57 protein-coding genes, 1 tRNA gene and 1 pseudogene (1 of these 59 only partly in view) are annotated in these 54807 nt (G+C 70.7%); 36 read left to right on the top strand and 23 right to left on the bottom strand.

Annotation, left to right across the window (positions count from 1 at the left end):
- The 3 genes from GAK38_RS08335 to GAK38_RS08325 all read left to right on the top strand — a co-directional run.
- Positions 1-100, top strand: the 3' end of a protein-coding gene (locus tag GAK38_RS08335) for a DUF429 domain-containing protein (protein ID WP_325343143.1). It extends 761 nt beyond the left edge of the window; only the last 100 of its 861 coding nucleotides appear in the window; the start codon falls outside the window, past its left edge; the stop codon is at positions 98-100.
- Between the two features lie 134 nt (positions 101-234).
- Positions 235-987 (top strand): glycerophosphodiester phosphodiesterase, encoded by a 753-nt coding sequence (ugpQ, locus tag GAK38_RS08330; RefSeq protein ID WP_325343141.1) that lies wholly within the window; start codon positions 235-237, stop codon positions 985-987.
- Positions 984-3461, top strand: coding sequence for a DUF3772 domain-containing protein (locus GAK38_RS08325; protein WP_325343139.1), 2478 nt, complete (start codon positions 984-986; stop codon positions 3459-3461). The genes ugpQ and GAK38_RS08325 overlap by 4 nt, the downstream gene beginning before the upstream one ends.
- Before the next feature lie 20 nt (positions 3462-3481).
- On the opposite strand, the gene GAK38_RS08320 is transcribed toward GAK38_RS08325, so the two are convergent.
- On the bottom strand, positions 3482-3739 hold the full coding sequence (locus tag GAK38_RS08320; protein ID WP_325343137.1) for a hypothetical protein: 258 nt from the start codon (positions 3737-3739) through the stop codon (positions 3482-3484).
- A 92-nt stretch (positions 3740-3831) separates the two neighbouring features.
- Between GAK38_RS08320 and hemA the strand changes: the two genes are divergently transcribed.
- The 7 genes from hemA to GAK38_RS08285 all read left to right on the top strand — a co-directional run bounded on the left by hemA (position 3832) and on the right by GAK38_RS08285 (position 11266).
- Complete coding sequence (gene hemA, locus GAK38_RS08315) at positions 3832-5133, top strand: glutamyl-tRNA reductase (RefSeq protein WP_325343135.1); 1302 nt, start codon at positions 3832-3834, stop codon at positions 5131-5133.
- A 97-nt stretch (positions 5134-5230) separates the two neighbouring features.
- Positions 5231-6313: a peptide chain release factor 1 gene (gene prfA, locus GAK38_RS08310; protein ID WP_325343133.1), complete on the top strand. Its 1083-nt coding sequence runs from the start codon at positions 5231-5233 to the stop codon at positions 6311-6313.
- Between the two features lie 43 nt (positions 6314-6356).
- Positions 6357-7190, top strand: a complete 834-nt coding sequence (gene prmC / locus GAK38_RS08305; RefSeq protein ID WP_325343131.1) for a peptide chain release factor N(5)-glutamine methyltransferase — start codon at positions 6357-6359, stop codon at positions 7188-7190.
- 27 nt (positions 7191-7217) lie between these two features.
- On the top strand, positions 7218-7556 hold the full coding sequence (grxD, locus tag GAK38_RS08300; RefSeq protein ID WP_325343130.1) for a Grx4 family monothiol glutaredoxin: 339 nt from the start codon (positions 7218-7220) through the stop codon (positions 7554-7556).
- Between the two features lie 66 nt (positions 7557-7622).
- On the top strand, positions 7623-7754 hold the full coding sequence (locus GAK38_RS08295; protein WP_325343129.1) for a hypothetical protein: 132 nt from the start codon (positions 7623-7625) through the stop codon (positions 7752-7754).
- A 96-nt stretch (positions 7755-7850) separates the two neighbouring features.
- Positions 7851-9875, top strand: a complete 2025-nt coding sequence (gene fusA, locus GAK38_RS08290) for an elongation factor G (RefSeq protein ID WP_325343127.1) — start codon at positions 7851-7853, stop codon at positions 9873-9875.
- Positions 9876-9964: 89 nt separating this feature from the next.
- On the top strand, positions 9965-11266 hold the full coding sequence (locus tag GAK38_RS08285; RefSeq protein ID WP_325343125.1) for a hemolysin family protein: 1302 nt from the start codon (positions 9965-9967) through the stop codon (positions 11264-11266).
- Positions 11267-11327: 61 nt separating this feature from the next.
- Here the strand turns inward: GAK38_RS08285 and GAK38_RS08280 are convergent, their stop codons facing one another.
- Complete coding sequence (locus GAK38_RS08280) at positions 11328-11963, bottom strand: lytic transglycosylase domain-containing protein (RefSeq protein ID WP_325343123.1); 636 nt, start codon at positions 11961-11963, stop codon at positions 11328-11330.
- Complete coding sequence (locus GAK38_RS08275; protein WP_325343122.1) at positions 11960-13711, bottom strand: proline--tRNA ligase; 1752 nt, start codon at positions 13709-13711, stop codon at positions 11960-11962. Before GAK38_RS08275 ends, GAK38_RS08280 begins: the two co-directional genes overlap by 4 nt.
- A gap of 90 nt (positions 13712-13801) precedes the next feature.
- On the opposite strand from GAK38_RS08275, the gene GAK38_RS08270 reads away from it, so the two are divergent.
- Both GAK38_RS08270 and GAK38_RS08265 read left to right on the top strand, forming a co-directional pair.
- Complete coding sequence (locus tag GAK38_RS08270) at positions 13802-14509, top strand: RNA pyrophosphohydrolase (protein ID WP_325343120.1); 708 nt, start codon at positions 13802-13804, stop codon at positions 14507-14509.
- A gap of 34 nt (positions 14510-14543) precedes the next feature.
- Positions 14544-15026 (top strand): CNP1-like family protein, encoded by a 483-nt coding sequence (locus GAK38_RS08265; RefSeq protein WP_325343119.1) that lies wholly within the window; start codon positions 14544-14546, stop codon positions 15024-15026.
- A gap of 24 nt (positions 15027-15050) precedes the next feature.
- On the opposite strand, the gene proB is transcribed toward GAK38_RS08265, so the two are convergent.
- The 4 genes from proB to rplU all read right to left on the bottom strand — a co-directional run bounded on the left by proB (position 15051) and on the right by rplU (position 18017).
- Positions 15051-16202 carry a glutamate 5-kinase gene (proB, locus tag GAK38_RS08260; protein ID WP_325343117.1) on the bottom strand — a complete coding sequence of 384 codons (1152 nt, stop codon included), beginning with the start codon at positions 16200-16202 and terminating at the stop codon, positions 15051-15053.
- 67 nt (positions 16203-16269) lie between these two features.
- A complete protein-coding gene (gene cgtA / locus GAK38_RS08255; RefSeq protein WP_325343116.1) occupies positions 16270-17340 on the bottom strand; it encodes an Obg family GTPase CgtA in 1071 nt (356 codons plus the stop codon).
- 91 nt (positions 17341-17431) lie between these two features.
- Positions 17432-17689: a 50S ribosomal protein L27 gene (gene rpmA, locus GAK38_RS08250; RefSeq protein ID WP_325343114.1), complete on the bottom strand. Its 258-nt coding sequence runs from the start codon at positions 17687-17689 to the stop codon at positions 17432-17434.
- 13 nt (positions 17690-17702) lie between these two features.
- Positions 17703-18017 (bottom strand): 50S ribosomal protein L21, encoded by a 315-nt coding sequence (rplU, locus tag GAK38_RS08245; RefSeq protein WP_325343112.1) that lies wholly within the window; start codon positions 18015-18017, stop codon positions 17703-17705.
- Positions 18018-18236: 219 nt separating this feature from the next.
- On the opposite strand from rplU, the gene GAK38_RS08240 reads away from it, so the two are divergent.
- From GAK38_RS08240 to GAK38_RS08205, 8 genes are all read left to right on the top strand, one after another.
- The gene (locus tag GAK38_RS08240; protein WP_325343209.1) at positions 18237-19166 is read left to right on the top strand and encodes a polyprenyl synthetase family protein; all 930 of its coding nucleotides are present in this window, start codon (positions 18237-18239) and stop codon (positions 19164-19166) included.
- A 17-nt stretch (positions 19167-19183) separates the two neighbouring features.
- A tRNA-Pro gene (locus tag GAK38_RS08235) sits at positions 19184-19260 on the top strand.
- Positions 19261-19405: 145 nt separating this feature from the next.
- Complete coding sequence (gene pilB / locus GAK38_RS08230; RefSeq protein WP_325343110.1) at positions 19406-21139, top strand: type IV-A pilus assembly ATPase PilB; 1734 nt, start codon at positions 19406-19408, stop codon at positions 21137-21139.
- A 63-nt stretch (positions 21140-21202) separates the two neighbouring features.
- A complete protein-coding gene (locus GAK38_RS08225) occupies positions 21203-22426 on the top strand; it encodes a type II secretion system F family protein (RefSeq protein ID WP_325343108.1) in 1224 nt (407 codons plus the stop codon).
- Positions 22427-22471: 45 nt separating this feature from the next.
- Positions 22472-23413, top strand: a complete 942-nt coding sequence (locus tag GAK38_RS08220; RefSeq protein ID WP_325343106.1) for a prepilin peptidase — start codon at positions 22472-22474, stop codon at positions 23411-23413.
- Between the two features lie 7 nt (positions 23414-23420).
- On the top strand, positions 23421-24074 hold the full coding sequence (gene coaE / locus GAK38_RS08215) for a dephospho-CoA kinase (protein ID WP_325343104.1): 654 nt from the start codon (positions 23421-23423) through the stop codon (positions 24072-24074).
- 79 nt (positions 24075-24153) lie between these two features.
- Complete coding sequence (zapD, locus tag GAK38_RS08210; RefSeq protein ID WP_325343103.1) at positions 24154-24912, top strand: cell division protein ZapD; 759 nt, start codon at positions 24154-24156, stop codon at positions 24910-24912.
- A complete protein-coding gene (locus GAK38_RS08205) occupies positions 24909-25118 on the top strand; it encodes a DNA gyrase inhibitor YacG (RefSeq protein WP_325343101.1) in 210 nt (69 codons plus the stop codon). The genes zapD and GAK38_RS08205 overlap by 4 nt, the downstream gene beginning before the upstream one ends.
- On the opposite strand, the gene GAK38_RS08200 is transcribed toward GAK38_RS08205, so the two are convergent.
- Positions 25113-25736: a TetR/AcrR family transcriptional regulator gene (locus GAK38_RS08200; RefSeq protein WP_325343099.1), complete on the bottom strand. Its 624-nt coding sequence runs from the start codon at positions 25734-25736 to the stop codon at positions 25113-25115. The genes GAK38_RS08205 and GAK38_RS08200 overlap by 6 nt on opposite strands.
- A 139-nt stretch (positions 25737-25875) precedes the next feature.
- Between GAK38_RS08200 and GAK38_RS08195 the strand changes: the two genes are divergently transcribed.
- Positions 25876-26616, top strand: coding sequence for an SDR family NAD(P)-dependent oxidoreductase (locus GAK38_RS08195; RefSeq protein WP_325343097.1), 741 nt, complete (start codon positions 25876-25878; stop codon positions 26614-26616).
- 16 nt (positions 26617-26632) lie between these two features.
- On the opposite strand, the gene GAK38_RS08190 is transcribed toward GAK38_RS08195, so the two are convergent.
- The 6 genes from GAK38_RS08190 to GAK38_RS08165 all read right to left on the bottom strand — a co-directional run bounded on the left by GAK38_RS08190 (position 26633) and on the right by GAK38_RS08165 (position 33051).
- Positions 26633-27061: an NUDIX domain-containing protein gene (locus tag GAK38_RS08190; RefSeq protein ID WP_325343095.1), complete on the bottom strand. Its 429-nt coding sequence runs from the start codon at positions 27059-27061 to the stop codon at positions 26633-26635.
- Entirely contained in the window at positions 27054-27926 is an 873-nt protein-coding gene (locus GAK38_RS08185) for an ATP-binding protein (protein ID WP_325343093.1), read from the bottom strand. The genes GAK38_RS08190 and GAK38_RS08185 overlap by 8 nt, the downstream gene beginning before the upstream one ends.
- A gap of 83 nt (positions 27927-28009) precedes the next feature.
- On the bottom strand, positions 28010-29239 hold the full coding sequence (argJ, locus tag GAK38_RS08180) for a bifunctional glutamate N-acetyltransferase/amino-acid acetyltransferase ArgJ (RefSeq protein ID WP_325343091.1): 1230 nt from the start codon (positions 29237-29239) through the stop codon (positions 28010-28012).
- A gap of 124 nt (positions 29240-29363) precedes the next feature.
- A complete protein-coding gene (secA, locus tag GAK38_RS08175; RefSeq protein WP_325343089.1) occupies positions 29364-32150 on the bottom strand; it encodes a preprotein translocase subunit SecA in 2787 nt (928 codons plus the stop codon).
- A gap of 325 nt (positions 32151-32475) precedes the next feature.
- Positions 32476-32793, bottom strand: a complete 318-nt coding sequence (locus GAK38_RS08170; RefSeq protein ID WP_325343087.1) for a hypothetical protein — start codon at positions 32791-32793, stop codon at positions 32476-32478.
- Positions 32794-32811: 18 nt separating this feature from the next.
- Positions 32812-33051: a hypothetical protein gene (locus GAK38_RS08165; protein WP_325343085.1), complete on the bottom strand. Its 240-nt coding sequence runs from the start codon at positions 33049-33051 to the stop codon at positions 32812-32814.
- Positions 33052-33289: 238 nt separating this feature from the next.
- On the opposite strand from GAK38_RS08165, the gene GAK38_RS08160 reads away from it, so the two are divergent.
- Positions 33290-33649 carry a hypothetical protein gene (locus tag GAK38_RS08160; protein WP_325343083.1) on the top strand — a complete coding sequence of 120 codons (360 nt, stop codon included), beginning with the start codon at positions 33290-33292 and terminating at the stop codon, positions 33647-33649.
- On the opposite strand, the gene GAK38_RS08155 is transcribed toward GAK38_RS08160, so the two are convergent.
- From GAK38_RS08155 to GAK38_RS08130, 6 genes and pseudogenes are all read right to left on the bottom strand, one after another.
- A complete protein-coding gene (locus tag GAK38_RS08155) occupies positions 33627-34040 on the bottom strand; it encodes an OsmC family protein (protein ID WP_325343081.1) in 414 nt (137 codons plus the stop codon). The genes GAK38_RS08160 and GAK38_RS08155 overlap by 23 nt on opposite strands.
- 3 nt (positions 34041-34043) lie before the next feature.
- Positions 34044-35402, bottom strand: a complete 1359-nt coding sequence (locus GAK38_RS08150; protein WP_325343079.1) for an LLM class flavin-dependent oxidoreductase — start codon at positions 35400-35402, stop codon at positions 34044-34046.
- Positions 35403-35413: 11 nt separating this feature from the next.
- A pseudogene (locus tag GAK38_RS08145) lies at positions 35414-36046 on the bottom strand (ABC transporter substrate-binding protein); the annotation flags it as partial.
- Between the two features lie 12 nt (positions 36047-36058).
- Positions 36059-36502: a hypothetical protein gene (locus tag GAK38_RS08140; protein WP_325343077.1), complete on the bottom strand. Its 444-nt coding sequence runs from the start codon at positions 36500-36502 to the stop codon at positions 36059-36061.
- A gap of 60 nt (positions 36503-36562) precedes the next feature.
- On the bottom strand, positions 36563-37294 hold the full coding sequence (locus tag GAK38_RS08135; RefSeq protein ID WP_325343075.1) for an ABC transporter ATP-binding protein: 732 nt from the start codon (positions 37292-37294) through the stop codon (positions 36563-36565).
- The gene (locus tag GAK38_RS08130) at positions 37294-38067 is read right to left on the bottom strand and encodes an ABC transporter permease subunit (protein ID WP_325343073.1); all 774 of its coding nucleotides are present in this window, start codon (positions 38065-38067) and stop codon (positions 37294-37296) included. The genes GAK38_RS08135 and GAK38_RS08130 overlap by 1 nt, the downstream gene beginning before the upstream one ends.
- 126 nt (positions 38068-38193) lie before the next feature.
- Between GAK38_RS08130 and GAK38_RS08125 the strand changes: the two genes are divergently transcribed.
- From GAK38_RS08125 to GAK38_RS08105, 5 genes are all read left to right on the top strand, one after another.
- On the top strand, positions 38194-38835 hold the full coding sequence (locus GAK38_RS08125; RefSeq protein WP_325343071.1) for an XRE family transcriptional regulator: 642 nt from the start codon (positions 38194-38196) through the stop codon (positions 38833-38835).
- An 82-nt stretch (positions 38836-38917) separates the two neighbouring features.
- The gene (locus GAK38_RS08120) at positions 38918-40555 is read left to right on the top strand and encodes a peptide chain release factor 3 (RefSeq protein ID WP_325343069.1); all 1638 of its coding nucleotides are present in this window, start codon (positions 38918-38920) and stop codon (positions 40553-40555) included.
- Positions 40556-40559: 4 nt separating this feature from the next.
- The gene (locus GAK38_RS08115) at positions 40560-41366 is read left to right on the top strand and encodes an HAD-IIB family hydrolase (RefSeq protein ID WP_325343067.1); all 807 of its coding nucleotides are present in this window, start codon (positions 40560-40562) and stop codon (positions 41364-41366) included.
- A 60-nt stretch (positions 41367-41426) separates the two neighbouring features.
- A complete protein-coding gene (locus GAK38_RS08110) occupies positions 41427-42056 on the top strand; it encodes a TetR/AcrR family transcriptional regulator (RefSeq protein ID WP_325343065.1) in 630 nt (209 codons plus the stop codon).
- 58 nt (positions 42057-42114) lie between these two features.
- Positions 42115-43278 (top strand): MFS transporter, encoded by a 1164-nt coding sequence (locus GAK38_RS08105; protein ID WP_325343063.1) that lies wholly within the window; start codon positions 42115-42117, stop codon positions 43276-43278.
- Here GAK38_RS08105 and GAK38_RS08100 read toward each other — a convergent pair.
- The 3 genes from GAK38_RS08100 to GAK38_RS08090 form a co-directional block, all read right to left on the bottom strand.
- Complete coding sequence (locus GAK38_RS08100; RefSeq protein ID WP_325343061.1) at positions 43191-44336, bottom strand: mechanosensitive ion channel family protein; 1146 nt, start codon at positions 44334-44336, stop codon at positions 43191-43193. The two genes, GAK38_RS08105 and GAK38_RS08100, sit on opposite strands and share 88 nt — an antisense overlap.
- A gap of 62 nt (positions 44337-44398) precedes the next feature.
- On the bottom strand, positions 44399-45481 hold the full coding sequence (locus GAK38_RS08095; RefSeq protein WP_443089177.1) for an ATP-binding protein: 1083 nt from the start codon (positions 45479-45481) through the stop codon (positions 44399-44401).
- 155 nt (positions 45482-45636) lie between these two features.
- Entirely contained in the window at positions 45637-46365 is a 729-nt protein-coding gene (locus GAK38_RS08090; protein WP_325343059.1) for a response regulator, read from the bottom strand.
- Between the two features lie 173 nt (positions 46366-46538).
- Here GAK38_RS08090 and GAK38_RS08085 point away from each other — a divergent pair, with 173 nt between their 5' ends.
- From GAK38_RS08085 to GAK38_RS08045, 9 genes are read left to right on the top strand one after another with little or no spacing between them, the layout of a single operon-like run.
- The gene (locus GAK38_RS08085) at positions 46539-47969 is read left to right on the top strand and encodes a TolC family protein (protein WP_325343057.1); all 1431 of its coding nucleotides are present in this window, start codon (positions 46539-46541) and stop codon (positions 47967-47969) included.
- Positions 47966-49111: an FtsX-like permease family protein gene (locus tag GAK38_RS08080; RefSeq protein WP_325343055.1), complete on the top strand. Its 1146-nt coding sequence runs from the start codon at positions 47966-47968 to the stop codon at positions 49109-49111. Before GAK38_RS08085 ends, GAK38_RS08080 begins: the two co-directional genes overlap by 4 nt.
- Before the next feature lie 14 nt (positions 49112-49125).
- Positions 49126-49911, top strand: coding sequence for an ABC transporter ATP-binding protein (locus GAK38_RS08075; RefSeq protein ID WP_325343053.1), 786 nt, complete (start codon positions 49126-49128; stop codon positions 49909-49911).
- Between the two features lie 44 nt (positions 49912-49955).
- Positions 49956-50870: an efflux RND transporter periplasmic adaptor subunit gene (locus tag GAK38_RS08070; RefSeq protein ID WP_325343051.1), complete on the top strand. Its 915-nt coding sequence runs from the start codon at positions 49956-49958 to the stop codon at positions 50868-50870.
- Positions 50863-51603, top strand: coding sequence for an MtnX-like HAD-IB family phosphatase (locus tag GAK38_RS08065; RefSeq protein ID WP_325343049.1), 741 nt, complete (start codon positions 50863-50865; stop codon positions 51601-51603). The genes GAK38_RS08070 and GAK38_RS08065 overlap by 8 nt, the downstream gene beginning before the upstream one ends.
- A 29-nt stretch (positions 51604-51632) precedes the next feature.
- Positions 51633-52517 (top strand): alpha/beta hydrolase, encoded by an 885-nt coding sequence (locus tag GAK38_RS08060; RefSeq protein ID WP_325343048.1) that lies wholly within the window; start codon positions 51633-51635, stop codon positions 52515-52517.
- Between the two features lie 4 nt (positions 52518-52521).
- The gene (locus GAK38_RS08055) at positions 52522-52908 is read left to right on the top strand and encodes an EamA family transporter (protein ID WP_325343046.1); all 387 of its coding nucleotides are present in this window, start codon (positions 52522-52524) and stop codon (positions 52906-52908) included.
- Positions 52905-53372 carry a DMT family transporter gene (locus GAK38_RS08050; protein ID WP_325343044.1) on the top strand — a complete coding sequence of 156 codons (468 nt, stop codon included), beginning with the start codon at positions 52905-52907 and terminating at the stop codon, positions 53370-53372. The genes GAK38_RS08055 and GAK38_RS08050 overlap by 4 nt, the downstream gene beginning before the upstream one ends.
- On the top strand, positions 53356-54594 hold the full coding sequence (locus tag GAK38_RS08045; protein WP_325343042.1) for a DegT/DnrJ/EryC1/StrS family aminotransferase: 1239 nt from the start codon (positions 53356-53358) through the stop codon (positions 54592-54594). The genes GAK38_RS08050 and GAK38_RS08045 overlap by 17 nt, the downstream gene beginning before the upstream one ends.
- Positions 54595-54807: the final 213 nt, after the last annotated feature.

Raw genomic sequence — 54807 nt, 5'->3', positions numbered from 1 at the left:
CGAAGCCGGCGCCGCCTGGCGCGCCCATGCGGCCGGCGACGCGGACTACGGCCTGCCGCCGCGGCGCGACCGGCTCGAAGGCTGGATCACCGGCGCCTGAGCCACCATACTCCCCGCCCCACCAGGCCATGCTGCACCCGGGACGGTCGCACTGGGACATAAACACAGGGAGTATCTGCAAGCCCCCGTCCCGCCTGTACCATCGCCGACCGAACAAGAAGCTGCGCCGCCGCCATGACCTCCGCCCCCACCACCCACTGGCCCTACCCGCGCTGGATCGCCCACCGGGGCGCCGGCAAGCTCGCGCCCGAGAACACGCTCGCCGCCCTGCGCCTCGGTGCACAGCACGGCTGGCGCATGTTCGAATGCGATGCCAAGCTCAGCGCCGACGGCGTGGTCTTCCTGCTGCACGACGCAGAGCTGGAACGCACCACCAGCGGCCAGGGTCCGGCCGGCGCACTGGACTGGTCGGCGCTGTCGCGGCTCGACGCCGGCGCCTGGCATTCGCGCGCCTACGCGGGCGAGCCGCTGGCCACGCTGGAGGGCGTGGCACGCTGGGTGCGCGCCAACCGGCTCGCGCTCAACATCGAGATCAAACCCACGCCGGGCACCGAGCATGCCACCGGCAGCGCCGTGGCCGCGCTGGCCGCGCGGCTCTGGGCGGGTGACGACCTGCCGCCGCTGCTGACCTCCTTCCGGGCCGAAGCGCTGGAAGGCGCCCAGGCCGCTGCGCCCGCGCTTCCGCGCGGCCTGCTGCTCGACCAGCTGCGGGACGGCTGGCTCGACGCCGCGCGCCGCCTGGGCTGCGGCGCCGTCGTCTGCCACCACCCGCTGTGGGACGCGGCCACGGTGCAGACCGCGCGCCTGGCCGGCCTGCGCACGCTGAGCTACACCGTCAACGACCCGGCCGAGGCCGAACGCCTCTGGGCACTGGGCACCGACGGCATCATCACCGACCGCGTCGACCTGTTCGCGCCCGCCGGATGACGCGCGGCAGCCCCCCCGCCTTCGTGCCGTGGCGCTGGCTGCTGGCCGCCGGGCTGCTCGCGCTGTTCCTGGGTCTGGTGGCCCCGCCTGCGGCCCAGGCGGCGGAACCCGCGACAGCGGCCGCGGCTGCTGCGGCAGGTGCGCCCGCGCCGTCGGTCGACGCACTGCGCACCCGGCTCGACGCCATACCCGCCGCGCTCGGCCCGGAGGACGACGGCCGCAAGCGCGTGGCCGAGATCAACGAGATCGGCACCGCCGCCGAGGCGCTGGTCGCCAGCCGCACCGCGGAGCTGGCCGACATCGACCGCCGGCTCGAAGGCCTGGGCGCCGCGCCGGCCAAGGGCGCGCCGCCCGAGGCCGCCGACGTGGCCGAGCAGCGCACGCTGCTCACCCGCCAGCGCGGCACGGTCGATGCCGACCTCAAGCTCGCGCGGCTGGTCGCGGTGGATGCCGAGCAGCGCAGCGCCGAGGTGGTGCAGCAGCGCCGCCAGCAGTTCCGCGACCAGGTCTTCGGCCGCGTGGGCTCGCCGCTGGGCACGGCCTTCTGGCGCGGCGTGGCCGGCGCCAGCGCGTCCGACGCCGAACGGCTGCGCGACCTGGGCGCCGACGCGGCCGGCGCGGTGCAAGCCGCGATGGCGCCGGGGCGGCGCGCCGGCTTCCTCGCCAGCCTGGCCGGCGCGCTGCTGCTACTCGTGGCCGGCAGCTGGCTGGCCGAGCGTGCGCTGGTGCGCCTCGCGCCGGCGCGGCTGCCAGCGGGCCGGCTGCGGCGCTCGCTGCTGGCGCTGGCCATCGTGCTGGTCAACGTCGCCATCGCCGGCGCCTCGGCCCAGCTGGCGTTGAGCGGGCTCGACGCCGGCGACGCGCTGGACGACCGGCTGCGCGGCCTGGGCACGGCGCTGGTGCGCATCGTGCTCTTCGTCGCGTTCGCGAGCGGGCTGGGCCGCGCGCTGCTGTCGCACCGGCGCGGTTCGTGGCGGCTGCCACCGCTGTCGGACGAGCGGGCCGCGCGGCTTGCGCCCTACCCCTGGGCGCTGGCCGCGGCCGCCGGGCTGGGCGCGCTGCTGTCGGAGATCAACAGCGCCGCCGGCGCCAGCCTGCAGGCCGAGGTGGCGGCGCAGGCGGCCAGCGCGCTGCTGTTCGCTGCGGTGGCCGCCGCCGCGCTGCGGCAGATGCGCGCGGTGCCGCCGGCCGCGGCCCAGGCCGACGGCGCGCCGCCGCCCGAGCCGCCGGCGCGGCCGGTCTGGGTCGGCATCGCCGTGGTCCTGGCCGGCGCGGCCACGGTGGCGCTGGCGGTGTCGGTCCTCAGCGGCTTCATCGCGCTGGGCGGCATGATCGCGCGGCAGCTGGTCTGGTCGGCCACCGTGGCCGGCACCGCCTACCTGCTGGTGCAGCTGGCCGACGACGCGAGCGAGGCGCTGCTGTCCTCCAAGGGCAGCTTCGGCCAGCGGCTCAACGGCGGCCTGGGCATCGACGCCGGACTGCTCGACCAGCTGGCCGTGCTGGCCGCCGGCGCGGTGCGGCTCGTGGTGCTGTTCTACATGGTCGTGGCGCTGCTCGCGCCCTTCGGCACCGGGCCCGACGAGGTGTTCCGCCGCGGCAGCACGCTCGAAGCCACGCTGCGCGTGGGCAGCGTCACGCTGGAGCCGGCCGCGGTGCTGGGCGCCGTGGCAGTGCTGGCCGTCGGCTGGCTGGCGATCCGGCTGTTCAAGAACTGGCTCAGCGACCGCTACTTCCCGCACACCCGGCTGGAGCCCGGCGTGCGCACCTCCATCGTCACGCTGCTGGGCTATGCCGGCGGCGTGGCCGTGGTGGCGCTGGCGCTGGCCGCGCTGGGCATCAGCGTGGAGCGCATCGCCTGGGTGGCCAGCGCGCTGTCGGTGGGCATCGGCTTCGGCCTGCAGGCCATCGTGCAGAACTTCATCTCGGGGCTGATCCTGCTGGTCGAGCGTCCGGTCAAGTCCGGCGACTGGGTGGTGCTCGGCGACACCGAAGGCGACGTGCGGCGCATCAACGTGCGCGCCACCGAGATCCAGCTCGGCGACAGTTCCACCGTGATCGTGCCGAACTCGGAGTTCATCACCAAGACCGTGCGCAACATGACGCTCTCGGGCGCGCGCGGCCGGGTGCTGATGCGCCTGCCGGCGCCGCTGGACACCGACGCCCAGCGCATGCGCGAGATCATCCTCGCCGCCTTCGCCGACCACGCGCTGGTGCTGACGACACCGGCGCCGCTCGTGCAGCTCGAAGGCATCCAGAGCGGCACCCTGACCTTCCTCGCGATCGGCTATGTGGACAGCCCGCGCGCCGCCGGCGCCGTGCGCGGCGACCTGCTGTTCACCATCCTGGAGCGGCTGCGCGAGGCCGGGCTGGCGCTGTCGCCGCCGGCCACCACGGCCGTGCCCGGCTGGCGCCCGGCCGGGCCCACGGTGCCCGCATCGGCCGCCGACGGCGCGCCGACGGCCCCGCCCGCTTGACCTGGATCAAGCTTTGCGTTTCAGCGCCAGCCGCGGCGCAGCACCCATTCCGTGGTGGCCGCAGCCACTGCGGCGGCGGCCCAGCCGAGCATGCGCCCATCGGCGCCCAGCACCCAGGCACTGCCCAATAGAGCTGCCAGTACCACCCCAAAGCGCACGAATGACGTGCATATCCAGCCCATACCCCTTTTGCCGCTGCCGAAGACAATGCGCCCGGCCAGTCCCATCGCCAGCGCCATCCAGGCAGCCGGCGCGGCGAAGTTCAGCAGATGCAGCACGGCCGCGCCAGGAGTCATCAGGGTTGCGGAGCAGGGAGATAGGAATATGTAAATGCCGGAAACGGCGGTCGGATTTTATAATCCGCCTCGTCATGGCAGTCTGGGCTCTCGGCATCAACCACCACACCGCGCCGCTCGATCTGCGCGGCCGGTTCGCCTTCGCACTCGACCAGATCGTGCCCACGCTCCAGGGCTTGCGCCAGTCGTTCACCAGCGGCCGCCATCCGGCGATCGAGGCGGCCATCATCTCCACCTGCAACCGCACCGAGATCTACTGCGCCGGCGACCGCCCGGCGGTCGACCACACGCTCGGCTGGCTGGCCGGCAAGGGCGGCGTCGATGCCGGCGTGCTGCGCTCGCATGCGTACACGCTCGAACACGGGCTGGTCGCGCGCCATGCGTTCCGCGTGGCCAGCGGGCTCGACTCGATGGTGCTGGGCGAGGCGCAGATCCTCGGCCAGATGAAGGACGCGGTGCGCGCCGCCGAGTCGGCCGGCGCGCTCGGCAGCACGCTCAACCAGCTGTTCCAGCGCTCGTTCTCGGTCGCCAAGGAAGTGCGCACCGCCACCGAGATCGGCGCGCATTCGATCAGCATGGCCGCCGCGGCCGTGCGCCTGGCGGGCCAGCTGTTCGAGGACCTGGGCCGCATCCGCATCCTGTTTGTCGGCGCCGGCGAGATGATCGAGCTGGCCGCCACCCACTTCGCGGCCCGCCACCCGCAGGCCATCGTCGTCGCCAACCGCACGATGGAGCGCGGCGAAGCGCTGGCCGGGCGCTTCGGCGGCGCCACGATGCCGCTGGCCGACCTGCCCGAGCGGCTGCACGAGTTCGACGCCATCGTCAGCTGCACCGCCAGCACGCTGCCGCTGATCGGCCTGGGCGCCGTGGAGCGCGCGTTGAAGCGCCGCCGCCACCGCCCGATGTTCATGGTCGACCTGGCCGTGCCGCGCGACATCGAGCCCGAAGTCAAGGCGCTGGAGGACGTGTACCTCTACACTGTCGACGACCTGGCCACCGTGGTGCAGACCGCGCAGGCCCACCGCCAGGCCGCCGTGGCGCAGGCCGAGGCCATCATCGACGCCGGCGTGCAGAGCTTCACCCACTGGCTCGACCAGCGCGACCCCGCCAAGATCGGCAAGGGGGGCGGCACCGTGCCGCTGATCCAGCAGCTCAACGCCCAGGCCGACGCCTGGCGCACGGCCGAGATCGCGCGCGCCAAGAAGCTGCTGGCCCGCGGCGACGACGTGGACGCGGTGCTCGAAGCGCTGTCGCGCGGCCTGACCCAGAAGATGCTGCACGGCGCCATGGCCGAGCTGCGCACCGGCGACGCCGGCGAGCGCGAGCAGGCGGCGCAGACCGTCTCGCGCCTGTTCCTGCGCAACAAGGAACGTTAGCGGCGCTCTTCGAGCCGCTGCCGGCCCGCCCGCGGCCGGTGTTTTCTTCACCGCGTGCCCCGTGCGCACGCCGCCTCACCCTCTTTCCGACTCCCTCGTGAAACCCTTCCTGCGCAACCGCCTCGACCGCTACGCCGTCCGCCTCGAAGAGCTGGACTTCCTGCTCTCGCGCGAGGACATCATGGCCGACATGGCGCAGTACCGCGCCATCTCGCGCGAGCATGCCGAGGTCACGCAGATCGCCGGCCGCTGGGCCCGCTTCCGCCAGCGCGAGGCCGACCTGCAAGGTGCGCGCGAGATGCTCGACGACCCCGACATGGCCGAGATGGCGCAGGAGGAGATCGCCGCGGCGGAGGCCGAACTGGCCCGGCTCGACGACGAACTGCAACGCCTGCTGCTGCCCAAGGACCCGGACGATGCGCGCGCCGCCTTCCTCGAAGTGCGCGCCGGCACCGGCGGCGACGAATCGGCCTTGTTCGCCGGCGACCTGGTGCGCATGTACACGCGCTACGCGGCCAGCGTCGGCTGGAAGGTGGAGGTGCTGAGCGCCAGCGAGAGCGAGTTGGGCGGCTTCAAGGAGGCCGTGCTGCGCATCGACGGCGACGACGTCTACGGCGCGCTGCGCTTCGAGTCCGGCGGCCACCGGGTGCAGCGCGTGCCGGCCACCGAGACCCAGGGCCGCATCCACACCAGCGCCTGCACCGTGGCCGTGATGCCCGAGCCCGACGAGCAGGAAGCCCTCACGCTCAACCCGGCCGACCTGCGCATCGACACCTTCCGCGCCAGCGGCGCGGGCGGCCAGCACATCAACAAGACCGACTCGGCCGTGCGCGTGGTGCACATCCCGACCGGCATCGTCGCCGAATGCCAGGACGGCCGCAGCCAGCACGCCAACAAGGCCCAGGCCCTGCGGGTGCTCCAGGCGCGGCTGCAGGAGAAGGACCGCAGCGAGCGCGCCGCCAAGGAGGCCGCGCTGCGCAAGGGCCTGATCGGCAGCGGCGACCGCAGCGACCGCATCCGCACCTACAACTTCCCGCAGGGCCGGCTCACCGACCACCGCATCAACCTCACGCTCTACAAGCTGGACAAGGTGATGGAGGGCGACCTGGGCGACGTGATCGCCGCGCTGCGCTCGGCGCGTGAATCGGAGCAGCTGGCAGAGCTGGAAGCCGAGGTATGAGCCCACAGTGCCTGTCACTCACCCACCCCAGCCAGCTCCTCCCATGAGTATCGATATCGCCTCCGCCCTGCGCCATGCCGCCGCCCGCGGCCTGGACCGGCTCGACGCCCGGATGCTGCTGCTGCACGCGCTCGGCCGCGCGCCGCACGACCGCGCCTGGCTGCTGGCGCACGACGGCGATGCGCTCGACGCTCCGGTGCAGGCCGCGTTCGACGCCGCCTGCACCCGCCGGCTGGCCGGCGAGCCGGTCGCCTACCTCACGGGCGAGAAGGAATTCTTCGGCCTGGCCCTGCGCGTGGATGCCCGCGTGCTGGTGCCGCGGCCCGACACCGAGACGCTGGTCGAGTGGACGCTCGACGTGCTGGCCGGCCTGGATGCCCCTTCGGTGCTCGACCTGGGCACCGGCAGTGGCGCCATCGCGCTCGCGATCCGGTCGCGCCGCGCCGACGCGCGGGTGCAGGCCATCGACGCCAGCGCCGATGCGCTCGCCGTCGCCCGCGCCAATGCCGAACGGCTCGGCCTGCCGGTGGCGTTCGCCCACGGCTCCTGGCTGCAAGGCCACACGGGCCGGCACGACTGCATCGTCTCCAACCCGCCCTACGTCGCCGCAGCCGACCCGCACCTGGCGGCGCTGGCGCACGAGCCGCTGGCGGCCCTGGCATCGGGCGCCGACGGCCTGGACGACATCCGCGCCATCGTCTCGCAGGCCCCGGCCCACCTCGCACCCGGCGGCTGGCTGCTGCTGGAGCACGGCTGGGACCAGGCGGGCGCGGTGCAGGCGCTGCTGGCCGCCGCAGGCTTCGCGCAGGTGCACAGCCGCGACGACCTCGCGGGCATCGCCCGCTGCACCGGCGGGAAATGGCCGGCGGTGGAATAATCTCCAGCCCCACCCAGAGGAGTTTCCATGAGCAACCCTACCCACCAACGCATCGACGAGCTCGTCAAGGGCAACGACTTCCTGCTGTTCATGAAGGGCACGGCCAGCTTCCCGCAGTGCGGCTTCTCGGGCCGCGCGGTGCAGATCCTCAAGGCCGTGGGCGTGGACCCGAAGGCGCTCAAGACCGTGGACGTGCTCACCGACCCCGAGATCCGCCAGGGCATCAAGGAATACAGCAACTGGCCGACGATCCCGCAGTTCTACCTGCGCGGCGAGTTCGTGGGCGGCTCCGACATCCTCTACGAACTCTACGAGTCGGGCGAGCTGCAACAGCTCGTGGCCGGCACGGCCCCCGCCGCGCAGTGACCTCTTGACGGGGCCGCGCGCGGCTCCATCTGAGCAACCTTCACGTCCCTTCCTTCACGCGACGCCATGCGCACCTACGACAAGCTGATCGCCACGATTCGCGCCCGCCAAGGCACGGCGGGCCTGCGCGCGTGCATTGGCGTCGGCGGGAGCGCGGAGCAGCCTCCGCGTCCCGGCTGCATGCAGGCCGCCTGCTAGGCGCCGACGGCGAATCCATCCATCCGCCCGGAGCCGGCAGCTTCGGGCAACGGGGCCCACCCGCGCGACGGGCCCCAGGACAGGGAAGGATCCGCCATGACTGCCACCACTGCTCCCGCCGTTGCGCGCACGCTGCTGCGCAACATCGGCATCATCGCCCACGTCGACGCGGGCAAGACCACGACCACCGAGCGCATCCTGTTCGCCACCGGGCAGAGCCACCGCATCGGCGAGGTGCACGACGGCGCCGCGACGATGGACTTCGACCCGCAGGAACGCGCGCGCGGCATCACCATCCAGAGCGCCGCCACGACCGTGTTCTGGCGCGGCGCGCAGTTGAACATCATCGACACGCCCGGCCACGTCGACTTCCAGATCGAGGTGCGGCGCGCGCTGCGCGTGCTCGACGGCGCGGTCGTCGTCTTCGACGGCGTGGCCGGCGTGGAGCCGCAGACCGAGGCCAACTGGCGCCTGGCCGACGGCCACGGCGTGCCGCGCATCGCCTTCGTCAACAAGCTCGACCGCACCGGCGCGGATTTCCTGCGCGTGGTCCGCATGGTCGAGGAGCGCCTGGGCGCGCGGCCGCTCGTGCTCCAGCTGCCCTGGGGCAGCGAGGAGGGTTTTCGCGGCGTGATCGACCTGGTCGGCCGCCGCGCGCTCGCCTGGAGCGGCGAGCCCGGTGCGACGGCGCAGGAACACCCCGTACCCGAGGAACTGCGCGCCACCGTCGATGCCTGGCGCGAACGCCTGGTCGATGCCGCACTGGAGCACGACGACGACGCCCTGCGCGCCTGGCTCGACGGCACGCAGCCACCGCCGGAGGTGCTGCGCGCGGCCATCCGCCGCGGTACGGTCGCGGGCGCCTTCGTGCCGGTGCTGGCCGGCTCGGCCTTCCGCAACCGCGGCGTGCAGCCGTTGCTCGACGCCGTGGTCGACTACCTGCCCGCGCCCGGCGAAGCCGCCGCAGCCGGCCAGCCCGAGGCCGACCCGGCCGGCCCGCTGGCCGCACTCGCGTTCAAGGTGGTGACGGACACGCACGGCGCGCTGATCTTCACCCGCGTCTACCGCGGCACGTTGCGCGTGGGCGACACAGTGCTGGACGCCACCGGCGGCCGGCGCGAGCGCGTCGCCCGGCTCTACGAGGTCCATGCCGACCGCCGCGTCGAAATCGACGCCGCGCCAGCCGGCAGCATCGTGGCCGTCGCCGGCTTCAAGGAGGTGCTGACCGGCCACACGCTGGCCGACCCGGCGCATCCGCTGCTGCTCGAAGAGATCGCCACGCCCGCGCCGGTGATCGACCTCGCCGTGGAGCCGCGCACCCAGGCCGACCAGCAGCGCCTGGCCACGGCCTTGCAGGCGCTCGCCCGCGAGGACCCGAGCCTGCGCGTGCGGCAGGACGCCGAATCCGGCCAAACCATCCTCTCGGGCCTCGGCGAGCTGCAGCTCGAAGTCGCGCTGGAGAACCTGCGCACCCGCCACCGCGTGGACGTGAACGCCGGCGCGCCCCAGGTCGCGCTGCGCGAGACCATCACGCGCGCGGCCGTGCTGCGCCACGTGCACAGGAAGCAGAGCGGCGGCCCCGGCCAGTTCGCCGAGGTGCAGCTGCGGCTGGAGCCGCTGGAACGGGGCGCCGGCCTGCGCTTCGGCCACCGCATCGCCGGCGGCGCGATCCCGCGCGAGTTCATCCCGGCCGTGGAGGCCGGCGTGCGCCGGGCCGCGGCCAGCGGCGTGCTCGCGGGCCATCCGGTGGTGGACCTGGCGGCGACCCTGGAGGACGGCGCCTTCCACGAGAAGGACTCGTCGGCGCTGGCCTTCGAGCTGGCCGCCGCCAACGCCTTCCGCGCCGCGGCCGCGCAGGCCGCGCCGGTGGTGCTGGAGCCGGTGATGGCGGTGGAGGTGACCACGCCGGGCGACCATGTCGGCGACGTGATCGGCGACCTGGCGCGGCGCCGCGGCCAGGTGCGCGGGCAGGACACACGCGGCACCGCCACCGTGGTGGAGGCCCACGTGCCGCTGGCCGCGCTGTTCGGCTACATCGGCCAGCTGCGCGCGCTGACCGCCGGGCGCGCGAGCTTCACGATGGCGTTCGACCACTATGCGCCGGCGGCTCAGCGCGGCTGAAGCGGCGGGCGGCCGCACATTCGCGCGGCGGCCGCCCGCTACACTCGAACCATTCCGGCACGGGCCCCGGGTGCGCCGGGAGCCGCCCCATGGACCTGTCCACCAGCCTGCTGCTCATCGCCCTGCTCATCGCCGCCAGCGCCTTCTTCTCGGTCGCCGAGATCGCCGTCGCCGCCTCGCGCCGGCTGCGCCTGCGCCAGCTGGCCGACGAGGGCGACCCCCGCGCCGAGCGCGTGTTGCGGGTGCAGGAGCAGCCCGGCCCGTACTTCACCGTGGTGCAGATCGGCCAGAACGCGATCGCCATCCTCGGCGGCATCGTGGGCGAGGGCGCGCTGAGCCCGGCGTTCCACGTGCTGCTGTCGCTGTGGCTGCCGCGCCCCACGGCCGAGACGGCGGCCTTCCTCTGCTCGTTCCTCGTCGTCACTTCGCTCTTCATCCTGTTCGCCGACCTGTTTCCCAAGCGGCTCGGCATGACGGCGCCCGAGCGCTTCGCGGTCGCGGTCGTGCGGCCGATGCGCACGCTGGCGGTGCTGCTCGCGCCGTTCGCCTGGGTCTATGCCAAGGCAGCCGACGGCCTGTTCGCGCTGTTCGGCCTGCCGACGCAGCGCGACGACCGCATCACCTCGGAGGACATCATCGCGATGACCGAGGCCGGTGCGCTCGCGGGCGTGCTCGCCGCGCGCGAGCAGCAGGTGATCGCCAACGTGTTCGAGCTCGACAGCCGCACCGTGGCCAGCGCGATGTCGCCGCGCGACCGCGTGGCGTATTTCCTGCGCGACGACAGCGACGCGATCGTGCGCGCGCGCATCGCGGCCGAGCCGTTCTCCACCTACCCCGTCTGCGAGGGCGACATCGACCACGTGGTCGGCTACGTCGATGCCAAGGACCTGTTCCAGCGCGTGCTCAACGGCCAGCCGATCTCGCTGGCCGACGACTCGCTGGTGCGCAAGGTGCTCATCGTGCCCGACCGGCTCACGCTGGCCGAGGTGCTGGAGCAGTTCCGCCTGGTCGGCGAGGACTTCGCCGTCATCGTCAACGAATACAGCCTCGTGGTCGGCGTGGTCACGCTCAACGACGTGATGAGCACCGTCATGGGCGACCTGATCTCGCCGCTCGACGAGGAGCAGATCGTGCGGCGCGACGAGCACTCCTGGCTCATCGACGGCGTGACGCCGATCCAGGACGTGGTGCACGCGCTGGGCATCGACGAGCTGCCGCACGAGGGCGAATACGAGACGCTGGCCGGCTTCCTCATGGTGATGCTGCGCCGCGTGCCGCGGCGCACGGACAGCGTGCTCTGGAGCGGCTACAAGTTCGAGGTGATGGACGTGGACAGCTACCGCATCGACCAGGTGCTGGTGTCGCGCGCGGTGGCACCTGCCGCCGCATGAACATACTCCTCCACCCAGCCTCCTACAGCGCCCGGATCTAGTGCGCTAGAGGACTATACCCCTACCATTTTGGTGGCTCATCCTTGAACTCCCAGTTGCGTTCGGCCGCGAACACCGCGTTCGGGTACGGTGCGCGCCCGCGGCTGCCGTTGTAGCGCCCGAGCGCGAGGAACAGGTCGCCGCGCTCGCGGTCGAGGTAGTGGCGCAGGATCACGCAGCCGAAGCGCAGGTTGGTCTGCATGTGGAACAGGCTCGCCGGGTCGCCGTTGCCGATGGTGCGCGTCCAGAACGGCATGACCTGCATGTAGCCGCGCGCGCCGACGCTGGAGACGGCGAACTTGCGGAACGCGCTCTCGACCTGGATCAGCCCGAGCACGAGGCTCGTTGCCAGGCCCGCGCGGCGGCTTTCGTACCAGGCGGTCTGCAGCAGCTCGCGCCGCGCCTGCGCATCGGCGATGCGGCGGCCCAGCCGGCCGCTCATGGCGCCGAGCCAGCGCAGGTGGGCCAGGTAGGCGGCCGTGGTGGGGAACTCGGGCACCGGCGGCGCGTCGTTGGCGACGGCCGCGCTGAGCGCCGTGCGCACCGCGTCGGCCAGCGGCTCCTCCAGCTGCGCGCCCGCGTGCGCCGAAGGCAGCGCCCACCCCAGCGGCAGGGCCGGCAGCGCGCGCAGCAGGTGCCGGCGCGCCAGCGTCCTCATACCGCGATGCGGCCCTTCAGGAAGGCCGCCGCGCCGTCCACCGCGATCTTTGTGGCCTCGGCATCGCGGCGGTGCTGGTATTCGAGCTGGCCTTCCTTGAGGCCGCGGTCGCCGACCACCACGCGGTGCGGCACGCCGATCAGCTCCCAGTCGGCAAACATCGCGCCGGGACGCTCGCCGCGGTCGTCGAGGATCACGTCCACGCCGCTGTCCAGCAGCTGCTGGTAGAGCGACTCGGCCGCTTCCTTCACCGCCGGGCTGCGGTCGGCGCCGATCGGGCAGACCACCACGGTGAACGGCGCGATCGCGTCGGGCCAGATGATGCCGCGCTCGTCGTGGTTCTGCTCGATGGCCGCGGCCGGCAGCCGCGTGATGCCGATGCCGTAGCAGCCCATCTCGAAGAACCGCGGCTTGCCGGCCTCGTCGAGGAAGGTGGCGTTCATCGGCTTGCTGTACTTGGTGCCGAGGTAGAACACATGGCCGACCTCGATGCCGCGCTCGATCGCGAGCGTGCCGCGGCCGTCGGGCGAGGCATCGCCCGCGACCACGTTGCGGATGTCGGCCACGAGGTCGGGCTCGGCCAGGTCGCGGCCCCAGTTCACGCCGGTGAAGTGGAAGTCGGCCTCGTTGGCGCCGCAGACCCAGTCGGCCAGCACGGCGACCTCGCGGTCGGCCACGATCTTCACCGGCTTGCGCAGCCCGATCGGGCCCAGGTAGCCGGGTTTGGTGCCGAAGTACTCCTCGATCTCGGCCACGGTCGCGAAGCGGAAGCCGGCCTCGAAGCCGGGCAGCTTGCCGGCCTTGATCTCGTTCAGATCATGGTCGCCGCGCAGCAGCAGCAGCCAAATTTGCGGAAGCAATCCCGTACCTGAATCTCGATCCGACTGGTCCGTTGCCAGCACCAGCGACTTGACGGTGCGCGCCAGCGGCAGGCTGAGCAGTTCGGCCACGCTGGCGCAGGTGCTCCTGCCCGGCGTCGGCGTCTTCTCCAACGCCTGCGCGGGTGCGGGGCGCGGGCCGGCGGGTGCCAGCGCCTCGGCCTTCTCGATGTTGGCGGCGTAGTCGCTTTCGGGCGCGTAGACGATCGCGTCCTCGCCGGTCGCGGCGATCACCTGGAACTCCTCGCTCAGGTCGCCGCCGATGGCACCGCTGTCGGCCGCCACCGCGCGGTAGGACAGGCCGAAGCGGTCGAAGATGCGGCGGTAGGCCGCGGCCATGGTCTGGTAGCTCGCCTGCGCGGCCTCGGGGCTGCGGTCGAAGCTGTAGGCGTCCTTCATGACGAACTCGCGCCCGCGCATCAGGCCGAAGCGCGGGCGCCGCTCGTCGCGGAACTTGGTCTGGATCTGGTAGAAGTTCTTCGGCAACTGCCTGTAGCTGCGCAGTTCCTGGCGCGCGAGGTCGGTCACCACCTCCTCGCTCGTGGGCTGGATCACGAAGTCGCGGCCGTGGCGGTCCTGGATGCGCAGCAGCTCGGGGCCCATCGCGACGAAGCGGCCGGTCTCCTGCCACAGTTCGGCCGGCTGCACGACAGGCATGGTCAGCTCGACGGCTCCGGCACGGTCCATCTCCTCGCGCACGATCCGCTCCACCTTGCGGATCACGCGCAGGCCCAGCGGCAGATAGGTGTACACGCCGGCGCCGAGCTTTTTGATCATGCCGGCGCGGGTCATCAGGCGGTGGCTCGCCACCTCGGCGTCGGCGGGCGCTTCCTTGAGCGTGGAGATGAAGAAACGGGAGGCTTTCGTCATGCGGGAGCGGGGGTTTTCACGAGACCGGTCCGCTTGTGGCGCGCGGGGCGCCGTGCATAATGGACTCAGTTCAAAAATTGGGGTTTGATTATGCTTGACCGGGACGGCTTTCGGCCGAACGTCGGCATCATCCTGCTCAACCAGAAGAACCAGGTGTTCTGGGGCAAGCGCATCCGCACCCACTCCTGGCAGTTTCCGCAGGGCGGCATCGACCGGGGCGAGAATCCCGAGCAGGCCATGTTCCGAGAACTCCACGAGGAAGTGGGGCTCGCACCGGAGCACGTCCGCATCGTTGCCCGCACACGCGACTGGTTGCGCTACGAGGTGCCCGACCGGTACATCCGCCGCGACGCGCGGGGCCACTACAAGGGCCAGAAGCAGATCTGGTTCCTGCTGCAGCTGCTGGGCCACGACTGGGACCTGAACCTGCGTGCCACCAACCATCCGGAGTTCGATGCCTGGCGCTGGAACGACTACTGGGTGCCGCTCGGCGTGGTGGTGGAGTTCAAGCGCGGCGTCTACGAGATGGCGCTGACCGAGCTGGCGCGCTTCCTGCCGCGCCACGAGCAGCGCAACCGCTATCTGCGCGGCGGCATGCGCGCGCGCGAGCATGACCGGCTCGATCCGTTGACGGGCGCGGGCCATGCCGGCGTCGGCCTCGAACTGCCGCCCGGCGCGACCTTCGACCCGGATCCGTCGCACAGCGCGGCAGCCCAGCCAGCTGCCGCTGCGCCGCCCCCCATTTCATCGACACCATCGCAGAAAGATCGCCCCCGGCATGATGCGGCCCGTTCATAGCAGATTCCTTCCCGCTCTTCTCCTGACCACCCTGGTGGCCGGCGTGCACCTGCCTGCGCAGGCCGAGCTGTTCGGGTTATTCGGCGATTCCGCCAACAAGCCCGCCTGGAAGGAAGGCGACGTGCCCACGCCGCCCGCCTTCTCGCTGGACCGGCTGATCGAGGTGGAAACCAGCGCGGCATCCAGCCTGCGCAGCGGCATCGACCCCTCGACCATCTCGATCGGCGCGGACGGCGTGGTGCGCTACGTGGCCGTGGCCCGCAACGATACGGCGACCAACATCTCCTACGAGGGCATCCGCTGCAACGCCGCGGAGCACCGCGTGTACGCGCGGTACTACGAAGGCGAGGGCTGGAAGCCGGCGGACGGCGAATGGCACGCGCTGGTCTCCAACCGCGCCGCGCCCCATGCACGCGCGCTGGCCCGGGGAGGCATCTGCGTGGGAGCGGCGCCCAACACGAGCCCCGCGCAGATCGCCCGCGACCTGCGCAATCCGCCGCTCTACCAGACCCCCTGACGCGCAGCCCGCCTCCAGTCTGCGTCAGCCGCGGGCCGAGAGCACCAGGTTGTCGCGGTGCACCATCTCCGGCTCGGCCGTGTAGCCGAGCACGGCTTCGAATTCGGACGACGCCCTGCGGCACAGCAGCCGCGCTTCTGCGCTCGCATAGTTGGCCAAACCTCGGGCGATCTCGGCACCGTGCGCATCGCGGATCGCGATCACGTCGCCGCGCGAGAAATCGCCCTCGACGGCGGTCATGCCGATGGGCAGCAGGCTCTTGCCGTCCTCGCGCAGCCTGGCGGCTGCGCCGGCATCGACCAGCACGGCGCCGCGCAGCTGCAGGTGGTCCGCGATCCACTGCTTGCGCGCCTGGGTCTTCGCGGTCTGCGCGACCAGCAGCGTGCCGATGGCCTCGCCGCGCACCAGGCGCAGCAGCACGTCGGGCTCGCGGCCCCAGGCGATGACAGTCGAGGCACCCGAGCCCGCCGCACGCCGGGCCGCAAGGATCTTGGTGAGCATGCCGCCGCGGCCGATGCTGGATCCAGCGCCGCCGGCCATCACCTCCAGCGCCGGATCGCCCGCGCGCGCCTCGTGCACGAAGCGCGCATCCGGGTCGCGACGCGGGTCGGCCGTGTAAAGACCCTTCTGGTCGGTGAGGATCACCAGCGCATCGGCCTCCACGAGGTTGGCCACGAGCGCACCGAGCGTATCGTTGTCGCCGAACTTGATCTCGTCGTTGACGACCGTGTCGTTCTCGTTGATGACTGGAACGACGCCCATGCGCAGCAGCGTCAGCAGCGTGGAACGGGCGTTGAGATAGCGTTCGCGGTCCGCCAGGTCGCCGTGCGTCAGCAGCACCTGGGCGCTGCCCAGGCCGTTCTCGCGCAGCTTGGTCTCGTACATCTGCGCCAGACCCATCTGGCCGACGGCGGCAGCGGCCTGCAACTCATGACCCTCGCGCGGGCGGGTGGTCCAGCCCAGGCGCTTCATGCCCTCGACCACGGCACCGCTGGACACCATGACCACCTCGCGCCGATCACCCTCATCATGCACCAGCGCCGCGAGCTGGCGGCTCCACTCGCCGATCGCCGCTTCGTCCAGGCCGCGGCCCTCGTTGGTGACGAGGCTGGAGCCGACCTTGACCACGATGCGGCGGGCGCCGCGCAGGAGAGGCGCAACTGCTGGAGGATTCATGTCTCGGAGATGGCAAACGAACGGGAGAGGCCATCTGCCGCACGCAGATGGGCATGCGAAAGTGTCTTCAGTCGGCAGGCTGTCTCACGAAGCGCGGATCGACCTCGGCCGGCGGCTGCTTGGCCTTCTGCTGCGCCTGGATGTGCAGGTAGACGGCCTGGACCAGCGGCTCGCAGCCCTCGCGCGTCAACGCGGAGATCTCGAACACCGGGCCCTTCCAGCGCAGCCGGCGCACGATGTCCTTGACGCGCGCGGCCCGCTCCTCCACCGGCACCATGTCCAGCTTGTTGAGCACCAGCCAGCGCGGCTTCTCGTAGAGCGCCGGGTCGTACTTCTTCAACTCGGCCGCGATCGCCCTGGCCTGCTCCACCGGATCGACGCCTTCGTCGAACGGCGCCGCATCGACGAGATGCAGCAGCAGGCGGGTGCGCTGCAGATGGCGCAGGAACTGGTGACCCAGCCCCGCGCCTTCGGACGCGCCTTCGATGAGCCCCGGCACGTCGGCCACGACGAAGCTCTGCTCGGGCCCGACGCGCACGACGCCCAGGTTGGGGTGCAGCGTGGTGAAGGGGTAGTCGGCAATCTTCGGGCGGGCGTTGGAGACAGCCGCGATCAGCGTGGACTTGCCCGCGTTGGGCATGCCCAGCAGGCCCACATCGGCCAGCACCTTGAGCTCCAGCTTGAGCGAGCGGCGCTCGCCCGGCCAGCCCGGCGTCTTCTGGCGCGGCGCGCGGTTGATCGCACTCTTGAAGCGCAGGTTGCCGAAGCCACCGTCGCCACCCTTGGCGATGGTCACGACCTCGCCGGGTACGAGCAGCTCGAACAGCACTTCGCCGGTCTCGGCATCGCTCAGGATGGTGCCGACCGGCATCTTGAGGGTGACGTCCTCGCCTGCGGCGCCGAACATGTCGGAGCCCATGCCGTGCTGGCCGCGCCGCGCTTCGTAGCGGCGCGCAAAGCGGTAGTCGACCAGCGTGTTGAGGCTCGGGTCCGCCACCGCGAACACATGGCCGCCCCGGCCGCCGTCGCCGCCGTCGGGGCCGCCGAATTCCTTGTACTTCTCGTGCCGGAACGACACGCAGCCATTGCCGCCGTCGCCCGCGGCGATGTCAATGAAGGCTTCATCGACGAACTTCATGGTCGGTCCAGTTTACAAAATGCGGAATCGGAGCCCGGAAAGAGCGAAGCCCCGACGATGCGGGGCTTCGAGGCGGGTCGAAGTGACAGCCTTACAGCGGCGTCACGTTGACCGTGTGCTTGGACAGTGCGCCCTTGACGCTGAACGATACCTTGCCGTCGACCAGCGCGTACAGCGTGTGGTCCTTGCCCACGCCGACGTTGTCGCCGGGGTGGAAGCGCGTGCCACGCTGGCGCACGATGATCGAGCCGGCGGTGATGGCTTCACCGCCGAAGGCCTTCACGCCAAGCATCTTGGGCTTGGAATCGCGCCCGTTTCGCGTAGAGCCGCCGCCTTTTTTCTGTGCCATGGTGAGCTACTCCTTAACCAGCGATGGCGCCGATCTGCAGTTCGGTGAACTGCTGGCGATGGCCCTGGCGCTTCTGATAGTGCTTGCGGCGGCGCAGCTTGAAGATGCGCACCTTGTCGTGCTTGCCGTGCGCCACGACGGTCGCCGTGACGGTTGCACCGGACACCAGGGGCGTGCCCACCTTGAGTTCGCCGCCGTTGCCGACAGCCAGAACCTGGTCGATCACGATTTCCTGGCCCACGTCCGCAGCGATCTGTTCTACCTTGATTTTTTCGCCGGAAGCTACGCGATACTGCTTGCCGCCGGTTTTTATGACTGCGTATGTCATGTAAGCCTCTAACCAATGAGTTCTGCAGACGGATTTCCACAGAACCCGCGATTGTAGCATGCAGCCCATGGCAGGCCTTGTGCGGCAGGAAGTGGCCAGCCGCATTCCTATAATGCCCGCCACATCCCAGCGAGCGCAACGCCGCCGACAGCCTTGACCACCACGACGCTACCCTCCTCCGCGGCCGCCGCCTCGCCGCTTTCCCTCGTCGCCGAGGACATGCGCGCCATGGACGCGGTGATCGCCCGGCGGCTGGATTCCAGCGTCCCCCTCGTCGGACAGGTCGCGCGGCACATCATCTCGGCCGGCGGCAAGCGCCTGCGGCCCGCGCTGCTGCTGATGGTCTGCGGCGCACTCGGCTACCGCGGCGACCAGCGGCTGAACCTGGCGGCCGTCGTCGAGTTCATCCACACCGCGACGCTGCTGCACGACGACGTGGTGGACGAGTCCACGCTGCGCCGCGGACGCCCCACGGCCAACGAGACCTTCGGCAATCCGGCCAGCGTGCTGGTCGGCGACTTCCTGCATTCGCGCGCTTTCCAGATGATGGTGGACGCGGGCGACATGCGCGTCATGGAGATCCTGTCGGAAGCGACCAACGTGATCGCCGAAGGCGAGGTGCTGCAGCTCATGAACACGCACGATGCCTCGCTCGACGAAGCCGGCTATCTGCGCGTGATCCGCTCCAAGACGGCCAAGCTGTTCGAGGCCAGCGCCCGCCTGGGCGCCGTACTGGCCAGGAGCACGTCCGAGGTCGAAGGCGCCTGCGCCGAATACGGCCAAGCCCTCGGCACGGCCTTTCAGGTCATCGACGACGTGCTGGACTACGACGGCGACACGGCCGAGATGGGCAAGAACCTCGGCGACGACCTGCGCGAGGGCAAGAACACGCTGCCGCTCATCGCGGCCATGCAGCGCGGCACGACCGAACAGAGCGCCACGGTGCGCCGCGCCATCGAGGAAGGCGCGACCGACGAACTGCCGCTGATTCTTCGGATCGTGCGCGAAACCGGCGCCCTGGAAGTGACGCGCGCGGCCGCCGCGGCAGAGGCGCAGCGTGCGATCGATGCAATTCGTGCGCTTCCAGCCAATTCTTATGCTGAAGGCCTGCTACAATTAGCGGCTCAGCTGCTCCAGCGCAGGAATTGACCAGCGCTGCGGCACATCGGGGTGTAGCTTAGCCTGGTAGAGCGCTACGTTCGGGACGTAGAGGCCGGAGGTTCGAATCCTCTCACCCCGACCAGACCATTGTTTACGGTCTGGCAGCAGAGCTTGTCAAATGGCCAGCGTGCAACGCGCTATCGTTTCACCATTTGCAATTACACTCCCCAGCGAATCGGCGATGACCATGTGGGTGCTCGCTCGTTTCCTTCGCGTCACCGGACTCAATGGCTGCTGTCGATAGCGTTTCCCGAGAAACTCCCGCGCTCGCCCTGCCAGGTGTCGGCCGGGTCCTGATTTCCGCGGGCAAGCTGCAGCAGCAGGCGGCCGACGATCTCCTCCGCAAGGCGCAGGCCAACCGTACCGGCTTCCTGAGCGAACTCATCGGATCCGGCCTGGTGTCCGCCAGCGAGCTGGCCCATACGATGGCCATGGCGTTCGCCGCCCCGCTGCTGGATCTGGACGCGATCGACAACGACCGGCTGCCCAAGGACCTGCTCGACGCCAAGCTCTGCCAGGCCCACCGCGTGGTGGTCCTCAGCAAGCGCAACAACCGGCTGATCGTCGCCACCGCCGACCCGACCGACCAGGCCGCGGCCGAGCAAATCAAGTTCTCGACCCAGATGGGCGTGGACTGGGTGATCGCGGAGTACGACAAGCTCCTGCGCTTGGTCGAGGCGAGCAGCGCCTCGGCCGGTGATGCGGTCAACGAGATTGTCGCCGCGGACTTCGATTTCGACCTCGACGACGCCGACCCGGCCGACAGCCAGGCCGAGGCCCTGGCTTCGGAGGTCGAGGACGCGCCGATCGTCAAGTTCCTCCACAAGATGCTGCTGGACGCCTACAACATGCGCGCGTCCGACCTGCACTTCGAGCCCTACGAGCACTCGTACCGGGTGCGCTTTCGCATCGACGGCGAACTGCGCGAGATCGCATCGCCGCCGACGGCAATCAAGGAGAAGCTCGCCTCGCGCATCAAGGTGATCTCGCGGATGGACATCTCCGAGAAGCGCGTGCCGCAGGACGGCCGCATGAAGCTCAAAGTCGGCGCGGACCGGGTGATCGACTTCCGGGTCAGCACGCTGCCCACGCTGTTCGGCGAGAAGATCGTGATTCGCATCCTGGACCCGAGCAGCGCAAAGGTCGGCATCGACGCCCTGGGCTACGAGGAAGTCGAGAAGCAGCGTCTGCTCCAGGCCATCGGCCGCCCCTACGGCATGATCCTCGTGACCGGGCCGACCGGCTCGGGCAAGACGGTGTCGCTCTACACCTGCCTGAACCTGCTCAACAAGCCCGGCGTCAACATCGCCACGGCCGAGGACCCGTCCGAAATCAACCTGCCGGGCGTCAACCAGGTCAACGTCAACGAGAAGGCCGGCCTGACCTTCGCGACCGCGCTCAAGTCCTTCCTGCGGCAGGATCCGGACATCATCATGGTCGGCGAAATCCGCGACCTGGAAACCGCCGACATCGCCATCAAGGCCGCGCAGACCGGGCACCTGGTGCTGTCCACGCTGCACACGAACGACGCGCCGACCACGCTCACGCGGATGCGCAACATGGGCATCGCGCCGTTCAACATCGCATCGAGCGTGATCCTGATCACGGCGCAGCGGCTGGCGCGCAGGCTCTGCCCCAGCTGCAAGGCGCCGGCCGACATTCCGCGCAAGACGCTGCTCCAGTCCGGCTTCCGCGAGGACGAGCTCGACGGCAGCTGGACGCCCTACCGGCCGGTGGGCTGCCCGGTCTGCAACAATGGCTACAAGGGCCGGGTCGGCATCTACGAGGTGATGCCCATTTCCGAGGAGATCCAGAAGATCATCCTGCGCGACGGCAGCGCGCTGGAGATCGCCAAGCAGGCCCGCGAGGAGGGTGTGCGCAGCCTGCGGCAGTCCGGCCTGCACAAGGTGGCGATCGGCGTGACCTCGCTCGAGGAAGTGCTGGCGGTGACCAACGAATAGCCGCCCGGGCCTGCCAGAATCGCCCGGCACGCATCACGCACCAACACCCGAGGGACAACCAGCATGGCCACTGCCGCAGCAGCATCGAAGGGCGTCAAGGAGTTCGTCTTCGAATGGGAGGGCCGCGACCGCAACGGCAAACCGGTGCGCGGCGAGATCCGCGCCGGCGGCGAGAACCAGGTCCAGGCCACGCTGCGCCGCCAGGGCGTGTTCCCGACCAGGATCAGGAAGCGCAAGACCTCGGGCGGCAAGAGGATCACGCCCAAGGACATCGCACTCTTCACCCGCCAGCTCGCGACGATGATGAAGGCCGGCGTGCCGCTGCTGCAGGCCTTCGACATCGTGGGCCGCGGCAATTCGAATCCGAGCGTGACCCGGCTGCTCAACGACATCCGCACCGACGTGGAGACCGGCACCTCGCTCAACGCGGCCTTCCGCAAGCATCCGCTGTACTTCGATGCGCTGTACTGCAACCTGGTCGAGGCCGGCGAGGCCGCCGGTATCCTTGACGCGCTGCTCGACCGCCTGGCGCTCTACATGGAGAAGACCGAGGCGATCAAATCGAAGATCAAGTCGGCGCTGATGTACCCGATCTCGGTGGTCGTCGTCGCCTTCGTCGTGGTCGCGGTGATCATGATCTTCGTGATCCCGGCGTTCAAGGAGGTGTTCTCGTCCTTCGGCGCCGACCTGCCGGCGCCCACGCTGGTCGTGATCGCCATCAGCGAGGTGTTCGTGCAGTGGTGGTGGCTGATCTTCGGCGCCATCGGCGGCGGCCTGTACTTCTTCTTCCAGGCCTGGAAGCGCAACGAGCGCATGCAGGCCTTCATGGACCGTGCGCTGCTGAAGATGCCGATCTTCGGCACGCTGGTCGAGCAGTCCTGCATCGCCCGCTGGACCCGCACCCTGTCCACCATGTTCGCCGCCGGCGTGCCGCTGGTGGAGGCGCTCGACTCGGTCGGCGGCGCCTCGGGCAACTCGGTCTTCGCCAACGCGACCGGGAAGATCCAGCAGGAGGTCTCCACCGGCGTGAGCCTCACGGCCGCGATGACCAATGCCAACGTGTTCCCGTCGATGGTGCTGCAGATGTGCGCGATCGGCGAGGAGTCCGGGTCCATCGACCACATGCTCGGCAAGGCTGCCGAGTTCTACGAGTCCGAGGTCGACGACATGGTGGCCGGCCTCTCCAGCCTCATGGAGCCAATCATCATCGTCGTGCTCGGCGTGCTGATCGGCGGCATCGTCGTCTCGATGTACCTGCCCATCTTCAAGCTCGGGCAGGTCGTCTGAGTCCCACGGTGCCCCGGGCGCCTCCATGCACGCACTTTTTTTCGCATGATTCTTTCCCCGACGGCCGATGCCGTGATCGCCGGCCTCTTCGGCCTGCTGGTCGGCAGCTTCCTCAACGTGGTGATCCACCGCCTTCCGCGCATGCTGGAGCGCAGCTGGTGGCTGTCGGCCGGCGAGACGCTGGGCGACGCCGCGTCCTACCAGCGCGTGTTCGGCCGCCCGGCGCCGGCGCTGCTGGAAGCGGCCCACGTCCAGCTCGCCAGCGACGCGCAGACGCTGGGGCCCTATTCGCTGGCTCGCCCGCGCTCGCGCTGCGGCCGTTGCGGCCACGGCATCCGATGGTACGAGAACCTGCCGGTGCTGAGCTATGTCTTCCTGCGCGGGCGCTGCAGCGCCTGCCGCGCACCGATCGGCCTGCGCTATCCGCTGGTCGAGCTGGCCACCGGCGCGCTGTTCGCGCTGTGCGCCTGGAGGTGGGGTATCAGCCTGCAGGGCGTAGCCTGGGCGGGTTTCGCGAGCATACTGGTCGTGCAGTTCGCAATCGACCTTGACACCCAGCTGCTGCCCGACGACCTCAACTACCCGCTGCTCTGGCTTGGCCTGCTGGCTGCGGCCATCGGCTGGAGCGGCGTGCCGCTGGCCTCGGCCGTCTGGGGTGCGGCGCTGGGCTACCTGGCGCTGTGGTCGGTCTACCACCTCTACCGGCTCGCGACCGGCAAGGAAGGCATGGGCTACGGCGACTTCAAGCTGCTGGCCGCGCTCGGCGCGTGGTTCGGCGCGGAGTACCTGCTGGCCATCGTGCTGGTGTCCTCGCTCGTGGGCGCGGTGCTCGGCGGCGGGCTGCTGCTGGCCGGGCGGCTGGCGCACAAGGACATCCCGATCGCGTTCGGCCCCTTCCTGGCCGGCGCCGGGCTGGTCTGCCTCGCGGTGGGACCGGCCGAGGTGCGCGCGCTGGCGCCGTTCGCCTTCCCGTTCTTCGCAGGGTGAGCCGGCCGTGGCACTGCATCTGGGGCTGACGGGGGGTATCGGCAGCGGCAAATCGTTGGTTGGTCGCTTCCTGATGGAACTGAGGGGGGTTTTGATTGATTCCGATGCCGTGTCGCGCAGCGTGACCGCGGCGGGCGGCGCAGCGATCGGTCCGATCCGCGATACCTTCGGACCTGACTTCATCGACGCGGCCGGTGCGATGCACCGGGCCCGCATGCGCACCCTGGCCTTCTCCGACCCGACGGCGCGCGGCCGGCTGGAGGCGATCATTCACCCGCTGGTGCAGCAGGCGTCCGAAGCCCAGGCCCGCGCGGCCGAGGCCGCCGGCGCGCCGCTGCTGGTGTTCGACATCCCGCTGCTGGTCGAGAGCGGCCGCCGCATCGCGCAGTTCGACCGCCTCCTCGTGGTCGATTGCAGCATCGAGACCCAGATCGCCCGCGTGATGGCGCGCAACGGCCTGGCGCGCGGAACGGTCGAAGGAATCATCGCCTCGCAGGCCAGCCGCGCCCAGCGGCTCGCGGCGGCCGATGCGGTGCTGTTCAACGACGGCATACCGCCCGAGGCGCTGCGTGCCCAGGTGCATGCGCTGGCAGGCTGGCTCGGCCTCCCGGCGGTTTCAAGCGGTGACGCAGGGGTGACAGGGCCTGCCGAGCCACTATGATGCGTTTTTCCGTTGCAGGCCCTGCGTCCATGGAAGCCACCACCTTCACACCGATTCGGCCGACGAGGAAACCCGCCGCGTGCTCCTGTACGAATACCCCTTCAACGAGCGCATCCGTACCTACCTGCGGCTGGAGCATCTGTTCCGCCGGCTCGGCGAGCTGATCTCGCGCGAGCATCCGCTCGACCACCATTTCGCGCTGACCACCATCTTCGAGGTGATGGACGTGGCCGCGCGCGCCGACCTCAAGTCCGACGTGATGAAGGACCTGGAGAAGCAGAAGCACCTGCTCGACAGCTACCGCGGCAACCCGTCGATCGCCGAGGGCGTGCTCGACAGCGTGATTGCCCAGCTCGACCACTGCTTCGCCGCGCTCAACGCGCTGCCCGGCAAGGCCGGCCAGGCGCTGGCCGAGAACGAATGGCTCATGAGCATCCGCAGCCGCGCGAGCATCCCCGGCGGCACCTGCGGCTTCGACCTGCCGGCCTACGCGGCCTGGCAGCACCGCCCGCCCAAGGTGCGCCAGCGCGCGCTGGAGGACTGGGCCTCCACGCTCGCGCCGCTGGCCGAGTCGATCTACCAGCTGCTCAAGATGCTGCGCGACTCGGGCCTGGCGCAAAAGGTGATGGCCGAGCGCGGCCAGTTCCAGCAGAGCCTGCCGGCGGGCCGCACCTTCCAGCTGCTGCGCCTGCGCATCGATCCGCGCCTGAACCTGGTGCCGGAGATCAGCGGCAACCGCCTGATCGTCTCGGTGCGGCTGATGCAGCAGGACGAGGACGGCCGGCTGCACCTCGCCGCCGACCGCGACGCCGCGTTCGAACTGACGCTCTGCGCATGACAACCGCTACCCCGGTCCGCACCGTCGTCTGCCCCACCTGCGGCGGCCCGAGCCTCTATGCGCCCGAGAACCGCTGGCGCCCGTTCTGCAGCGAGCGCTGCAGGCAGATCGACCTCGGCGCCTGGGCCAGCGAGGAGTTCAGGATGCCGACCGAGGCACCGCCCGACGACGCGCCCTACGGCGACCCGCGCACGCAGGAGTCATGACGCGCCCGGCTGCACGGCCGCGGCATGCGCATCCCAGTGGCGCATGACCTCGGTGACGGCCGCGTCGAGCACGCGGCCGGGCACGCCGTCGCGGGCCTGCACCGACAGGCCGAACAGGAAGCTGTGGAACAGCGCGGCGAAGGCCGGCGCGTCGGTGCCGTCCGGTAGCCCGCCGGCCGCCACCGCGCGCCGCACGCAGCGCTCGAATCCCTCGCGCGTACGCGCCCGCCGGTGCGCCAGCAACGCCTGCACCGGCGCATGCTCGGGCGCGCAGGCACCGGCCGACAGCACGAGCAGGCAGCCCCGCGGATGGCCGCGGCCGGTCTGCATGCGGGCTGACGCGCGCAGCGCCTGCTCGACGGCCGCGCGCGGCGCGAGCGCGTCGTCCCAGAGGCAGTCATGGACCTGCCCGTGGGTGGCGGCGTAGCGCTCCACCACCTCCCCGAACAGCGCCTCCTTGGAGCCGAAGGCGGCATAGAAGCTCGGCGCGCCGATGCCGATGCGCTCCTTGAGCATCGCGAGCGAGGTGGATGCGTAGCCATGCTCCCAGAACAGGTGCATCGCCTGCTGCACCGCCGCGTCGCGGTCGAAGCTGCGGGGACGGCCCATCTGCGCCATGCGGGTCTCCTTGCGTTGCAAAGGATCAATACTAATCGGTACACAAGTCGTTGACAGCTCCAGGGCGGGCCGTCTACATTCATATCGATCGGTACAGATATCGCCTTCCCATTCCCAACCACTTCCGAGGAGTCCCGACATGAGTTCACTGGCAGGCCAGGCCGCCTTCGTCACCGGCGGCAGCCGCGGCATCGGCGCGGCCATCGCGCGCGCACTGGCCGCGCAGGGCGCGGACGTCGCGCTGACCTATGCGCATTCGAAGGACCGGGCCGAGGCCGTGGCCGCCGGCATCCGCGCGCAGGGCCGGCGCGCGATCGCGATCGCCGCCGACGCGGCCGATGCCGCGCAGGTGGCCGCGGCGGTGGACCGCGCGGCGGCGGAGTTCGGCCGGCTCGACATCCTCGTGAACAACGCCGGCATCCTCGAAGCCGGCACCATCGACCAGCTCACGCGCGACGACTACGACCGCACGCTGTCGGTCAACCTGCGCGCGGTGTTCGCGGCGATCGTGCAGGCGCTCAAGCACCTGCCCGACGGCGGACGCATCGTCTCGATCGGCAGCTGCCTCGCGACGCGGGCCAGCCGTCCCGGCATCAGCCTCTACACGGCGAGCAAGGCCGCGCTCGCGGGGCTGACCAAGGGCGTGGCACGCGACCTCGGGCCGCGGCGCATTACCGTCAACCTCGTGCAGCCGGGGCCGACCGATACCGACATGAACCCGGCCGACGGCCCGCGCGCGGCCGGCCTGCGTGCCGCGCTGGCCCTGCCGGACTACGGCCGGCCCGAGGACATCGCCGCGACCGTGGTGCACCTGGCAGGCGACGGCGGGCGCAACATCACCGGCGCGGTGATCGACGTGGACGGCGGCATCAACGCCTGACGGCCGCCGCGGCGGCTCAGGCGCGGTGCGTCGGCCCCGCGAAGCCCGTCTCGCCGGCCAGCCACGCGAGCACCGGGAAGGCGCCCGGCAGCACCGGATGCACGTCGAGCGGCAGCCGCTGCCAGGCCATGGACTGGCCCTCGCGCATCTCGAACCCGCCGCGCCAGTCGAACACCTTGCACCAGTGCAGCCGCACCAGCGCATGCGGGTAGTCGTGCTCGGTCACCTTCCAGGCATGGGCCGTGCCGATGACGATGCCGAGCTCCTCCTCGAGCCCGCGGCGCAGCGCCTGCTCGACCGTCTCGCCGGCTTCGAGCTTGCCGCCCGGGAATTCCCAGTAGCCGGCGTAGGGCTTGCCCTCGGGGCGCGAGGTCAGCAGCAGCGCGCCGTCGGGGCCGATCAGCACGCCGACGGCGACCTCGGTGTGCTTGCGCGGCTCACCCATGACCGTGCCTGCCGGCATAGTCCCGGGCGAACTGGTAGGCGACGCGGCCGCTGCGCGAGCCGCGCTCCAGCGCCCAGACCAGCGCCTCGGCACGGGCCGCGGCGATCTGCTCCGCGTTCAGGCCGAACGAGGAGAGCCACTGGCCGGCGATGGTCAGGTACTCCTCCTGGCTGAACGGGTAGAAGCTCACCCAGAGGCCGAAGCGCTCGGACAGCGAGATCTTCTCCTCCACCACCTCGCCCGGATGGATCTCGCCGTCCTCGCCGCGCGTGTAGGTGAGGTTGTCCTTCATGTGCTCGGGCAGCAGGTGGCGCCGGTTGCTCGTGGCGTAGATCAGCACGTTGGGCGTGGCCGCGGCCACCGAGCCGTCGAGGATGGACTTGAGCGCCTTGTAGCCCGGCTCGCCGTCCTCGAAGCTCAGGTCGTCGCAGAAGACGACGAACTTCTCGGGCCGCGTGCTGACCAGTTCCACGATGTCGGGCAGGTCGGTCAGGTCGCCCTTGTCGACTTCGATCAGGCGCAGGCCACGCGGCGCGTAGGCGTTGAGGCAGGCCTTGATCAACGAGGACTTGCCGGTGCCGCGCGCACCGGTCAACAGCACGTTGTTGGCCGGCTTGCCGTCGACGAACTGCTCGGTGTTGCGGCGGATCTTCTCCTTCTGGCCGTCGATTTCCTGGAGGTCGTCCAGGCGCATGACCGAGAGGTGGCGCACCGCCTCCCATACGCCCTGGCGGCCGCCGCGCTTGCGGTAGCGCCAGGCGACCGCGTCCCAGTCGGGTGCGGCCAGCGGCTGCGGCAGCACGGCCTCGATGCGGGTGATGAGCTGCTCGGCGCGCGCGAGCAGGTGTTCGAATGTCGGATTCATGGCTGCGCTTTTTTCTATACACCAGGGGATATACGGTCAGCATGCCCGTCTCACAAGGGCCTGCGGTCTATACCCCTTGGCTTTCAGGAACGGTAATCGGCGTTGATGCTCACGTAGTCGTGGCTCAGGTCGCAGGTCCAGACGGTGTCGGCCGCGCTGCCGCGGCCGAGCACCACGCGCACGGTGATCTCGCTGTGCTGCATGACGCGCTGGCCGTCCTCCTCGCGGTACGAGGGATTGCGGCCGCCGTGGACGGCGACGTGCACGTCGTCGAGGTAGAGGTCGATGGCGGTCTGGTCGAGGTCGTCGATGCCGGCATAGCCGACGGCTGCGAGGATGCGGCCGAGGTTCGGGTCGCTCGCGTAGAACGCGGTCTTCACGAGCGGCGAATGGGCGATCGCATAGGCCACCTGCCGAGCCTCGGCTGCGGTCTTCGCGCCTTCGACCTGCACCGTGATGAACTTGGTCGCACCCTCGCCGTCGCGCACGATGGCCTGGGCCAGCCGGCGGGCCACGCCGAGCAGCGCGTCGCGCAGGGCCTGGCCTTCGGGACTGTCGAGCGACTCGACTTGCGGGTTGTCCGCCTTGTCGGTGGCGATGACGACGAACGAATCGTTGGTCGAGGTGTCGCCGTCGATCGTGATGCGGTTGAACGAGCCTTCGGCCAGCTCGCGCGCGAGCTGCGGCAGCAGCGCCGGAGCGACCTTCGCGTCGGTTGCGAGGAAGCCGAGCATGGTCGCCATGTTCGGGCGGATCATGCCGGCGCCCTTGCTGATGCCGGTGATGGCGACCGTGGCGCCGCCGACCTGCGCGCTGGCGCTGGCGGCCTTGGGCACGGTGTCGGTGGTCATGATGCCTTCGGCCGCGCGGGCCCAGTGGTTGCCGGCCGCGTCGGCGATGGCTGCGGGCAGGGCGGCCTCGATGCGGTCGACCGGCAGCGGCTCCATGATCACGCCGGTCGAGAACGGCAGCACCTGCCCGGGCGCGACGCCGATGCCGCGCGCCAGCGCCGCAGCCATCGCGCGCGCGCGGGCCAAGCCGTCGGCGCCGGTGCCGGCATTGGCATTGCCGGTGTTGACGACCAGGCCGCGGATCGCGGCGCCGCCTGCCAGGTGCTCGCGCGCGACCTGCACCGGCGCGGCGCAGAAGCGGTTGCGGGTGAAGACGCCGGCCACGGCCGTGCCCTCGTCGAACAGGAAGACGGTCAGGTCCTTGCGGTGGGCCTTGCGGATGCCGGCTTCGGCCACGCCGATGCGCACGCCGGCGATCGGCAGCAGCGCGGCGGCGTCGGGGGCGCTGAGGTTGACGGGCATGGAGAGATCCTGAAGAGGCTGGGAGCTGGGAACTACTAAAGGCTGGGGACTAAAGGCTGGGGCTGGGGGCGAGGGAATGTCCCACGGCTCCGTCCTCGGACGCCAGACCCTGATTTTCCCTTCCCTAGTTCAACCGCCCGTGACAGTTCTTGAACTTCAGGCCGCTGCCGCAGGGGCACGGATCGTTGCGGCCGACGCGCGCACCTTCGGGCAGGGCGGGGACGGCGCCAACGGCGGCCGCGGCGATCGCGGCCTCCGCCGGCGTGCCGGACCACGTGGTCTCGGCCTCGCCGGTCTCGGTGGGCGCGGTGTAGCTCACGTTGGTGACGTGGCTCGCGCGCTCCTCGTACGAATGGGCGGCCTCCTCTGCCTGCTCGCCGGTCTGCACGCGCACCGTCAGCAGCACGCGGGTGACGTCGTTCTTCACGCGGTCGATGAGCTGGCGGAACAGTTCGAAGGCCTCGCGCTTGTATTCCTGCTTGGGCTGCTTCTGCGCGTAGCCGCGCAGGTGGATGCCCTGGCGCAGGTAGTCGAGCGCGGCGAGGTGGTCGCGCCAGCTGGAGTCGAAGTTCTGCAGCAGCACGGCGCGCTCGAACTGGGTGAAGTTCTCGCCGCCGACCAGCGCGACCTTGGCGTCGAACTGCGCCTTGCCGGCCTGCACCACCGCTTCGAGAATGTCGTCGTCGGTCAGGCTGCTGGCGCCCTGCACCTGGGCGGTCAGCGGCACCTCCAGGTGCCACTCCTCGGCCAGCGTCTTCTCCAGGCCGGCGATGTCCCACTGCTCCTCGACCGATTCGGCCGGCACGTAGGCGCGCACCACGTCGGTCAGGGCCGAGGCGCGCATGCCGGCGATCACGTCGTCGAGGCTCGCGGCGTCGAGAATCTCGTTCCTCTGCTGGTAGATGACCTTGCGCTGGTCGTTGGCCACGTCGTCGTATTCGAGCAGCTGCTTGCGGATGTCGAAGTTGCGGGCCTCGACCTTGCGCTGCGCGCTCTCGATGCTGCGGGTGACGATGCCGGCCTCGATCGCCTCGCCGTCGGGCATCTTCAGGCGCTCCATGATGGCCTTGACGCGGTCGCCCGCGAAGATGCGCATGAGCGCGTCGTCCAGGCTCAGGTAGAAGCGCGAGGAGCCCGGGTCGCCCTGGCGGCCCGAGCGGCCGCGCAGCTGGTTGTCGATGCGGCGCGACTCGTGGCGCTCGGTGGCGATGATGCGCAGGCCGCCCAGGGCCTTGACCTTCTCGTGGTCCTGCCGCCACTTCTCGCGCAGCGCGGCGATGCGGGCCTGGCGGTCGGCGTCGGACAGCGCGGCGTCCTCCTCGATCGCGGCGATGGCTTTTTCGATGTTGCCGCCGAGCACGATGTCGGTGCCGCGGCCGGCCATGTTGGTCGCGATGGTGATCACGCCGAGGCTGCCGGCCTGGGCGATGATGTCGGCCTCGCGGGCGTGCTGCTTGGCGTTGAGCACCTGGTGCGGCAGGCCGGCCTGGTTGAGCAGCTGGTCGATGATCTCGGAGTTCTCGATCGAGGTCGTGCCCACCAGCACCGGCTGGCCGCGCTCGTGGCATTCGCGGATGTCGGCGATGGCCGCCTCGTACTTCTCGCGTGTGGTCTTGTAGACGCGGTCGAGCTGGTCCTCGCGGCGGCTCGGCTTGTTGGGCGGGATCACGACCGTCTCCAGCCCGTAGATCTCCTGGAACTCGTAGGCTTCGGTGTCGGCCGTGCCAGTCATGCCCGAGAGCTTGCCGTAGAGGCGGAAGTAGTTCTGGAAGGTGATCGAGGCCAGCGTCTGGTTCTCGGCCTGGATCTCCACGCCCTCCTTGGCCTCCACGGCCTGGTGCAGGCCCTCGCTCCAGCGGCGGCCGGCCATCAGGCGGCCGGTGAACTCGTCGACGATGACGATCTCGCCGTTCTGCACCACGTAGTGCTGATCGCGGTGGTAGAGGTTGTGCGCCCGCAGCGCGGCGTACAGGTGGTGCACCAGCGTGATGTGGGACGGGTCGTAGAGCGAGGCGCCGGCCGGCAGCAGGCCGTTGGCCGACAGCAGGCGCTCGGCCGTCTCGTGGCCCTGCTCGGTCAGGAAGACCTGGTGGCTCTTCTCGTCCACCGTGAAGTCGCCCGGCTTCGTGACGCCCTCGCCGGTGCGCGGATCGGCCTCGCCCTCCTGGCGCACCAGCAGCGGCGCGACCTGGTTGATCGCGAGGTAGAGCGCCGTGTGGTCCTCGGCCTGGCCGCTGATGATCAGCGGCGTGCGGGCCTCGTCGATCAGGATCGAGTCCACTTCGTCGACGATGGCGTAGTGCAGGCCGCGCTGCACCCGGTCGGCGGCCTCGTAGACCATGTTGTCGCGCAGGTAGTCGAAGCCGTACTCGTTGTTGGTGCCGTAGGTGACGTCGGCGCCGTAGGCGGCCTGCTTGTCCTCGCGCGGCGCCTGCGGCAGGTTGACGCCGACGGTCAGGCCCAGGAAGTTGTAGAGCCGGCCCATCGCGGTGGCGTCGCGGCTGGCCAGGTAGTCGTTGACCGTGATCACGTGCACGCCCTTGCCGACCAGCGCGTTCAGGTAGACCGGCAGCGTACTCGTGAGCGTCTTGCCCTCGCCGGTGCGCATCTCGGCGATCTTGCCCTGGTGCAGCGCGATGCCGCCGAGCAGTTGCACGTCGAAGTAGCGCAGCTTCAGAACACGCTTGGAGCCCTCCCGCACGACGGCGAAGGCCTCGGGCAGCAGGGCGTCGAGCGTTTCGCCCGCGGCGATGCGGTCCTTGAACTCCTGCGTCTTGCCGCGCAGCGCCTCGTCGGTCAGCTGTTCGTACTCGGGCTCCAGCGCATTGATGCGCGCGACCGTCTTGCGGTACTGCTTGAGGAGCCGGTCGTTGCGGCTGCCGAAGAGTTTGGTGAGGAAGTTGGTGGCCATGCGTCCATACCGCGCCGCCACCGCGGTGGCATCCATGCCCACCGGGACGGTGGGCGGGGGCGGCCTCGCACGGGGCGACCGAAATTCCTGAATAAGGGTTTTGTGATCAGCCAGCCGCGGCGCGCACGGGCCGCACACCGCACGGCCCCTGGCCTGCCGCGGCCAAACCGGGGAGTTTACCTGCGCACCGTGATGCCTGGAGGGATGCTGCCGGCATGCACCTGGCCTGAGGCGGGGGCTTGCGCCGCCGGCACCGGCGCACCCTTGCCGCGGCGGGTGTCCGGGAAGGCGCGCGGAATCCTGCGGCGGGCCCTGCACCGGCACCTCAAAATGCAGGTGCGGCACGGTGGATCGGCCGGTGGTGTCCGCCTCGGCGATCTTCCGGCCGCGTCGTACCGATCGCCGCAGGCCGGGTGCCGTTCCTGCGCGACCACGATGCCGCGGCCGCGGCCAGGATGGCCGTGCCGGCCTCGGCCTGGAAGCCCGGCCCGGTGTGCAGGGTCGAGCAGCCGGGCAGCGGATCGATGCGCCAGCCGAAGGGCGAGCCCAGCAGCCGGCCGGGCACCGGCTGCTGCGACGGCACGAGCATGGTCCGCAGTTTCTGGCCCATGAGGTCCGACTCCATCGCCGTCAGCAGGTCCATCCGCTGCGAGGTCAGCGCCTACAGGTCGGCCAGCGTGGCCGGCAACTCCTCGACGGTGGCTGGCCGGCCCGAGACCGGCTGCCCCGGTAGGCGGCAGAAATCGGCCGGATTCATACCGGCCAGATCCGAAGGCGTTCGCCAAGCGACTCCGGCTGCATCACCTTTTGCTTGCATCTCGCCGACGTTGCGGGTCACCGCGTCGAGGTGCTCGCGCAGAAAGCGCTCGCGCTGCGCGTCCTCGGCCTCGCCGGCAGACATCGCGGACAACGCCGGCCAGCCGGCCCGCGCCGCTCCAGCGCGAGACCGTACCTGCCATCAGCAGGGTCACCAGCACGAACGCCATCGCTGCGGCCAGCTGGCGTGGGCCGATCAGGGTAACGGGAGCGCTCTTGCCGAGCCAGGTGTCCGCGATAATCAGGTGCGTTGCCGTCGTCGCTCCAGTCAGCTCGTCCTTCATCGCGCCGCCGCGTCAGCGTCTTCCATCCTTTCCGGTTCCATGCAACGTCGCCACCATGCCATCACCCTCCAGCAGGCCAGCGAGGAATCGCCGACGCTGGCGCGCCTAGTGGAACTGACCCGGGATTCGAAGGAACGCCTGCGCGCGGTGGAAGGTCTGATTCCGCCGCTGCTGCGGCCCCGGCTGCAGGCCGGGCCGATCGAGGGCACCTCGTGGTGCCTGCTGGTCGACAGCAATGCGGCGGCCGCCAAGGTGCGCCAGCTGCTGCCCGCGCTGGCAGCCCACCTGCGGACCAAGGGTTGGGAAGTTACCGCAATCCGGTTGAAGGTCCAAGGTGGGGGCAAGGCTGAGGACTTCCCGCGCGGCCGTGCCCGGATCAACGAACGGGAACACCGTTGATCGCCACTTCGATCCGGGTACCTAGCGCCAGGGTGTTATAGATCGGACACACGCGCTGGAACTCCCCGACCCACACGTGAGTCTGCGCGGCCATGGCTTCTTCAATCCCGAATTCCAGGCCGATACGCTCATAGCGCCAGCTTTCATCCGCATGCGCCTCGGATTGGGCATGCACCGCCACTTGCAGATTCCGCACACCGTCGCTCGCCGCCGCAGACTGCACCAAGGCGGCCGCGCAGGTCGCCAAGCCAGCTAGCAGTAACTCGGCGGCGGCCCAGCTCTCGCCCGGCCCGCCACGCACCGCGGTGGCATCAGCCACGAGGTGGTGGTCGCGCGCCGATGCGATGAAACGCCCCGCCTGCAGCGTAGCGCCAAGCCTGACTGCGGGCATGGCTCAACGCTCGCGAGAGACGCGTTCGCGCCAGGCACCTGGTTGCGGAACGGCAAGGCCCAGATTGTCGCGCAGGGTGCGGCCCTCGTAGTCGGTGCGCAGCAGGCCCCTGCGTTGCAGTTCGGGCACGACCTCCGAGGCGAACTCCTCGAAAGCGCCAGGTTGGTCCGTCGCCGTGACCGTGAAGCCGTCCGCCGCCCCTTCGTTGAACCATCGCTCCAGCCCGTCTGCGATCTCCGGCGCGGTTCCGATGAAGTTGCCCTCTGTACGGCCGCCGTACTGCTTGCCCAGCTGCCGCAGCGTGAGACCTTCGCGGCGGGTGATCTCCACGACCTCTTCATAGTGGCCAACGATGCTCGGGTTGGCGAGCGAAGGCAGATATTCATCCAGCGGGAACTGCGACAGGTCAATGTCCAGGTGGTAAGCCAGCGTGGAGAGGCCGGCAACATCCGGCACGAGTTCGGCAAGCCGTGCCTTGCGCTGCTGCGCCTCCTCGCTGGTCCGGCCGATCACCGGGGTGATGTCGGGCAGGATGCGAATGTCCCCGGCTTGGCGGCCATGCCGCACGGCGCGGGCCTTCACGTCGCCGTAGAATTCCTGCGCCGATCCGAACGAGGCGTGGCTGCAGAAGATCACATCGGCCCAACGCGCCGCAAAATCCCGTCCTGCGTTCGAGGCGCCGGCCTGGATCAGCACTGGCCAGCCCTGCGGTGGGCGCGGCACGTTGAGCGGGCCCTGCACGTCAAACCACCGGCCATGGTGGTCGATCGCACGGATCCTGTCCGGGTCGGCGAACTGCACCCGCTCGCGGTCCAGTTGCAAGGCATCGGCCGCCCAGCTGTCCCAGAGCTTGGCGGCCACTCCCAGGAACTCGTCGGCGCGCGCATAGCGCTCTTCGCGAGAGAAATGGTCGGTGCGGCCAAAGTTCCGGGCTTCGGCTTCCTGGAACGAAGTCACGATGTTCCATGCCGAACGGCCGGCGCTGATGTGGTCCCGCGTCGCAAAGCTGCGCGCCACGTGGAAAGGCTGTTGATAGCTCGTCGACACGGTGGCAGCGAGCCCCAGGTGCTCGGTGACGGCCGCGATATTGGACAGGATCGGCACTGGGTCCAGGCGCAGCGATCCAAGCGCACCATAGCGGACTTGCCCCTCAATACTGCCGGCATAGCGATTGGGCACGGACAGGATGTCCGGAAAAAAGGCGAGGTCGAACCGGCCGGACTCGAGGATGCGGCCGATCTTCTGGTAATAGGCCGCGCTGAGCCAGCCATGCTCGGCGCGCGGGTCAAGCCAGCCGCTGGCGCGACCGGGCCCGGCCGTGACGAAGGCGGCCAAGTTCATCTTTTCGTTGCGTGTTCCCATGGTGGCTCCGTTCAGGGGCGTGCCTTCAGCTCGGCCGCCAGTACACCGCGGATACCGTCGACGCGACTGTTGCCAAGCCAATCCGCGACCCCGACCTTCTGCGGATAGATGCCGAGCGCATGGAAGCTGTCCGCCAGCTTCTGCACGTTCTGCCGGGTCGTGGCATCCACCAGATCAAGCTTCTCGGCGCCCGAATACGAGGTCCGGTGCGCCTTGACGATGTCGAGGTAGACCTGGCGCTCCAGCGGGTCGGAGCCGACACCGCCGAGCTCGGCGAACTTCTGCACTGCCTCGTCGGGCCGCGCCTCAATGTACCGTGCTGCGTCCCGCACCAGCCGCGCCAGAGCCGCTGCCGCCTGTGGATAGTCCTTGGCAAACTTCTCGCCCGCGACAAAGAACGCGTAATCGTACGTCCTGACGTCGGGCAGCGCGCGTGCTTTGTGGCGACGCTTGGCGAGCTCGATCATTGGCTGCCAGCTGATCCAGGCATCCACGCGCCGGTTGGCAAAGGCGGCTTCCGCATCAGGCGCTGTCAAGTTGACGTAATCAATGTCTTTGAGCGTGAGTCCGGCGGTCTCCAGGTATCGGACTAGGCTGTAGGTGCTGGTCGTACCGCGGTGGTCCGCGACCTTCCTGCCCTTGAGGTCCGCAGCCGATCAGATGGGAGAATCCGCAGACACCAGGATGTCGACTTCGTCCTGCGGCATGGCATACGAGACCAATGGCACCAGCGGCACGTTGGCACCGATCGCATAAATCAGCGCGGTGGAGGTGAGGAAGGAGAAGTCGATGGCTCCTGCCCGGATCGCCTCCACAACGGGCAGCGAAGCCTGGAAGCCAGGCTTCCAGTCAATCTTTGCACCGTGGAGGCGGCCAGCCACGTCGATGTTGCCGAGGCCGTAGCGGACCACAGTCGCCGGCTCGGTCTTGCCTTCTCCGATCTGCGACCAATGGATGACCTTCGGAAATGCCGGGCCTGCCTGAGCCCGAGCTGCGCCCGCAGGAACACCCAGCGCCAGCGCGGCGGCCAGGCTGCCGCCCGAAAACAGGAGCCGCCGCCGCGTCGGCACAGGGTAAGAAGGAGCCGATGTATCGGACATGTTTGCTTTCTCGTAGAAGTGGAGGTTGGAAAACGACGGAACCAGTCACCTGCCGAGCCGTCATTCGGAATGAACGGAAACCAGCTTATCGAGCAACTGCTCCTTGAGCATCGCCAGCCCCTGGTCGCTGCGGTGGCGGGGGCGCGGCTGCGCGATGGCGATGTCGCGGGCAATCCCGCCACGGCCCAGCAGAATCACCCGGTCCGACAGCACCAGCGCCTCTTCGACATCGTGCGTGACCAGGAGCACGGTACGTGGCGACTCTCGCCACAGCCGCTCCAGCAGTTGCTGCGCGGTCACGCGGGTCAACGCATCGAGCGCACCGAAAGGTTCGTCGAGCAGAAGCCAGTCCGGTTGGTGGATGAGCGCCCGGGCTAGCGCGACGCGCTGCTTCTGCCCCCCCGAGAGCTGCGCTGGCCACAGGCCCTCCAGCCCCTGCAGTCCCACCTGTGCGAGCAGGCGGCGCGCATCCGCCAGCCGGTCGGTCGGCAGGCCGAGCAGCACATTGCGCTCGGCCGTCCACCAGGGCAGGAGGCGATCTTCCTGGAACATCACACGCACTGCAGCCTTGCCGCCAGCGCCATCATCCAGCGGGCGCACCGTTCCGGCGTCGGCGGCCTCCAGGCCGGCGACAAGGCGCAGCAGTGTGCTCTTGCCCGCGCCGCTGGTTCCGAGCACCGAGACGAACTGTCCGGGTTCGATCCTCAAGTCCAGACCATCGAAAATCCTGCGTGGCCCGTAGCCGTGGCGCAGCCCGTTCACCTGGATGCCGATCGGAAAGTCACCGGCCATCACGACCTCTGCGTCTGGTAACCGGCATGCCAGCGAAGTGCTCGGTGCTCGATCGTCCGCGTGATCTGGTCGGCCAGCAGGCCGGCCAGCGCATAGACGAGGATCGCAACGATGATCTGGTCGTTGCGTAGCATTTCCCGTGCGTTCTGAGCGATGTAGCCCACGCCATCCTTGGCATTGATGGTTTCGGCGATCACGAGGGTGAGCCAGGCGACGCCCAGCGCATACCGGATGCCTGTCAGGATCGATGGCATGGCGCCCATCAGGATAATGTCGCGCACCAATGCCAGCCGGCCGAGCCCGTAGGACATGCCCAGCTGGATCAAGCGGCCATCCACGTTCCGGATGCCGTTGACCGTGTTGAGATAGACCGGGAACAGCGTGCCCAGCGCCACGAGGATTATCTTGGGCTCCTCGCCGATGCCAAACCACGCGATCATCAACGGAACGAGCGCCAAGTGGGGAATGACGCGCACCATCTGCAGGCTGCGGTCGATCAGCCCTTCCGCCGTGCGCGACATGCCAACCAGAAAGCCCAGCACAAGCCCGCTAGCAGCACCGAGGGCGAAGCCGATCCCGATGCGCCGCAGGCTCACGAGGATGCCGCCCGGCAGATCGCCGCTGCGGCTCAGATCCCACGCCGCCTTCAGGACTTGGCTAGGCGGCGGCAACGTCGCAGAAGACAGCGGAGAAAAGACCGGCAGCACCTGCCATGCAGCAAGCAGAAGCACCGGGATGACCCACGGCAAAAAAACGGACACCGTCTTACGCATCACTTAATGCGGATGCTCACCAACGAGACCGCCAAATTTGCATATCAATACATCGTTTTTACTATTGATTCTCCATAGCGCAAACTTCAAAATTCCTATTTGCATATAGCGAATGAAAAACATCAAATGACTTCTAGCGACGGAGACTTTCGACAACGGTTGCTTCAGATCTGCCAAGCCGCAGGCAGTGCCAGCCAATTGGCCCGGCGCGCAGGAATCTCGGCCAGTGGGTTGAGCCGCTATCTGGCCGGCGGCGAGCCCACACGCACGGTGCTGGTACGCCTGGCCCAGGCTGCGGACGTGCGCGTGGAATGGCTGGCCAGCGGCACCGGGCCCATGCACGGGAGCGCCGCCGAGGAGCCTCTTGTCGCCGGCACGCTCACGCTGCTACCGCTGATCGATGCCACTGCGCCGCCGGCTGCCGCGCCCACCGCCGACCTGACGACGCATGCGTTCTGCCGCATCTGGCTGGCCAACCGTGGTCTGGACGACAAGCACTTGGCAGCGAGCAGGGTTGATGGCGACAGCATGGCACCGGCGCTGGAGGACGGTGACGTCGTTCTGATCGATACATCGGCCCGCGCTATCTCTGACGGAAAGATCCATGCCATCCGCGACACGGGCCGCATCATGCTGCGCCGCCTGCGGCTCGAACTTGACGGCAGTGTGCGCATTTCGCCGGACAACTGCGCGCACCGGGAGTTCGTGCGGCCCGTGGATAGCCTCAATGTGTTGGGGCGGCTGGTCTGGCGCGGCACCCTGCTGTAGCCGCTCTGAAGCAGCGACAATAATAGGTTGCGTTGCCGATCCTTCCCGACGCGCGGCGCCTTCTCCTGCCCCCGACCCACCCGTGACCTCCGCCTCCCCCTTCCTCGACGAAACCCGCCGCCGCCGCACCTTCGGCATCATTTCCCACCCCGACGCGGGCAAGACCACGCTGACCGAGAAACTGCTGCTGTTCTCGGGCGCGATCCAGATCGCCGGCGCGGTCAAGGGCCGCAAGGCGAGCCGCCATGCCACGTCGGACTGGATGGAGATCGAGAAGCAGCGCGGCATATCGGTGGCGTCGTCGGTGATGCAGATGGCCTACCGCGAGCACGTGGTCAACCTGCTCGACACGCCGGGCCACAAGGACTTCTCCGAGGACACCTACCGCGTCCTGACGGCCGTCGACTCGGCCCTGATGGTGATCGACGCGGCCAACGGCGTGGAGGCGCAGACGCGCCGCCTGATCGAGGTCTGCCGCCAGCGCGACACGCCGATCATCACCTTCGTCAACAAGATGGACCGCGAGGTACGCGAGCCGCTGGACATCCTCGACGAGGTGGAGCGCGAGCTCGGCATGCCCTGCGTGCCGATGACCTGGCCCGTGGGCCAGGGCAAGAGCTTCGGCGGCATCATCAACCTGCGCACGCGGGCGATGACGGTGTTCGAGTCCGGCAGCGAGCGCCGCCCGCAGGACTTCGAAACCATCCCGCTGAGCGATGTCGACACGCTGCGCGCGCGCTTCGGCAGCGAGTTCGACGCCGCCATCGACAGCATGGAGCTGGCCGTGGGCGCCTCCCCCACCTGGGACCACGAGGCCTTCCTGGCCGGCAAGCAGACGCCAGTGTTCTTCGGCTCAGGCGTGAACAACTTCGGCGTGATGGAAGTGCTCGATGCGCTGGTGGACCTGGCGCCCTCGCCGCGGCCGCGCACCAGCCATCTCGTCGTCAACCGCCAGCCGGTCGAGAAGGTGATCCAGCCCGAGGACAGCGGCTTCGCCGGCGTGGTCTTCAAGGTGCAGGCCAACATGGACGCCAACCACCGCGACCGCATCGCCTTCGTGCGCGTGGCCTCGGGCCGCTACACGCCGGGCATGAAGCTCAAGGTGCAGCGCACCGCCAAGGAGCTGCGGCCGACCTCGGTCGTCACCTTCATGAGCCAGCGCCGCGAGGCGGTCGCAGAGGCCTACGCGGGCGACATCATCGGCTTCACCACGCACGGCGGCGTGCAGCTCGGCGACACGATCACCGACGGCGCCAGCCTGCAGTTCACCGGCCTGCCGTTCTTCGCGCCCGAACTGTTCATGACCGTGGTGCTGAAGAACCCGCTGCGCACCCAGCAGCTCCAGCAGGGCCTGGCCCAGCTCGGCGAGGAAGGCGCGATCCAGGTCTTCAAGCCCGACGCCGGCGGCGCGATGCTGCTGGGCGCCGTGGGCCAGCTGCAGTTCGAGGTGGTGCAGCACCGCCTGAAGACCGAGTACGACGCCGACATCCGGCTCGAAGGCTGCCAGTACACCGGCGCGCGCTGGATCACCGCCGACAGCCCGGCCGACCTGCGCGCCTTCACCGACGCCTACCCGCTGCGCATGGCGCACGACGCGGCCGACACGCTGGCCTACCTGTGCACCAGCCCGTACGACGTGCGGCTGGCGCAGGAGCGGTTTCCGAAGATCCACTTCCATCCGCTGCGCGAGCACGCCGGGTTGTCGCTCCAGCAGGGTTGACGAAATGGATACTCCCGCCCTGATGCTGCCATTGCTGGCATGGGCCGTACATGATAGAGCCAACCTGGCCGGAGTATTTACCGACATCGACGACACGCTGACCGACCACGGTGCCATCGGCCCCGCAGCCACGCGGGCGATCGCCGATCTCGCCGCGGCCGGCCTGCACGTGGTGCCGGTCACCGGCCGGCCGATCGGCTGGAGCGAACCGTTCGCGCGCGACCTGGTGGTCGAGGCCATCGTGGCCGAGAACGGCGGCGCGGCCTGGGTGCGCACGGCCGCAGGCGGCATCGAGAAGGTCTACCCCGACGACGCGCCCACGCGCCGCGACCGTTACGCGCGGCTGCAGGCCGCCGCGCAGCGCGTGCTGCGCGAGGTGCCGGGTGCGACGCTGGCGCGCGACAGCACCGGACGCGAGACCGACATCGCGATCGACCACAGCGAGTTCGCCCACCTGCCGCAGCAGGCGATCGACACGGTGGTCGCGGTGCTGCGCGACGAGGGGCTGCATGCCACGGTGAGCAGCATCCACATCAACGGCTGGCTCGGCGCTCATGACAAGTTCAGCGGCGCCTGCTGGATCGCGCGCCGGCTCTGGGGCATCGACCTCGCCGCGCAGCTCGACCGCTGGGCCTACGTCGGCGACTCGACCAACGACCAGGCGATGTTCGCGCGCTTTGCCCACAGCATCGGCGTGGCCAACATCGCGCGCTTCGTGCCGCGCATGGCGCAGCTGCCGCGCTACGTGGCAGATGCCGAGCGCGGCGCGGGCTTCGCCGAGGTGGCCGCGGCAATCCTCGCCGCACGCTGACCCGCCGGGGCCTCACTATTTTGGAAATGCATATTTCCAAATAGTTCCTACAATGGCCGCATGCCGCGCCCCACGCATGCCACCGACGTCTCCGTTCCCGCGCGAGGCCGCGGGAGGCCGCGCGAGTTCGACATCGACGCGGCGCTCGACCGGGCCATCCGCGTGTACTGCGAGCGTGGCTACCACGCCACCTCCATCGACGACCTGAGCGACGCCACGGCACTGACGTCCGGCAGCCTCTACAAGGCGTTCGGGGACAAGCGCGGCATCTTTCTCGCCGCCTTCGACCGCTACAAGGCGCTGGGCGACGCCGCGCTGCACGCGGCGCTCGCCCGCGGCGCCAACGGCCGCGAGCGGCTGCGCATCGCGGTCGCCTACTACGCCGACGGTTCCCACGGCGCGGCCGGGCGCCGCGGCTGTCTCGTGGTCAACGGCGCGGCGGAACTGGCCACGCTCGATGCCGAGGCCGCCCGCCGCGTCACCGCGGCGCTGGAGCGCCGCCAGGCCCTGCTGGGCGACCTCGTCCGCGAGGGCCAGGCCGACGGCTCGATCGCCTCCACGCTCGACGCAGACACGGCCGCGCGGCTGCTCCTGTGCCTGCTGCAAGGCATGCGCGTGGTCGGCAGGACGGGCCGCAGCCGGCGCGAGATGCAGGCCGTAGCCGATGCCGCGATGAAGCTGCTCGACTGAACCCGCTCCCCTTCCTTTTTTTCCGAAATTTGGACATGAACGTTTCCATATTCCGACCATGACCGCGTCCAACCCTTCCACCACCCCGCCCTCGCCGCGGCTAATCCTGCTGCTGGCGGCGGCCTGCGGCCTGACCGTGGCCAACATTTACTATGCGCAGCCGCTGGCTGGCCCCATCGGCGCGGCCCTGGGCCTGCCGGACACGGCGACGGGGCTGATCGTGACGCTCACGCAACTCGGCTACGGTCTGGGGCTGCTGCTGGCCGTGCCGCTCGGCGACCGGGTCGAGAACCGGCGGCTCACGCTGGCGCTGCTGGCGCTGGCCGCCACCGCGCTGGCGCTGGCGGGCGCGGCCGGCCAGGCGCCGGTCTTTCTGGCCGCATCGCTGGGCATCGGCCTGGGCTCGGTCGCCGCGCAGGTGCTGCTGCCCTATGCCGCCCACCTCGCGCCGCCGCAGATGCGCGGGCGGGCGGTGGGCAGCGTGATGAGCGGGCTGATGCTCGGCGTGATGCTGGCGCGGCCGCTGGCCAGCCTGCTCGCGCAGGCCGGTTCGTGGCGGCTGGTGTTCGGCCTGTCGGCCGCGGCGATGCTGCTGCTGGCGGCGGTGCTCTCCCGCGCGCTACCCGAGCGCCGGCCCGCGGCGCAACTGCGCTACGGCGCGCTGCTGCTGTCGATGGCCGCGCTGTGGCGCCACACGCCGATGCTGCGCCGCCGCGCGCTCTACCACGCCGGCATGTTCGCGGCGTTCAGCCTGTTCTGGACGACCGCGCCGCTGCTGCTCGCCGGGCCGGCGTTCGGCCTGTCGCAGGGCGGCCTCGCCCTGTTCGGCCTGGCCGGCGCGGCCGGGCCGGTCGCCGGGTGCGTGGCCGACCGGGGCTGGACCCGGCCTGCGACGGCGCTGGCGATGCTCGCGGCTGCGGCCGCCTTCGCACCCGGCCTGCTGCCGGGCGCACCGGCGCTGCCGCTACTGGTGGCTGCGGCGCTGCTGCTGGACTTCGCCGTGGCGTTCAACGTCACGCTGGGCCTGCGCGCGATCTTCGTGCTGGGCGCCGAGCACCGCAGCCGCCTCAACGGGCTGTACCTCACGACCTTCTTCCTTGGCGGCGCGCTCGGCTCGGCGCTGGGCGGCTGGGCCTATGCGCGCGGCGGCTGGCCCTGGGCTGCGGGGCTGGGCTGCGCGCTGCCGCTGCTGGCGCTGGCGTACTGGGCTACGGAGGGCTGAGGCCCGCCCTCGCCGTCGAAGCGCATGAAGCGCACCTGGGGCAGGTGCTGCGGGTATTCGCGCTGGATGAAGTCGATGAGCCCTTCGCGCACCTTGCAGCGCAGGTCGAACGCCAGCCCCGACGACTGCGCCGTGACCAGCACGCGCAGCTGCATCGTGCGCTCGGTCGCATCGGTCACCTGCAGCAGCACGACGCGGCCGTCCCATTCGGGAAAGGTCGGCACGATGCGCTCCAGCTCGGCGCGCAGCGGCGCCAGGGGCAGGCCGAAGTCGACGTTGAGGAACACGCTGCCGAGCAGGTCCGAACTCGTGCGCGTCCAGTTCTGGAACGGGTTCTCGATGAACCACTGCAGCGGGATGATCAGCCGCCGGTCGTCCCAGATGCGCAGCACCACGTAGGTGCCGGTGATCTCCTCGACGCGGCCCCATTCGCCCTGCACGATCAGCACGTCGTCGATGCGGATCGGCTGGGCCAGCGCGATCTGCAGGCCGGCGATCAGGTTGCTGAACACCGGCCGCGCCGCGATGCCGGCGACCAGCCCGACCACGCCGGCCGAGGCCAGCAGGCTCGCGCCCACCTGCCGCGCGCCGGGGAAGGTCATGAGCATGAACGACACGCCTGCGACCAGCACAACGAACTGCGCGGTGCGCGACAGCACCCGGGCCTGGGTCTGGATGCGGCGCGCATGCAGGTTGTCCTGCACGTTGGCCGGGTTGCGCGCGACCACGCCGTCGGCGATGCCGGCCAGCGCGCGCAGCGCCAGCGCGGTGAAGGCGCCGATCAGCAGCAGCCCGGTGAGATGGCGCACGTTGCCGATGAAGCGCAGCCCCTCGGGCGCGCCCTGCCAGACCAGCTGCAGCGCCACCAGCGGCAGCACCCACTGCGCCGGCTGCGCGATGGCCCCCACCACCGCCTGGCCCATGCGCGTGTGCTGTGTCATGCGCCCCAGCAGCAGCCGGCCCACGCGGTAGGCGACCTGCGAGGCCGCCAGCGCGAGCGCGGCGGCCGCGAGAATGCCGCTCCAGGAGTGGGTGAGCAGCGCTTCGACCGAATCCAATGCATCGTCCTTTCAACCGTGCCGCGGCAGCGCCCCGATGGTGCAGCGCAGCAACGGCGATGCTAGCGGACGCGCGGGAAGGTGACGGTGAAGCGGGCGCCGCCGCGTTCGGACGCACCCGCCTCGATCGTGCCGCCCTGGCGCACGGTGAGCGCATGCACGATCGACAGACCCAGGCCCGAGCCTTCGCTGCGCTGGCCCGGTGCATGCTGGAAGCGCTCGAACGGCCGCGCCCGCATGCGCTGCGGCAGCCCGGGGCCGGCATCGCTCACCGTGAGCACCGCGCTGCGGCCCTGCACCGCCACGCCCACGCCAAGCCAGCCGCCGGCACCCGCATGGCGCAGCGCGTTCTCGATCAGGTTGACGACGATCTGGCGCATGCGGTCGGGGTCGGCCTCGATCGTGGCGGCGCCGTCGCGGTCGGGTGCCTGCAGCTCCAGCGCCATGCCGTGGTCGGCCAGGCGCGCGGCGTGGCTGGCGGCCACCTCGCGCACCAGCGCGGCCAGGTCGACATGGTCGTGGCGCAGCGAGAGCTGCCCGGCGTCGGCCATCGACAGCGTGTGCAGGTCGCCGACCAGCCGGCCGAGGTATTCGACCTGGTCGAGCAGCGTGCGGAACTCGGCCGCGTCGGCCTCGATCACGCCGTCGACGATCGCATGCAGCCGCGCGCGCAGCACGGCCAGCGGCGTGCGCAGCTCGTGCGAGATCGAGGCGGCCGTGGCCCGGCGCTCGCGCTCGGAGGCTTCGAGCGCGTCGGTCATCTCGTTGAAGTGGCGCACCATCTCGCCCATCTCGCCGCCGTAGCGCCCGGCCTGGGCGCGCACGCTGAAGTCGCCGGTGGCCACGCGCGTGGCCGCCTCGGCCACCGAGGCCACCGGCAGCGTCACCAGCCGCGACACCCAGAAGCCCACGGCCAGACCGAACGGCAGGCAGACCACGAGGCCGACGACCAGCGACCACTTCTCGCCGAACAGCAGGTCGCCGCGCCAGTACTGGCCGTAGATCTGCATGGCGCGCGGGCTGTCCTCCAGGTCGCGGTCCTCCAGATCGTCCAGCTCCACCTGCACCGCCTGCGGCAGCGTGCGGTAGAAGTCGCGGTACTGCCATTCGGAGAACACCGCGACGCTGACCGCCAGCAGCGCCATCGTGGCCAGCACCGTGGCCGCCACACTGAGGCCGAAGCGCACCCAGATCTTGTCGAGCACATGCTTCAGCAATCACATACCCCCAGGGATATGATCCCATAGCGTTTGACATTCGCCCGCTTCAACGGCATATCCCTGGCAGTATGCATGCCATCTCATTCCGGCCACAACCGGTAGCCGATGCCGCGCACCGTCTCGATCAGCTCGCCCTGGCCGGCCTGCTGGAGCTTGCGGCGCAGCTTGGAGAGGTGGGAGTCGATCACCCGGTCGAGCGCGTCGCTCTCGGGCAGGCAGTGCTCGATGAGGTAGCTGCGCGAGAAGCAGCGCCGCGGCTGCGCAGCCAGGCAGGCCAGCAGGCGGAATTCGGTCAGCGTGAGCGGCAGCGCCGTGCTGTTGCCGGCCTCGTCGTAGGCCAGGACGGCATGCGCTTCCTGGTCGATCTCCAGCCGGCCCACGCGGATCGGCGCGGCCGGCCGCGCGGCCGCCGGCGCCTGGGTGCGGCGCAGCACGGCGCGCACCCGGGCCACCACCTCGGCCGGGCTGAACGGCTTGACCACGTAGTCGTCGGCGCCCAGGCGCAGGCCTAGCAGCTTGTCCACGTCGTCGGCCAGCGCGGTGACCATGATGACCGGCGTCTGGCCGTCGTTGCGGATCTCGCGCAGCACGTCCACGCCGTCCATGCCGGGCAGGTGGATGTCGAGCAGCACGATGTGGGGCCGCAGCCGGCGGAACAGCCGCAGCGCCTCCAGCCCGTCGGCGGCCTGCTGGCTGCGCAGGCCGTCGCGCTGGAGGTAGGCCGTCAGGATGCTGGCGATGCCGGGCTCATCCTCGACCACGAGGACCAGGGCCCCGGTCGGCGCGCTGGAAGGGCTGTTGGAGGGCATGGGCAGGTGCGAAGCGGGTGGCCGAAGGATTATCCCCAAGGCACAGATCAGCCTTCGGTCTCCACGCGATCTCCATGAACCATGCACCACCACGCAAGCCCGGCGGTGCCCAATTGCAACCTGCTGTCACTGTCTCCTCCCTGTCGCCTGCGCCCCTGCCCCCTGCCCTCCGCGTGATCCGCTCCGTCCCGCCCACCCGCTCCTGCGCCGCCGCCGTGCTCGCCGTCCTGCTGGCGGCCGGCTGCACCGCGCCCGTGCCGGCCCCGCTGCCGGCCGACGCCGCGCCGGCCGCCTGGTCGCAGCCCGCGCCGGCCGGCAGCGCCGCGGCGCCCGTGCTGCGCGCCTGGTGGAAGCAGTTCGGCGACCCGGCGCTCGACGCGCTGGTCGACGAAGCCCTGGCCCGCAACCTCGACCTGGCCCAGGCCGCCGGCCGGCTGCGCCAGGCGCGGCTGCAGGCCGGCCGGGCCGACGCGCAGTTCCGCCCGGCCTTCAGCGCCGGCGCCCGCACGGTGCAGGACGTGGCGGCCATCGATAACTACTTCCAGGCCAGCATCGACATGGCCTGGGAGTTCGGCCTGTTCGGCGCGGCCGACGCCGCCCGCCGCGCCGGCGCCGCCGGCATCCAGGACGCCGCGGCCGAGCTGCAGGCCGTCCGCGTGGCCGTGGTGGCCGACGTGGCGCGGCACTGGCTGGACCTGCGCACCGCCCGCGCCCAGCAGGCGCTGGCGGGCCGCATCGCCGCCCTCGACGACCGCGCCGCGGCACTGGCCGAGGTGCGGCTGCGCACCCACCTGGGCACCAGCGACGAGCTGGCCCAGGCCCGCGCGCGCGCCGCCCAGTCGCATGCCCAGGAAGCGCTGCCGCGCGAGGCCGCCACCCGCGCCGCGCTGGTCCTGGCCGTGCTGCTGGGCCGGCCAGCGCCCGACGCCGCCTGGACCCAGGGCCCGGTCCAGCCCGCCCCGGTGCTCGCCGCTTTCACCGTCGATGCGCTGCCGGGCGACCTGGTGCGCACCCGTCCCGACATCCGGCGCGCCGAAGCCGACGTGGAACGCGCCGCCGCCGCTTTGGGCATCTCGCGCTCGGAGCTGTACCCGCGCCTCGCGCTCTCGGGCCGCCTGCTCTATTCGTACAACCTCACGCAGAACCGCCGCAACAGCACCGAGAACCAGCCCGCGCTCGGCCCGGTGATCGACATCCCGCTGTTCGACTGGGGCCGCCGCCGCGCCCAGGCCGACGCCGACGCGATCGGGCTGGACAACGCCACCCTGGCCTGGCGCCGCGCGGTGCAGGACGGCGTGGCCGAGGCCGACGGCGCCCTCGCCGCGCTGGCCCGCCAGGGCGAGCGCGCCGCCGCGCTCGACCAGGCCCGCGCCCTGCTCGCCGCCCAGGCCGGCACCCAGGCCCGCCGCGCAACGCTCGGCCTCGCGAGCGAATACGACGGCCTGCCGCTGCGCCGCGACCTGCTCCAGGCCGAGGCCGACCTGGCCACCGCGCGGGCCGCACGGTCGCTGGCCTTCATCGCGCTCTACAAGGCGCTCGGCGGCGCACCGCTGCCGGCCGGGGAAGACACCCCCGTCGCCAGCGCCGAAGGAGCCGCACGATGATCGCCCTGGCCCGCAAGACGCTGGTCCACGAATGGCGGCGCTTCGTGCCCGCCGTCGTGGCCGTGGGCTTCTCGGGCCTGCTCCTGGCGGTGCAGGCCGCGCTGGTGCTGGGCATCTTCGGCAGCGCTGCGGTCTACGTGACCGCCTCGTCGGCCGACCTCTGGGCCGGCTACCCCGGCACCCAGAGCGTGAACTTCGGCCGCGCCATCGGCCCCGACGTCGAGATGCGCCTGCGCATGGACGCCGACGTGACCGCCGTCGAGCCCTACGTCTGGATCGACGGCGACTGGCGCACCGGCAGCGCCGATGCGGCCGCGGCCGGCGGCGTCTCGGTCTACCTCTCGGGCATCCGCACCGGCGGCGACGCGCTGCTGTTCTCGCAGGTGCTCGCGCCCTGGCAGCGCGCCCTGCTGCGCGCCCCCGGCGCGGTGATCGTGGACCGGGCCGACCTGACCACGCTCGGCGCGGCCGAGGGCTCCACCGCCTTCATCAACGGCCACCGCGTGCGCGTGGCCGCCGTGGTCGACGGCCTGCGCGGCCTGGGCGGCGCCAACGTGCTGGCCTCGCTGGACACGGCGCGCGACATCGGCGGCCCGGACGCCCCGGCCGGCGCCACCTACTATGTCGCCCGCCTGCGTCCCGGCGCCGACGCCGGGGCCGCCGCCGCGCGGCTGGCGCCGGCCGGCCGCAGTTTCGGCGCCTACGCCGTGTGGACGGCGCACGACTTCGCGCGCCGCTCGCAGCTGCACTGGATGCTCGACACCGGCGCCGGCGCGGCCGTGCTGTTCATGGCGGTGATCGTCTGCATCGTGGGCGCCGTGGTCACCAGCCAGTCGCTGGCCGCCGTGGCGGCCGGATCGGCGCGCGAATATGCGATGCTCAATGCGCTCGGCGCCAGCCGCGCCGCGCTGGGCCGCGTGGTGCTGGGCCAGTCGTTCTGGATCGGCGGCCTGGGCCTGGCGCTGGCGCTGGCGGCCAGCAGCGCGCTGCTGTCGGCCGCCTCGGCCTACAGCGTGCCGGTGGCCATGAACTGGCCCGTGGCGCTGGCCTGCGCGGTCCTGGTCGGCGCGCTGGCGCTGCTGTCGGGGCTGGCGGCCATGCGCGGCCTGCTGCGGGCCGATCCTGCGCTGCTGCTGCGCTGAAGGACGACATCGCCATGCCGCATCCCACCACCGCATCGCCGCGCACCGCAGCCTCCCACAGCACGCCGCCGAGCCTGGAGGCCGTCGACCTGCACCAGTCCTTCGTGACCGGCGTGGTGCGCATGCACGTGCTGCAGGGGCTCACGCTCGCGATCCAGCCCGGCGAGCTGACGCTGATCTCCGGCCCCTCGGGCTGCGGCAAGAGCACGCTGCTGTCGCTGCTGTCGGGCCTGCAGCGGCCCGAATCCGGCCGGGTGCGCGCGCTGGGCCAGGAGATCGGCACGCTGGGCTCCCGCGCGCTGGAGCGCTTCCGCCTGCACCACACCGGCTTCGTGTTCCAGGGCTTCAACCTGTTCCCGGCGCTGACCGCGCTGGAGCAGGTGCAGCTGCCGCTGGGCTACCTGGGCATCGACGACCGCGCCAGCGCCCGCCGCGCGCTCGCCGCGCTGGAGGAAGTGGGCATGGCCCACCGCGCCGCGCTGCGCCCGGCCCAGCTCTCCGGCGGCGAGAAGCAGCGCGTGGCCATCGCCCGCGCGCTGGCCAAGGAGCCGCAGCTGCTGTTCGCCGACGAACCCACCAGCGCGCTCGATGCCGAGAACGGCCAGCGCGTCATCGACATCCTGCACCGCATCGCCCGCGGCCACGGCACCACGGTGCTGTGCGTCAGCCACGACCCGCGGCTGGTACGCCATGCCGACCGCGTGCTCGGCATGGAAGACGGCGCGATCCGCAGCGACTGGCGCCCTGCAACAGGCACGCCAGCTCCCGCGGCGCAGATACCCCACCCTGTAGAACCATGATGCGCGCATTGCATGCCCAGTATGGGCATATACCCCTCCCTGCGATGGCAGCCGTGCTGGCGGCGGCGCTGGGGTTGGCCGGCTGCTCCGACGGCCGCCACACGCCGCTGCCCGCGGCCGTGGCCGCCCTCGCCGACCCGGCCAGCCGCGAGGTCGCCGTGGCCCGCGGCACGGTCGAGGTGCAGGGCGGCCTGGTCGCCCTCTCGCCCGCGGCCGAAGGCACGGTCGAACAGGTGGCCGTGCGGGAGGGCGATACGGTGCGCCGCGGCCAGCTGCTGCTGCGCCTGTCGTCCGCCGGGCCCCAGGCCGACGTGGCCGTGGCCGAGGCCGAATCCCGCCTCGCCGCCGCCCGCCGCCAGGCCCGCGCCCAGCGCCTGCCCGCGCTCCAGGCGGCGGCCGCGCGGCTGCGCGAGGCCGCCGCTGCCGGCGCGGCCGACGCCCAGCGCAGCGATGAATCCGCCCAGGCGCTGCGCGATGCCCAGTCCGAACTCGCCGTCGCCGATGCCGAAGCCGCCGTGGCCCGCAGCACGCTGGCCCAGGCCCGCGCGCAGCTCGCCCGCTTTGCGCTGCACGCGCCCGAGGACGGCACCGTCGTGCGCGTGCAGGCCCAGCCCGGCACACACACCACGCCCACCGGCGGCACGGCAGCGCTGGTGCTGCTGCCGAAGCGGCCGCTGGTGGTGCGCGCCGAACTCAACGAAACCTATGCCGACGCGGTGCGCCCCGGCATGCGCGCCACCGTCGTGCCCGACGGCGACGCGCCCGCGGGCGCCGCGCTGCCCACGGCCCGCGTGGTGCGCATCAGCCCGCTGTACGGCGCCGCCCGCCTGCTGGACGACGCCCAGCGCGGCCCGCAGCGTGTGATTGAGTGCGTCCTCGAATTCGACCCATCCCAGGGCAGGAACGCCCTGACGGCCCGCCCGGGCCAGAACGTGAGAGTGAGTTTTCTTCATGACTGATACCACCATCGCCATCCACCTGCCCGGCCAGGTCATCCCGATCGCGGCACAGCCCGCGCAGCCCCTGGGCTGGTCGGTGCAATGCGACTTCGACGGCACCATCAGCATCGACGACGTGACCGACACGCTGCTCCAGCGCTTCGGCAAGCCCGGCTGGCAGGCGCTCGAAGACGCCTGGGAGCGCGGCGAAATCGGCTCGCGCGAATGCATGAAGGGCCAGGTCGCGCTGCTCGACATGTCCGACGCCGAGCTGCGCGCGCACCTCGACATGCTTCCGATCGACCCGCACTTCCCGGCCTTCGCCGCCGCTGCAGCGCGCTGGGGCATGCCGCTGTCGGTGGTGAGCGACGGCATCGACTTCGCCATCCGCCACGTGCTCGCGCGCCACGGCCTGGGCCACCTGCCGGTCATCGCCAACCGCCTGGTGCAGACCGGCGGGCGCAGTTGGCGGCTCGACTCGCCCTGGGCCAGCAGCGCCTGCGTGCGCGCCAGCGGCAACTGCAAGTGCGAGCGCCTGGGCGAACAGCGCAACGCCCACGGCCCGGTGGTGTTCGTGGGCGACAGCACCTCCGACTTCTGCGTGAGCGGCAAGGCCGACTTCGTGCTCGCCAAGTACCGCCTGATCGACTACTGCCGCGCCAACGGCATCGTCCACGCGCCGTTCGTGAACTTCGCCGACGCGCTGCCGCTGCTGGCCGAAGCGACCGGGCACGCGCTGGCGGTGGCGGCATGATGGCCGCCAGCTCCCATTCGTTGGTGTGCGTGACAGCCAACGAATTCTTCCTCGAAGGCGAAGGCGAGGCCGGCCGCACCGGCGTGCTGCTGGTCCACGGGCTGACCGGCACGCCCAACGAGATGCGCACGCTCGGCCGCGGCCTCCATCGCGCCGGCTTCACCGTCTATGCGGTCGAGCTCGCCGGCCACTGCGGCACCGAGGACGACCTGGTCGCCACCCGCTGGCAGGACTGGTACGCCAGCGTCGAGGCCGGCGCGCTGCGCCTGGCCGCACGGGTCGACCGCGTGCTGGTGGCGGGCCTGTCGATGGGCGCGCTGCTGGCCCTGCGGCTGGCCGCGCGGCAGCCCGAACGCATCGCCGGCGTGGCCGCGCTCGCGCCGATCTTCCGCCACGACGGCTGGAGCATGCCGGCCTATACCCGGCTGTCGTTCCTGCTGCGCGCCTTCAAGGCCCTGCGCATCGGCCGCCGCGGCTGCTTCACTGAACAGCCGCCCTACGGCATCAAGGACGAGGCCCTGCGCGCGCGCATCGTCGCGCAGATGAACTCGGGTGACAGCACCGCCGCCGGCCTGCCGGGCAACCCGTGGTGGGCCGTGGCCGAGATGCACAAGCTGGCCGCCGACGTGCTGCACCACGAACTGCGCCGCATCCAGCAGCCCTGCCTGGTCATCCACGCGGCCGAGGACGACGTGGCGAAGCTCAGCAACGCGCAGGACATCGTGCGCCGCGTGCCGCAGGCCGAACTGGTCGTGCTGCACGACAGCTACCACCTGATCGTGATCGACCGCGAGCGCCGCACCGTCATCGCCCGCACCGCGGACTTCGTCGGCCGCGTGGCCGGCATCGCGCCGCGGCGCGCGGCGCCGGCCGCCGCGCAGTCGGTGCAGCGCGCCCTGGCGCACAGCGCGTAACCCCATGCCCGCAGCCGATACGGCGGCGGCGCTGTCGCCGCTGGTCATCACCCTCTGGGTGCTCAACGTGCTGGTCGACAGCGGCGGCCAGCTGGCCTTCAAGGCCGCCGCCGCCGACCCGCGCGCCGGCGACGGCCTGGCCCGCTGGATCTGGATGGCGCGCCGGCCGTGGCTGTGGATCGGCATCGTCTGCTACGTGGCCGAGTTCCTGCTCTGGCTGGCCTTCCTGTCGCTCGTGCCGCTGTCCGAGGGCGTGCTGCTCGGCTCCATCAACATCGTGGCCATCATGGTCGCGGGCCGGCTGCTGTTCGACGAGAAGCTCTCGCGCATGCGCGTGGCCGGCATCCTGCTGGTGTCGCTCGGTGTGGCGGTCGTGGGACTCAAGGCATGAAGCGCTTCTACCTCATCGGCTTTCTCGTGCTGATGGCCTTCGATACCCTGGCCCAGGTCAGCTTCAAGATCGCGGGCGAGCAGGCGCTGCCGCTGGAGCTGTCGCCGGCCTGGATCGCACGCGTGTTCGGCCGGCCCTGGATCTACGGCGCCTTTGTCGGCTACGTCGGCGCCTTCTTCACCTGGATGACGCTGCTGCGCCGCGCGCCGATCGGCCCGGCCTTCGCCGCATCGCACCTGGAGATCATCTCGGTGCTGGCCGTGTCGGTCCTCGTCTTCGGCGAGACCATCGGCTGGCCCCAGGTCGCCGGCGGCCTGCTCATCGTGGCCGGCATCGCCTGCCTGGCCATCAGCGAGACCGGCGACGACGCGCAAGCCTCGGCCGACGCCACGGGCCACGCGGGTACCGGCGCAGCGGCACACACGGCCGCGCTCGCCCAGCTCCACGATGGCCAGCGCGGCTGACATCACCGTCCCGCCCACCGCTGGCCTGCCGCCGCGCGCCGGCGACCTGTGGGCCTGGCGCGACGCCGACCTGGGCGCCGCGCTCGCGCGCTTCCTCGGCACCGACGCGGCCGAGATCGCCTGCTCCGGCACGGCGGCCTTCGTCGCCGCGCTGACCGCGCTGCGCCGGCTGGCGCCCGGCCGCGACACCGTCGTGGTGCCGGCCTACACCTGCCCGCTGGTCGCGCTCGCCGTCGCCCACTGCGGCCTGCAACTGCGCTGCTGCGACCTGCGGCCCTCGTCGCTCGACCTCGATCCGCAGGCCCTCGCCGCGCTGTGCGGCGACCGCACGCTGGCCATCGTGCCCACGCACCTGGGCGGCCGCGTGGTGGACCTGGCGCCCGCGCTGGCCATCGCCCGCGCGTGCGGCGCCTTCGTCATCGAGGACGCGGCCCAGGCCCTCGGCGCGCGCGCGGCCGATGGCCGCAGCGTCGGCCTGGCCGGCGACATCGGTTTCTTCAGCCTGGCGGTCGGAAAGGGCCTCACGCTGTTCGAAGGAGGCGTGCTGGTAGCCCGCGATGCGAAGCTGCAAGCCGCCTGCCGCAGCGCACTCGCCGACGTTACTCACGGGGGTACCTTCTCCAGGTGCCTGATGGACGCCCGGCGCAGCGTGGAACTCCTGGGGTATCACGCGCTGTACCGTCCGTCCGCGCTGAGCTGGGCCTACCGCCGCCCGCTGCGCAGCGCACTCGCGCACGGCGACTGGACCGCAGCGGCCGGCGACGACTTCGACCCCGCCATTCCCCTGCACCGCGTCGGCCGCTGGCGCCGCGCGGTCGGCGTACAGGCGCTGCGCCGACTGCCGGCCTTCCTGGCCGAAGCGCAGGCGCGGGCCCACCGCCGCACCGCGCAGTTGGCCGGGCTGCCCGGCTTGCGCACGGTCCTGCACGACAGCCCCGCCGGCGCACGGGGCACCTGGCCCGTGCTGCTGGTGCTGCTCGACGGCGCCGCGCGCCGCGACGGCCTGCTGCGCGATCACTGGGGCGACGGCAACGGCCTGTCCGTGCCTTTCGTCCGCGCCCTGCCCGACTATGCCCGCTACCGCGCCTGCGTGCCGCCGGCGGCCAGTGAGGAACTGCCACACGCCCGCGACCTGGCCGCCCGGCTGCTGGCCATCAGCAACAGCCCCTGGCTCGACGACGAGCGCTTCGCGCGCCTCTGTGCGCTGCTGCGCCACGGCTAGCTGTCGCATCCCGGATGATTGCATAAGCGAGAATCGCTATCCACTCTTCATGGCCCGAGCGGTGATGCGAGGATTGATGATCTTGCCCCCGTTTCACGGACACCCCTATAAGCGATTAACTATCGCAATAGGAGGTGGACGATGACCAAGAGCAAGGCAGGCAGAAAGGGGCAGGAGTTCAGCCTGGAGTTCAGGCAGCAGGCACTGTTGCGA

Origin of the sequence: Xylophilus sp., assembly GCA_009914555.1 — a bacterium.
Lineage (GTDB): Bacteria > Pseudomonadota > Gammaproteobacteria > Burkholderiales > Burkholderiaceae_C > WNDY01.
This window is presented reverse-complemented; position numbering and strand designations above follow the sequence as displayed.

What these genes read in the sequence shown, in the direction of transcription:
- GAK38_RS08185 (WP_325343093.1), bottom strand. Translation starts at nt 27,926, where the DNA reads ATGAATCCGACATTCGAACACCTGCTCGCGCGCGCCGAGCAGCTCATC.
- GAK38_RS08070 (WP_325343051.1), top strand. Translation starts at nt 49,956, where the DNA reads ATGGCAGCCGTGCTGGCGGCGGCGCTGGGGTTGGCCGGCTGCTCCGAC.
- cgtA (WP_325343116.1), bottom strand. Translation starts at nt 17,340, where the DNA reads ATGAAGTTCGTCGATGAAGCCTTCATTGACATCGCCGCGGGCGACGGC.
- GAK38_RS08075 (WP_325343053.1), top strand. Translation starts at nt 49,126, where the DNA reads ATGCCGCATCCCACCACCGCATCGCCGCGCACCGCAGCCTCCCACAGC.
- grxD (WP_325343130.1), top strand. Translation starts at nt 7,218, where the DNA reads ATGAGCAACCCTACCCACCAACGCATCGACGAGCTCGTCAAGGGCAAC.
- proB (WP_325343117.1), bottom strand. Translation starts at nt 16,202, where the DNA reads ATGAATCCTCCAGCAGTTGCGCCTCTCCTGCGCGGCGCCCGCCGCATC.
- GAK38_RS08080 (WP_325343055.1), top strand. Translation starts at nt 47,966, where the DNA reads ATGATCGCCCTGGCCCGCAAGACGCTGGTCCACGAATGGCGGCGCTTC.
- GAK38_RS08130 (WP_325343073.1), bottom strand. Translation starts at nt 38,067, where the DNA reads ATGCGTAAGACGGTGTCCGTTTTTTTGCCGTGGGTCATCCCGGTGCTT.
- GAK38_RS08050 (WP_325343044.1), top strand. Translation starts at nt 52,905, where the DNA reads ATGAAGCGCTTCTACCTCATCGGCTTTCTCGTGCTGATGGCCTTCGAT.
- GAK38_RS08285 (WP_325343125.1), top strand. Translation starts at nt 9,965, where the DNA reads ATGGACCTGTCCACCAGCCTGCTGCTCATCGCCCTGCTCATCGCCGCC.
- GAK38_RS08270 (WP_325343120.1), top strand. Translation starts at nt 13,802, where the DNA reads ATGCTTGACCGGGACGGCTTTCGGCCGAACGTCGGCATCATCCTGCTC.
- GAK38_RS08325 (WP_325343139.1), top strand. Translation starts at nt 984, where the DNA reads ATGACGCGCGGCAGCCCCCCCGCCTTCGTGCCGTGGCGCTGGCTGCTG.
- GAK38_RS08140 (WP_325343077.1), bottom strand. Translation starts at nt 36,502, where the DNA reads ATGTCCGATACATCGGCTCCTTCTTACCCTGTGCCGACGCGGCGGCGG.
- rplU (WP_325343112.1), bottom strand. Translation starts at nt 18,017, where the DNA reads ATGACATACGCAGTCATAAAAACCGGCGGCAAGCAGTATCGCGTAGCT.
- GAK38_RS08275 (WP_325343122.1), bottom strand. Translation starts at nt 13,711, where the DNA reads ATGACGAAAGCCTCCCGTTTCTTCATCTCCACGCTCAAGGAAGCGCCC.
- GAK38_RS08295 (WP_325343129.1), top strand. Translation starts at nt 7,623, where the DNA reads ATGCGCACCTACGACAAGCTGATCGCCACGATTCGCGCCCGCCAAGGC.
- argJ (WP_325343091.1), bottom strand. Translation starts at nt 29,239, where the DNA reads ATGCCCGTCAACCTCAGCGCCCCCGACGCCGCCGCGCTGCTGCCGATC.
- GAK38_RS08105 (WP_325343063.1), top strand. Translation starts at nt 42,115, where the DNA reads ATGACCGCGTCCAACCCTTCCACCACCCCGCCCTCGCCGCGGCTAATC.
- rpmA (WP_325343114.1), bottom strand. Translation starts at nt 17,689, where the DNA reads ATGGCACAGAAAAAAGGCGGCGGCTCTACGCGAAACGGGCGCGATTCC.
- GAK38_RS08125 (WP_325343071.1), top strand. Translation starts at nt 38,194, where the DNA reads ATGACTTCTAGCGACGGAGACTTTCGACAACGGTTGCTTCAGATCTGC.
- GAK38_RS08165 (WP_325343085.1), bottom strand. Translation starts at nt 33,051, where the DNA reads ATGTCTGCCGGCGAGGCCGAGGACGCGCAGCGCGAGCGCTTTCTGCGC.
- GAK38_RS08115 (WP_325343067.1), top strand. Translation starts at nt 40,560, where the DNA reads ATGGATACTCCCGCCCTGATGCTGCCATTGCTGGCATGGGCCGTACAT.
- GAK38_RS08280 (WP_325343123.1), bottom strand. Translation starts at nt 11,963, where the DNA reads ATGAGGACGCTGGCGCGCCGGCACCTGCTGCGCGCGCTGCCGGCCCTG.
- hemA (WP_325343135.1), top strand. Translation starts at nt 3,832, where the DNA reads ATGGCAGTCTGGGCTCTCGGCATCAACCACCACACCGCGCCGCTCGAT.
- ugpQ (WP_325343141.1), top strand. Translation starts at nt 235, where the DNA reads ATGACCTCCGCCCCCACCACCCACTGGCCCTACCCGCGCTGGATCGCC.
- GAK38_RS08190 (WP_325343095.1), bottom strand. Translation starts at nt 27,061, where the DNA reads ATGGGTGAGCCGCGCAAGCACACCGAGGTCGCCGTCGGCGTGCTGATC.
- fusA (WP_325343127.1), top strand. Translation starts at nt 7,851, where the DNA reads ATGACTGCCACCACTGCTCCCGCCGTTGCGCGCACGCTGCTGCGCAAC.
- GAK38_RS08095 (WP_443089177.1), bottom strand. Translation starts at nt 45,481, where the DNA reads ATGGCGCTGCTGGCGGTCAGCGTCGCGGTGTTCTCCGAATGGCAGTAC.
- GAK38_RS08200 (WP_325343099.1), bottom strand. Translation starts at nt 25,736, where the DNA reads ATGGCGCAGATGGGCCGTCCCCGCAGCTTCGACCGCGACGCGGCGGTG.
- GAK38_RS08045 (WP_325343042.1), top strand. Translation starts at nt 53,356, where the DNA reads ATGGCCAGCGCGGCTGACATCACCGTCCCGCCCACCGCTGGCCTGCCG.
- pilB (WP_325343110.1), top strand. Translation starts at nt 19,406, where the DNA reads ATGGCTGCTGTCGATAGCGTTTCCCGAGAAACTCCCGCGCTCGCCCTG.
- GAK38_RS08205 (WP_325343101.1), top strand. Translation starts at nt 24,909, where the DNA reads ATGACAACCGCTACCCCGGTCCGCACCGTCGTCTGCCCCACCTGCGGC.
- GAK38_RS08195 (WP_325343097.1), top strand. Translation starts at nt 25,876, where the DNA reads ATGAGTTCACTGGCAGGCCAGGCCGCCTTCGTCACCGGCGGCAGCCGC.
- GAK38_RS08090 (WP_325343059.1), bottom strand. Translation starts at nt 46,365, where the DNA reads ATGCCCTCCAACAGCCCTTCCAGCGCGCCGACCGGGGCCCTGGTCCTC.
- GAK38_RS08065 (WP_325343049.1), top strand. Translation starts at nt 50,863, where the DNA reads ATGACTGATACCACCATCGCCATCCACCTGCCCGGCCAGGTCATCCCG.
- GAK38_RS08110 (WP_325343065.1), top strand. Translation starts at nt 41,427, where the DNA reads ATGCCGCGCCCCACGCATGCCACCGACGTCTCCGTTCCCGCGCGAGGC.
- GAK38_RS08155 (WP_325343081.1), bottom strand. Translation starts at nt 34,040, where the DNA reads ATGCCCGCAGTCAGGCTTGGCGCTACGCTGCAGGCGGGGCGTTTCATC.
- GAK38_RS08170 (WP_325343087.1), bottom strand. Translation starts at nt 32,793, where the DNA reads ATGGACCTGCTGACGGCGATGGAGTCGGACCTCATGGGCCAGAAACTG.
- GAK38_RS08240 (WP_325343209.1), top strand. Translation starts at nt 18,237, where the DNA reads ATGCGCGCCATGGACGCGGTGATCGCCCGGCGGCTGGATTCCAGCGTC.
- GAK38_RS08135 (WP_325343075.1), bottom strand. Translation starts at nt 37,294, where the DNA reads ATGGCCGGTGACTTTCCGATCGGCATCCAGGTGAACGGGCTGCGCCAC.
- secA (WP_325343089.1), bottom strand. Translation starts at nt 32,150, where the DNA reads ATGGCCACCAACTTCCTCACCAAACTCTTCGGCAGCCGCAACGACCGG.
- prmC (WP_325343131.1), top strand. Translation starts at nt 6,357, where the DNA reads ATGAGTATCGATATCGCCTCCGCCCTGCGCCATGCCGCCGCCCGCGGC.
- GAK38_RS08225 (WP_325343108.1), top strand. Translation starts at nt 21,203, where the DNA reads ATGGCCACTGCCGCAGCAGCATCGAAGGGCGTCAAGGAGTTCGTCTTC.
- GAK38_RS08220 (WP_325343106.1), top strand. Translation starts at nt 22,472, where the DNA reads ATGATTCTTTCCCCGACGGCCGATGCCGTGATCGCCGGCCTCTTCGGC.
- GAK38_RS08150 (WP_325343079.1), bottom strand. Translation starts at nt 35,402, where the DNA reads ATGGGAACACGCAACGAAAAGATGAACTTGGCCGCCTTCGTCACGGCC.
- GAK38_RS08055 (WP_325343046.1), top strand. Translation starts at nt 52,522, where the DNA reads ATGCCCGCAGCCGATACGGCGGCGGCGCTGTCGCCGCTGGTCATCACC.
- GAK38_RS08160 (WP_325343083.1), top strand. Translation starts at nt 33,290, where the DNA reads ATGCAACGTCGCCACCATGCCATCACCCTCCAGCAGGCCAGCGAGGAA.